This is a genomic window from Pseudomonas sp. CFBP 13719 (assembly GCF_014842095.1).
Lineage (GTDB): Bacteria > Pseudomonadota > Gammaproteobacteria > Pseudomonadales > Pseudomonadaceae > Aquipseudomonas.
Genome location: NZ_JACYVB010000006.1, coordinates 283,117 through 337,465, shown reverse-complemented (window position 1 = coordinate 337,465; position 54,349 = coordinate 283,117). Strand labels below are relative to the sequence as shown.

At 59.1% G+C, this 54,349-nt stretch carries 61 protein-coding genes and 1 pseudogene (2 of these 62 running past the window's edge); 24 read left to right on the top strand and 38 right to left on the bottom strand.

Annotation, left to right across the window (positions count from 1 at the left end):
- The 3 genes in view from tssM to IFT57_RS19720 are tightly spaced (each overlapping or abutting the next) and all read left to right on the top strand, a layout consistent with a single transcriptional unit that may run on beyond the window.
- Positions 1–1,297 carry the 3' end of a type VI secretion system membrane subunit TssM gene (gene tssM / locus IFT57_RS19730; RefSeq protein ID WP_192152399.1) on the top strand. The gene continues 2,231 nt to the left of window position 1, outside the view, so 1,297 of the gene's 3,528 nt are visible here — the last part of the coding sequence; its start codon lies off the left edge, out of view; the stop codon is at positions 1,295–1,297.
- A complete protein-coding gene (locus IFT57_RS19725; protein WP_192152398.1) occupies positions 1,297–2,025 on the top strand; it encodes a PP2C family protein-serine/threonine phosphatase in 729 nt (242 codons plus the stop codon). The genes tssM and IFT57_RS19725 overlap by 1 nt, the downstream gene beginning before the upstream one ends.
- A complete protein-coding gene (locus IFT57_RS19720) occupies positions 2,022–3,029 on the top strand; it encodes a serine/threonine-protein kinase (protein ID WP_192152397.1) in 1,008 nt (335 codons plus the stop codon). The genes IFT57_RS19725 and IFT57_RS19720 overlap by 4 nt, the downstream gene beginning before the upstream one ends.
- 158 nt (positions 3,030–3,187) lie before the next feature.
- Here IFT57_RS19720 and IFT57_RS19715 read toward each other — a convergent pair whose 3' ends face one another.
- The 9 genes from IFT57_RS19715 to IFT57_RS19675 all read right to left on the bottom strand — a co-directional run bounded on the left by IFT57_RS19715 (position 3,188) and on the right by IFT57_RS19675 (position 11,937).
- Entirely contained in the window at positions 3,188–3,916 is a 729-nt protein-coding gene (locus tag IFT57_RS19715; RefSeq protein ID WP_192152396.1) for an amino acid ABC transporter ATP-binding protein, read from the bottom strand.
- Positions 3,913–4,599 carry an amino acid ABC transporter permease gene (locus IFT57_RS19710; RefSeq protein ID WP_122713884.1) on the bottom strand — a complete coding sequence of 229 codons (687 nt, stop codon included), beginning with the start codon at positions 4,597–4,599 and terminating at the stop codon, positions 3,913–3,915. The genes IFT57_RS19715 and IFT57_RS19710 overlap by 4 nt, the downstream gene beginning before the upstream one ends.
- A 3-nt stretch (positions 4,600–4,602) precedes the next feature.
- Positions 4,603–5,331 (bottom strand): amino acid ABC transporter permease, encoded by a 729-nt coding sequence (locus tag IFT57_RS19705; protein ID WP_192152395.1) that lies wholly within the window; start codon positions 5,329–5,331, stop codon positions 4,603–4,605.
- Positions 5,332–5,429: 98 nt separating this feature from the next.
- On the bottom strand, positions 5,430–6,329 hold the full coding sequence (locus IFT57_RS19700) for a transporter substrate-binding domain-containing protein (protein ID WP_192152394.1): 900 nt from the start codon (positions 6,327–6,329) through the stop codon (positions 5,430–5,432).
- 52 nt (positions 6,330–6,381) lie between these two features.
- Positions 6,382–7,584, bottom strand: coding sequence for a pyridoxal phosphate-dependent aminotransferase (locus IFT57_RS19695; protein ID WP_192152393.1), 1,203 nt, complete (start codon positions 7,582–7,584; stop codon positions 6,382–6,384).
- A gap of 213 nt (positions 7,585–7,797) precedes the next feature.
- Positions 7,798–8,739, bottom strand: a complete 942-nt coding sequence (locus IFT57_RS19690; protein ID WP_122476272.1) for a LysR family transcriptional regulator — start codon at positions 8,737–8,739, stop codon at positions 7,798–7,800.
- Positions 8,740–8,808: 69 nt separating this feature from the next.
- Positions 8,809–10,338: a tripartite tricarboxylate transporter permease gene (locus IFT57_RS19685; RefSeq protein WP_192152392.1), complete on the bottom strand. Its 1,530-nt coding sequence runs from the start codon at positions 10,336–10,338 to the stop codon at positions 8,809–8,811.
- Entirely contained in the window at positions 10,335–10,868 is a 534-nt protein-coding gene (locus IFT57_RS19680) for a tripartite tricarboxylate transporter TctB family protein (protein ID WP_122713879.1), read from the bottom strand. The genes IFT57_RS19685 and IFT57_RS19680 overlap by 4 nt, the downstream gene beginning before the upstream one ends.
- Positions 10,869–10,920: 52 nt before the next feature.
- Positions 10,921–11,937 carry a tripartite tricarboxylate transporter substrate binding protein gene (locus tag IFT57_RS19675; RefSeq protein WP_192152391.1) on the bottom strand — a complete coding sequence of 339 codons (1,017 nt, stop codon included), beginning with the start codon at positions 11,935–11,937 and terminating at the stop codon, positions 10,921–10,923.
- Positions 11,938–12,335: 398 nt separating this feature from the next.
- Here IFT57_RS19675 and IFT57_RS19670 point away from each other — a divergent pair, with 398 nt between their 5' ends.
- The 6 genes and pseudogenes from IFT57_RS19670 to IFT57_RS27315 all read left to right on the top strand — a co-directional run bounded on the left by IFT57_RS19670 (position 12,336) and on the right by IFT57_RS27315 (position 18,693).
- Positions 12,336–13,292: an amidohydrolase family protein gene (locus IFT57_RS19670; protein WP_192152390.1), complete on the top strand. Its 957-nt coding sequence runs from the start codon at positions 12,336–12,338 to the stop codon at positions 13,290–13,292.
- Complete coding sequence (locus tag IFT57_RS19665) at positions 13,289–14,347, top strand: 4-hydroxythreonine-4-phosphate dehydrogenase PdxA (RefSeq protein ID WP_192152389.1); 1,059 nt, start codon at positions 13,289–13,291, stop codon at positions 14,345–14,347. The genes IFT57_RS19670 and IFT57_RS19665 overlap by 4 nt, the downstream gene beginning before the upstream one ends.
- Positions 14,344–15,519, top strand: coding sequence for an L-rhamnonate dehydratase (locus IFT57_RS19660; protein ID WP_122476260.1), 1,176 nt, complete (start codon positions 14,344–14,346; stop codon positions 15,517–15,519). Before IFT57_RS19665 ends, IFT57_RS19660 begins: the two co-directional genes overlap by 4 nt.
- A gap of 53 nt (positions 15,520–15,572) precedes the next feature.
- Positions 15,573–16,568, top strand: coding sequence for an AraD1 family protein (gene araD1 / locus IFT57_RS19655; protein WP_192152388.1), 996 nt, complete (start codon positions 15,573–15,575; stop codon positions 16,566–16,568).
- A gap of 142 nt (positions 16,569–16,710) precedes the next feature.
- A pseudogene (locus tag IFT57_RS27320) lies at positions 16,711–17,835 on the top strand (HAMP domain-containing protein); the annotation flags it as partial.
- 15 nt (positions 17,836–17,850) lie between these two features.
- A complete protein-coding gene (locus tag IFT57_RS27315; protein WP_446730962.1) occupies positions 17,851–18,693 on the top strand; it encodes a methyl-accepting chemotaxis protein in 843 nt (280 codons plus the stop codon).
- Between the two features lie 63 nt (positions 18,694–18,756).
- Here the strand turns inward: IFT57_RS27315 and IFT57_RS19645 are convergent, their stop codons facing one another.
- Both IFT57_RS19645 and pobA read right to left on the bottom strand, forming a co-directional pair.
- Positions 18,757–20,319, bottom strand: a complete 1,563-nt coding sequence (locus tag IFT57_RS19645) for a sensor domain-containing diguanylate cyclase (RefSeq protein WP_192152386.1) — start codon at positions 20,317–20,319, stop codon at positions 18,757–18,759.
- A gap of 69 nt (positions 20,320–20,388) precedes the next feature.
- Positions 20,389–21,573, bottom strand: coding sequence for a 4-hydroxybenzoate 3-monooxygenase (gene pobA, locus IFT57_RS19640; protein ID WP_192152385.1), 1,185 nt, complete (start codon positions 21,571–21,573; stop codon positions 20,389–20,391).
- Between the two features lie 156 nt (positions 21,574–21,729).
- Here pobA and IFT57_RS19635 point away from each other — a divergent pair, with 156 nt between their 5' ends.
- A complete protein-coding gene (locus IFT57_RS19635) occupies positions 21,730–22,599 on the top strand; it encodes a helix-turn-helix domain-containing protein (protein ID WP_192152384.1) in 870 nt (289 codons plus the stop codon).
- Positions 22,600–22,618: 19 nt separating this feature from the next.
- Here IFT57_RS19635 and IFT57_RS19630 read toward each other — a convergent pair whose 3' ends face one another.
- The 3 genes from IFT57_RS19630 to IFT57_RS19620 form a co-directional block, all read right to left on the bottom strand.
- Positions 22,619–23,188 carry a TetR/AcrR family transcriptional regulator gene (locus tag IFT57_RS19630; protein WP_192152383.1) on the bottom strand — a complete coding sequence of 190 codons (570 nt, stop codon included), beginning with the start codon at positions 23,186–23,188 and terminating at the stop codon, positions 22,619–22,621.
- 130 nt (positions 23,189–23,318) lie between these two features.
- A complete protein-coding gene (locus IFT57_RS19625; RefSeq protein ID WP_192152382.1) occupies positions 23,319–24,020 on the bottom strand; it encodes a glutathione S-transferase family protein in 702 nt (233 codons plus the stop codon).
- A gap of 123 nt (positions 24,021–24,143) precedes the next feature.
- A complete protein-coding gene (locus IFT57_RS19620; protein ID WP_192152381.1) occupies positions 24,144–24,986 on the bottom strand; it encodes a LysR family transcriptional regulator in 843 nt (280 codons plus the stop codon).
- Between the two features lie 94 nt (positions 24,987–25,080).
- Between IFT57_RS19620 and IFT57_RS19615 the strand changes: the two genes are divergently transcribed.
- Entirely contained in the window at positions 25,081–25,464 is a 384-nt protein-coding gene (locus IFT57_RS19615) for a tautomerase family protein (protein ID WP_122794962.1), read from the top strand.
- A gap of 76 nt (positions 25,465–25,540) precedes the next feature.
- A complete protein-coding gene (locus IFT57_RS19610) occupies positions 25,541–27,148 on the top strand; it encodes a PQQ-dependent sugar dehydrogenase (RefSeq protein WP_192152380.1) in 1,608 nt (535 codons plus the stop codon).
- A gap of 12 nt (positions 27,149–27,160) precedes the next feature.
- On the opposite strand, the gene IFT57_RS19605 is transcribed toward IFT57_RS19610, so the two are convergent.
- Positions 27,161–27,610 (bottom strand): hypothetical protein, encoded by a 450-nt coding sequence (locus IFT57_RS19605; protein ID WP_192152379.1) that lies wholly within the window; start codon positions 27,608–27,610, stop codon positions 27,161–27,163.
- 73 nt (positions 27,611–27,683) lie between these two features.
- Between IFT57_RS19605 and IFT57_RS19600 the strand changes: the two genes are divergently transcribed.
- Positions 27,684–28,058: a MerR family transcriptional regulator gene (locus tag IFT57_RS19600; protein ID WP_192152378.1), complete on the top strand. Its 375-nt coding sequence runs from the start codon at positions 27,684–27,686 to the stop codon at positions 28,056–28,058.
- Between the two features lie 500 nt (positions 28,059–28,558).
- On the opposite strand, the gene IFT57_RS19595 is transcribed toward IFT57_RS19600, so the two are convergent.
- Complete coding sequence (locus IFT57_RS19595) at positions 28,559–29,902, bottom strand: hypothetical protein (protein WP_192152377.1); 1,344 nt, start codon at positions 29,900–29,902, stop codon at positions 28,559–28,561.
- Positions 29,903–30,532: 630 nt separating this feature from the next.
- Between IFT57_RS19595 and IFT57_RS19590 the strand changes: the two genes are divergently transcribed.
- From IFT57_RS19590 to IFT57_RS19580, 3 genes are all read left to right on the top strand, one after another.
- The gene (locus IFT57_RS19590; protein WP_192152376.1) at positions 30,533–31,801 is read left to right on the top strand and encodes a phospholipase D-like domain-containing protein; all 1,269 of its coding nucleotides are present in this window, start codon (positions 30,533–30,535) and stop codon (positions 31,799–31,801) included.
- 412 nt (positions 31,802–32,213) lie between these two features.
- On the top strand, positions 32,214–32,420 hold the full coding sequence (locus tag IFT57_RS19585; protein ID WP_192152375.1) for a hypothetical protein: 207 nt from the start codon (positions 32,214–32,216) through the stop codon (positions 32,418–32,420).
- A gap of 162 nt (positions 32,421–32,582) precedes the next feature.
- Positions 32,583–32,840, top strand: a complete 258-nt coding sequence (locus IFT57_RS19580) for a DUF3077 domain-containing protein (protein ID WP_192152374.1) — start codon at positions 32,583–32,585, stop codon at positions 32,838–32,840.
- A 211-nt stretch (positions 32,841–33,051) separates the two neighbouring features.
- On the opposite strand, the gene IFT57_RS19575 is transcribed toward IFT57_RS19580, so the two are convergent.
- A complete protein-coding gene (locus IFT57_RS19575) occupies positions 33,052–33,231 on the bottom strand; it encodes a hypothetical protein (protein WP_192152373.1) in 180 nt (59 codons plus the stop codon).
- A 770-nt stretch (positions 33,232–34,001) separates the two neighbouring features.
- Between IFT57_RS19575 and yfcF the strand changes: the two genes are divergently transcribed.
- Positions 34,002–34,628 carry a glutathione transferase gene (yfcF, locus tag IFT57_RS19570; RefSeq protein ID WP_192152372.1) on the top strand — a complete coding sequence of 209 codons (627 nt, stop codon included), beginning with the start codon at positions 34,002–34,004 and terminating at the stop codon, positions 34,626–34,628.
- 166 nt (positions 34,629–34,794) lie between these two features.
- Here yfcF and IFT57_RS19565 read toward each other — a convergent pair whose 3' ends face one another.
- From IFT57_RS19565 to IFT57_RS19530, 8 genes are all read right to left on the bottom strand, one after another.
- The gene (locus IFT57_RS19565) at positions 34,795–35,451 is read right to left on the bottom strand and encodes an SDR family oxidoreductase (protein ID WP_192152371.1); all 657 of its coding nucleotides are present in this window, start codon (positions 35,449–35,451) and stop codon (positions 34,795–34,797) included.
- Between the two features lie 59 nt (positions 35,452–35,510).
- Positions 35,511–35,897 (bottom strand): nuclear transport factor 2 family protein, encoded by a 387-nt coding sequence (locus IFT57_RS19560; RefSeq protein WP_122476212.1) that lies wholly within the window; start codon positions 35,895–35,897, stop codon positions 35,511–35,513.
- An 87-nt stretch (positions 35,898–35,984) separates the two neighbouring features.
- Entirely contained in the window at positions 35,985–37,088 is a 1,104-nt protein-coding gene (locus IFT57_RS19555; RefSeq protein ID WP_192152370.1) for an alkene reductase, read from the bottom strand.
- A 59-nt stretch (positions 37,089–37,147) separates the two neighbouring features.
- Positions 37,148–37,729: a TetR/AcrR family transcriptional regulator gene (locus IFT57_RS19550; RefSeq protein WP_192152422.1), complete on the bottom strand. Its 582-nt coding sequence runs from the start codon at positions 37,727–37,729 to the stop codon at positions 37,148–37,150.
- 123 nt (positions 37,730–37,852) lie between these two features.
- Positions 37,853–38,584: a carbon-nitrogen hydrolase family protein gene (locus IFT57_RS19545; RefSeq protein WP_192152369.1), complete on the bottom strand. Its 732-nt coding sequence runs from the start codon at positions 38,582–38,584 to the stop codon at positions 37,853–37,855.
- Between the two features lie 135 nt (positions 38,585–38,719).
- Entirely contained in the window at positions 38,720–39,172 is a 453-nt protein-coding gene (locus IFT57_RS19540) for a hypothetical protein (RefSeq protein WP_192152368.1), read from the bottom strand.
- A 108-nt stretch (positions 39,173–39,280) separates the two neighbouring features.
- Complete coding sequence (locus IFT57_RS19535) at positions 39,281–39,613, bottom strand: hypothetical protein (protein WP_192152367.1); 333 nt, start codon at positions 39,611–39,613, stop codon at positions 39,281–39,283.
- A gap of 159 nt (positions 39,614–39,772) precedes the next feature.
- Positions 39,773–40,033, bottom strand: a complete 261-nt coding sequence (locus IFT57_RS19530) for a type B 50S ribosomal protein L31 (RefSeq protein ID WP_122713851.1) — start codon at positions 40,031–40,033, stop codon at positions 39,773–39,775.
- A 277-nt stretch (positions 40,034–40,310) separates the two neighbouring features.
- On the opposite strand from IFT57_RS19530, the gene IFT57_RS19525 reads away from it, so the two are divergent.
- Entirely contained in the window at positions 40,311–41,162 is an 852-nt protein-coding gene (locus IFT57_RS19525; protein WP_244657382.1) for an AraC family transcriptional regulator, read from the top strand.
- Here IFT57_RS19525 and IFT57_RS19520 read toward each other — a convergent pair.
- Positions 41,113–41,700 (bottom strand): LysE family translocator, encoded by a 588-nt coding sequence (locus IFT57_RS19520; RefSeq protein ID WP_192152365.1) that lies wholly within the window; start codon positions 41,698–41,700, stop codon positions 41,113–41,115. The genes IFT57_RS19525 and IFT57_RS19520 overlap by 50 nt on opposite strands.
- 88 nt (positions 41,701–41,788) lie before the next feature.
- Between IFT57_RS19520 and IFT57_RS19515 the strand changes: the two genes are divergently transcribed.
- Positions 41,789–42,247, top strand: coding sequence for a Fic family protein (locus IFT57_RS19515; protein ID WP_244657381.1), 459 nt, complete (start codon positions 41,789–41,791; stop codon positions 42,245–42,247).
- A gap of 80 nt (positions 42,248–42,327) precedes the next feature.
- Complete coding sequence (locus IFT57_RS19510) at positions 42,328–42,810, top strand: OsmC family protein (protein WP_192152364.1); 483 nt, start codon at positions 42,328–42,330, stop codon at positions 42,808–42,810.
- A 131-nt stretch (positions 42,811–42,941) separates the two neighbouring features.
- On the opposite strand, the gene IFT57_RS19505 is transcribed toward IFT57_RS19510, so the two are convergent.
- A complete protein-coding gene (locus IFT57_RS19505; RefSeq protein ID WP_244657380.1) occupies positions 42,942–43,829 on the bottom strand; it encodes a LysR family transcriptional regulator in 888 nt (295 codons plus the stop codon).
- A 108-nt stretch (positions 43,830–43,937) separates the two neighbouring features.
- On the opposite strand from IFT57_RS19505, the gene IFT57_RS19500 reads away from it, so the two are divergent.
- On the top strand, positions 43,938–44,447 hold the full coding sequence (locus IFT57_RS19500; RefSeq protein WP_192152363.1) for an SRPBCC domain-containing protein: 510 nt from the start codon (positions 43,938–43,940) through the stop codon (positions 44,445–44,447).
- Positions 44,448–44,515: 68 nt separating this feature from the next.
- On the opposite strand, the gene IFT57_RS19495 is transcribed toward IFT57_RS19500, so the two are convergent.
- From IFT57_RS19495 to IFT57_RS19485, 3 genes are all read right to left on the bottom strand, one after another.
- Positions 44,516–45,457, bottom strand: coding sequence for a DMT family transporter (locus tag IFT57_RS19495; RefSeq protein WP_192152362.1), 942 nt, complete (start codon positions 45,455–45,457; stop codon positions 44,516–44,518).
- Positions 45,458–45,525: 68 nt separating this feature from the next.
- Entirely contained in the window at positions 45,526–46,266 is a 741-nt protein-coding gene (locus IFT57_RS19490) for an AraC family transcriptional regulator (RefSeq protein ID WP_192152361.1), read from the bottom strand.
- Between the two features lie 154 nt (positions 46,267–46,420).
- Positions 46,421–47,752: an aminotransferase-like domain-containing protein gene (locus tag IFT57_RS19485; protein WP_192152420.1), complete on the bottom strand. Its 1,332-nt coding sequence runs from the start codon at positions 47,750–47,752 to the stop codon at positions 46,421–46,423.
- A gap of 89 nt (positions 47,753–47,841) precedes the next feature.
- Here IFT57_RS19485 and IFT57_RS19480 point away from each other — a divergent pair, with 89 nt between their 5' ends.
- Complete coding sequence (locus IFT57_RS19480; protein WP_192152360.1) at positions 47,842–48,759, top strand: DMT family transporter; 918 nt, start codon at positions 47,842–47,844, stop codon at positions 48,757–48,759.
- Here IFT57_RS19480 and IFT57_RS19475 read toward each other — a convergent pair.
- The 5 genes from IFT57_RS19475 to IFT57_RS19455 form a co-directional block, all read right to left on the bottom strand.
- Positions 48,737–48,961 carry a YgdI/YgdR family lipoprotein gene (locus IFT57_RS19475; protein ID WP_192152359.1) on the bottom strand — a complete coding sequence of 75 codons (225 nt, stop codon included), beginning with the start codon at positions 48,959–48,961 and terminating at the stop codon, positions 48,737–48,739. The two genes, IFT57_RS19480 and IFT57_RS19475, sit on opposite strands and share 23 nt — an antisense overlap.
- Positions 48,962–49,086: 125 nt before the next feature.
- Positions 49,087–49,455 (bottom strand): hypothetical protein, encoded by a 369-nt coding sequence (locus IFT57_RS19470; protein ID WP_192152358.1) that lies wholly within the window; start codon positions 49,453–49,455, stop codon positions 49,087–49,089.
- 97 nt (positions 49,456–49,552) lie between these two features.
- On the bottom strand, positions 49,553–49,867 hold the full coding sequence (locus IFT57_RS19465; RefSeq protein ID WP_446731214.1) for a type II toxin-antitoxin system ChpB family toxin: 315 nt from the start codon (positions 49,865–49,867) through the stop codon (positions 49,553–49,555).
- Positions 49,868–49,896: 29 nt separating this feature from the next.
- Entirely contained in the window at positions 49,897–50,151 is a 255-nt protein-coding gene (locus tag IFT57_RS19460; RefSeq protein ID WP_122476176.1) for an AbrB/MazE/SpoVT family DNA-binding domain-containing protein, read from the bottom strand.
- 192 nt (positions 50,152–50,343) lie between these two features.
- Positions 50,344–50,955, bottom strand: a complete 612-nt coding sequence (locus tag IFT57_RS19455) for a LysE family translocator (RefSeq protein ID WP_122713837.1) — start codon at positions 50,953–50,955, stop codon at positions 50,344–50,346.
- Positions 50,956–51,195: 240 nt separating this feature from the next.
- Here IFT57_RS19455 and IFT57_RS19450 point away from each other — a divergent pair, with 240 nt between their 5' ends.
- Together IFT57_RS19450 and IFT57_RS19445 are read left to right on the top strand one after the other, a co-directional pair.
- Positions 51,196–51,459 (top strand): CopG family ribbon-helix-helix protein, encoded by a 264-nt coding sequence (locus IFT57_RS19450; protein WP_122476172.1) that lies wholly within the window; start codon positions 51,196–51,198, stop codon positions 51,457–51,459.
- A complete protein-coding gene (locus IFT57_RS19445; RefSeq protein WP_192152357.1) occupies positions 51,422–51,712 on the top strand; it encodes a type II toxin-antitoxin system RelE/ParE family toxin in 291 nt (96 codons plus the stop codon). The genes IFT57_RS19450 and IFT57_RS19445 overlap by 38 nt, the downstream gene beginning before the upstream one ends.
- 66 nt (positions 51,713–51,778) lie before the next feature.
- Here IFT57_RS19445 and IFT57_RS19440 read toward each other — a convergent pair whose 3' ends face one another.
- The 3 genes from IFT57_RS19440 to IFT57_RS19430 all read right to left on the bottom strand — a co-directional run.
- Positions 51,779–52,561 (bottom strand): DODA-type extradiol aromatic ring-opening family dioxygenase, encoded by a 783-nt coding sequence (locus IFT57_RS19440; RefSeq protein ID WP_192152356.1) that lies wholly within the window; start codon positions 52,559–52,561, stop codon positions 51,779–51,781.
- A 14-nt stretch (positions 52,562–52,575) separates the two neighbouring features.
- Positions 52,576–53,211, bottom strand: coding sequence for a hypothetical protein (locus tag IFT57_RS19435; protein WP_192152355.1), 636 nt, complete (start codon positions 53,209–53,211; stop codon positions 52,576–52,578).
- Between the two features lie 188 nt (positions 53,212–53,399).
- A protein-coding gene (locus tag IFT57_RS19430; RefSeq protein WP_192152354.1) for an iron-containing alcohol dehydrogenase crosses the window boundary here: on the bottom strand, positions 53,400–54,349 show its 3' portion. 202 nt of this gene lie beyond the right edge of the window; the window shows 950 of its 1,152 coding nt (coding positions 203–1,152); the start codon falls outside the window, past its right edge — the gene reads right to left on this strand; its stop codon occupies positions 53,400–53,402.

Genomic DNA, 54,349 nt, shown 5'->3' with positions numbered 1-54,349 from the left:
CGCCAACTACTGGGGTGAAGCGGTGGGGCGGATCGCGCTGCCGGCCATCAACGATTTCAGTGACGGCGCCGATCAATTGGCGGGCCTGACATCTGCCAACTCGCCGATCCTGCAACTGCTAGTGGAAGTGCGTGAAAACACCCGATTCCCGATGGTCGCTGACACGGCAGATGACGCCGTCGATGCGGCAGGTAAACCGGCAGACAAGGGCGGTAAGCTCGGAAAACTAGCGGTCACCGGGGCCGGCAAGGCGGCTGACGCCTTGGTGAAGAAATTACCGGATACCGCGAAGAAGTCCCTGCAAAGTCGCTTCGAGCCGCTGCACCGTTTGCTGGATAACGACAACGGCCCAACCGCTGATCTGACCCCGGCACTGGCCGCCCTCAACGACCTGCAAATGCAAATGGCCAGCCTGGCCCGTGCCAGTTCGCCAGAGCAAGCCGCGTTCGAAATGGCCAAGACCCGCATGAGTGGCCAGCGTGATTCGATGAGCAACCTGCGCAATGCCTCGGGTCGTCTGCCGCGTCCGGTGAGTGTGTGGTTCAACGTATTGGCTGAAGATACCTGGCGTCTGGTACTCAGCGATTCTTATCGATATCTGAATCAGCGCTATCAGAGTGAGCTGTACAGCTTCTACGGCAAGGCAATCAGCAAGCGCTATCCGTTCAGCGCCCACAGCGCCAGTGACGTGGCAATCAGCGACTTTCGCGAATTCTTCAAGGCCCAGGGGATTGCCGACCGCTTCTTCGATAGCTACCTGCGTCCGTTTGTCAGCGGTGATCCGGGTAACTACCGCAAGCGCAGCGTCGATGGTCACAGCCTGCCGATTTCCAAGGTCTACCTTGATCAGATGGCCGCAGCGCTCGTGATCCGCCAGAGCTTCTTCGCCGACAACCCGGGCGAGCCTCAGGTGCAGTTCAAACTGGAGCCTTACACCCTCGACTCGACTGTCAGCCGTTCCGAGTTCAAGTTCGGCGACAAGACCATCGAATACCGTCATGGCCCGATAGTACCGGTGTCGTTCAAATGGCCAACCGACGCTGAAAACGGGCGTACCAGTCTGGTGCTCGACAAAATGGTCGGCCGCCCGCTGGGGATCGAGAAGAACACAGGCCCTTGGTCGTTATTCCGTCTGTTTGATTTGATGCAGACCGAATACCTGACCGGCCGTGACGTGCTGGTGCTCAAAGCTGACGTGGGTGGTCTGCGCGCCAACTACTTACTGACCAGCCAGCGCACGCCAAACCCGTTCGATATGGAAGCATTGCGTACCTTTCGCATGCCGGCACAGCTCTGATGCAGGTGGCCAGCTCCTGGCGCAGTGCTGCGCGCACCGATGCCGGCAAGGTTCGGGCGCGCAACGAAGATGCTTTTCTGGACGCCCCACAGCAGGGGTTATGGGTGGTTGCCGACGGCATGGGCGGTCATCAGCGGGGCGATATCGCAAGCCAGTTGATCGTAGCCAGCCTGGCTGAATTACCGGCGCAGGATGATTTCGACGAACGACTAAAAGGAGTTCGCCAGTGCCTGCACTGGCTCAACCGACGTTTGAGTCAGGAGTTGACGGTCACTGCTGGACGTCACGACAGCATCATCGGCAGCACCGTAGTAGTACTGCTGATTGAGGGCAATCGCGCGGCCTGCATCTGGGCCGGCGATAGCCGCTGCTACCTGTGGCGTGGCCAGCGTTTATATCAGCTGTCCAAGGATCATTCGCTGCAACAACAACTGATCGACAAGCAACAAATGAGCGTCGAACAGGCCAAGGACCATCCCGCAGCACATGCCCTGACCCGTGCGGTCGGGGCAGCCGAACAATTGGTTCTGGATGTACTGGAGCTTGAGGTCTATCCCGGCGATGCGTTCTTGCTCTGCAGCGATGGTCTGTATCAGGGGCTGGGCAGCGATGCACTCGGCGACGCCTTGAGCCTGACAGTGCCGCAGGTTGCACTGGAGCGATTGTTTGACGGCGCAATGCGTGGCTCGGCCCGGGACAACCTGACAGCGGTGGTAATCCGGCAATGACTGAAAACATGCGACCGATCGACGACCTGTTGAAGAGCGAAGAGCAGGACAGCAACCTGACCTACTTTGCGTTCGCCAAGTCGTACAAGGCTGAAGCCCTGCTGGCACCCACTAAGGCCAGCATCGGTGAACTACCCGATGTGCTTGCAGGCCGTTACCGCATCGAGCGCTTGCTCGGTGCCGGTGGCATGGGCGCGGTTTACCGTGCGCGAGACCTGCTGAGCGAACAGTTCGGCGATCCCGACCCTTACGTCGCGCTGAAAGTTCTCAGCGAAGAATTTGCCGAGTCGCCGGACTCCAGCGCGTTGCTCTACAACGAATTCGCCCTGACCCGTCGCCTGCGCCACGACAACGTGCTGCGTTTGCACACCTTTGAAGTGGACACTGACTGGCAACGAGCATTCGTCACCATGGAGCTCATGCGTGGCCTGACCCTGGATAACTTACTCTGCGAGCGTCCCCACGGCCTGCCGTGGGAGGAGTTGCGCGACATCGTGCTGCCGCTGCTCGATGCACTGGCGTACTCCCATGCTCGCGGTGTGTGGCATGGTGATATGAAGCCCAGCAACGTGATGCTCAGCGACGAAGGCGTGCGCCTGTTTGACTTCGGTCTCGGCCAAGCGGAGAAAGGTATCATGCCTGGTCTGCCGCACCTGAGTCGCGAGCGCTTCAACGCCTGGACTCCGGGCTACGCCGCCCCGGAGCTGCTCGAAGGACTGCCTCTATCTGCGAGCGCTGACGTGTACGCTGTAGCTTGTGTGATCTACGAGTTAGCGGGGGGCCAACACCCGTTTCGCGGCTTACCCTTGGCCCAACCACGAAATGAATCTCTGGAGCGAGAGTTACGGGCACCTCAGAATGTACCGAAGCACTGCTGGCCAGCTTTGCGAGCGGCGCTGGCGTTCGACGTGGCAGACCGAACGATTACTGCTAAGCAATTACGTGATGCTTTTGCCGTCACTTCATCCTGGCTGCAACGCTTGATGCATTGGCGTAACGTATGACTACCGAACAGGGAGTGGGAACGATGATGTAGTGGTCAATCGATCCCGGACACTGCGTTGAGTTTTTTCTCGGCAACAGCAGTTGCCACGCCGACTCACGCTCTGTGTGAAGCGCTATCGCCCTATGGGATAGCCCAGCAAGCGCACCATCCCCGCACTCAATGCTGCAAGATCTTCGACAGAAAGTTGCGAGCGCGATCGGAGCGGGGCGCGCTGAAGAACTCTTCGGATTTCACGTCCTCGATGATTTCGCCGCCGTCCATGAACACGATGCGGTCGGCGACCTTACGGGCGAACCCCATCTCGTGGGTGACGCACATCATGGTCATGCCTTCGCCTGCCAGCTCCACCATCACATCCAGCACTTCGTTGACCATTTCCGGGTCCAGCGCCGAGGTGGGTTCATCGAACAGCATGGCGATGGGGTCCATGGCCAGGGCGCGGGCAATGGCGACTCGTTGCTGTTGGCCACCGGACAGCTGAATGGGGTACTTGTGCGCATGGGCCTTGAGGCCCACGCGCTCCAGGAGTGCCGTGCTCTTGCTGGTGGCGGTGGTGACATCGCGCTTGAGCACCTTGATCTGCGCCAGGTTGAGGTTCTCCACGATAGTCAGGTGCGGGAACAGCTCGAAATGCTGGAAGACCATACCCACTCGGGCGCGCAGTTTCGGCAGGTCGACACCGCGGCCGGTGACCGGTTGGCCGTCAATCGAGATCTGTCCTTCCTGCACCGGCTCCAAACCGTTCACGCACTTGATCAGGGTGCTCTTGCCCGAGCCGGATGGCCCGCACACGACCATCACCTCACCGCGCGACAGCTGGGTGGTGCAGTCTTTCAGGACCTGGAAATCGCCGTACCACTTGCTCAGGTTTTTCATCTGGATCATGCGGTTCTCTCCGTGCTTCTTTTCAGGCGTTTACTGAGCCGCGACAGCAGGTAGCAGATCACCAGGTACACCAGGGCCACGAACAGGTACAACTCCACCAGGCGTCCGTCGCGCTGGGCGAATTTGCTGGCTGCGCCGGTGAAGTCTGCGATCGACAGCACGTACACCAGCGAGGTGTCCTGAAACAGGATGATGGTCTGGGTCAGCAGCAACGGCAGCATGCGCCGCAGTGCCTGCGGCAGGATCACGTAGAGCATCGCTTGCGACGGGCGCAGGCCCAAGGCCTGGGCTGCCTGTTTCTGGCCGCCGGAAATACTCTGGATGCCGCCGCGGATGATTTCGCTGTAGTAGGCCGCCTCGAACATGCAGAACGTCACGAAGGCAGTCATCACTGGGCCTATCTGCACGGGGCGTTCGGTGTGGAAGGTCATCTGCAGCAGCAGCGGCATCAGAAAGTAGAACCAGAAGATCACCAGCACCAGCGGAATGCTGCGCATGACCGTGACGTAGCCCAGGGCGAAGCCACGCATCACGCGGTTGCCCGACAAGCGCATCAGTGCCAGCAGGGTGCCGACCACGATGCCCACGGACATCGCCACAAGCGTCAGCAACAAGGTGAACTTCAGGCCGTTCCACAGTGCGGGCATGGCTCGCACGATGACACTGGGGTCTAGATCGAACATGACTTACCTCGTCGCGCCGCGAACGGCCAGGGAGTTTTCGATACGACCCATGACGAACGTCATCAGCAGTGAAATGGCCACGTAGATCACCGTTGCCGCGGTAAAGGCTTCAAAGGTATTGAACGAGTATTCGCTGACGTTACGCGCCTGCGCGGTCAGCTCCATCAAGCCAATGGTCAACGCCACCGAAGAGTTTTTCAGGGTGTTGAGTGCCTCGGACGTCAGCGGCGGGAACACCACGCGGATCGCCTGCGGAAGCAGCACGTTCAAGTACATCTGGGTGGGCCGCAAGCCGAGCGCCAGGGCTGCGCCGCGCTGGCCGTAGGCAACCGACTCGATGCCCGCCTTGAACAGCTCGGAAAGCTTGGCCGAGGTGAACAGGGTCAGGGCCACCACGGCACTGAAGAAAGACGGGTAGGGCAGGTCTTGCTTGAGGTAGTCGCCCCAGGAGAGGGGTAGCAGTTCGGGGACCACGAAGAAGCAGATGAACATCTGCACCAGCAGTGGGATATTGCGGAACACCTCGGTATACAGGTTGCCCAGCCATACCAGCGGGCGCACCGTACTGGTACGCAACGTACCCACCAAGCCGCCAATCAGAAATGCCAGGGTGAACGCGAGGAGGGTGGTCGCCAGGGTCCAGCTCGTGCCGGTGACCAACCAATGCAAGTAAGAGGCGGATTCTCCGGGAGCGAAATCCCAGAACACGCTCCAGTTCCAGTTGTAATCCATGCCAACACCAACGTTCAGGGAGAAGCACTGCATGCAGCCAGGCGCACAGCGGCGCGGCGCATGTGCGCCGCGTCACTGCCTGGCGTGAAGGGGGCGGGTCAGACGCCGGTGTCGTTCGGGTTGGCGATGGCTTGCTTCAATGCATCGCTCATCGGCAAGTTGATCGTGGCGTTTTTCGGCGGGATCGGCTGCTGGAACCAAGTCGGGTACAGCGTATCGATCACACCAGTGCTGTACAGGTTGCGCAGCACATCGTCGGCGAAGGTCTTGAATTGAGGGTCGTTCTTGCGGATGCCGATGGCATAGGGTTCGGCTGACATCGGTTCAGGCAGCAAGGTGTAGGCGTCCGGGCTGCGGCTTTGCGCGATGGTTGCCATCAGCTGCACGTCGTCGTTGATATAGGCCACGGCGCGGCCGGTTTCCAGCATCAGGAAGGCTTCGCCGCCGTCCTTGGCGTTGAGGATTTTCAAGCCCAGCTGTTTTTCGCGGTCCAGTTTCTTGGTGATCCACTCGCCGCTGCCGCCGGTGATCACGACCACCGATTTGCCTTTCAGATCGGCCACGCTGTCGATGCCGGCGGTTTTCTTCACGGCGTATTTGGCGCTGGCGATGTAGCTGGTCAGCAGGAATCCGATCTGCTTCTGGCGCTCGACGGTGTTGGTGGTAACGCCGCACTCCATGTCGATGGTGCCATTGATCAACAACGGGGTACGGGTGGCCGCAACGACCGATACGTATTCGGTCTTGAGGTTGGGCTCACCGACCTTGACCTTGATCTGGTCGACGATTTTCTTGCACAGCTCGATGCTGTAGCCGATAGGCTGCTGGGCGTCGTTGAGATAGGAGAAAGGCAGCGACGCATCGCGGTAGCCCAGCGTGACAGTGCCCACTTCCTTGATCTTTTTCAGTGTACCGTTCAGTTCTTCAGCCTGCGCAGCGCTGGCGCCCAGGCAAACCGCGACAACCAGGGCAAGCAGCTGTTTCTTTTGATCGAGCATGTAGATCTCCGATGTTGTTATGGCAGCTTTGGCACAACGAAAAGCGATAGCGTCAGCGCAGGGCTGAAAGCGCTTCGCGAATGGCAACGACAGCTTTGGTTATCTGTTCGCGTGAAGTGGCAAATGACAGTCGGAAGTACCCTGGCATGCCGAACGCCGCGCCCGGCACGACGGCGACACCGGCGTGATCGAGCAGGTAGGCCGACAGTGCTACGTCGTCCTCGAGCACCTGGCCCTGCGCCGTGGTGCGGCCGAACAACTGGCTGCATTCCGGGAATGCATAGAACGCACCGGCCGGCGCGCTCAGGCGCAGGCCCGGGCATTGGCTCAGGCCGTCTACCAGCAGCTTGCCTCGCTGGGCGTATTCCCTGGCGCAACTGCTGACGAAATCCTGCGGGCCTTCGAGCGCTGCGCGGGACGCTTCCTGGCTGATGGCGCTCGCGCCGGAAGTGCTCTGTGACTGGATCTTGCTGATGGCGGCGATCAGACCTTTGGGCCCTGCGCCGTAGCCGATACGCCAGCCCGTCATGGCGTAGGCCTTGGCCACGCCGTTGATCAACAGGGTGCGTTCGCGCAGGTGCGGGCAGGCGCGGGCAAATGACACGAAAGGCTGGTCGGCGAGCAGCACGTGCTCGTAGATTTCATCGGACATCACCAGCACATTGGGGAAGTCCTCCAGCACTTTGCCCAGTGCCTGCAACTCGGTTTCAGAATAGATCGCCCCGCAGGGGTTGGACGGCGAGTTGAGAATCAGCCAGCGACTCTTGTCGTTCAACGCACTTTGCAGGGCCTGCGGCGTGAGCTTGAAGCCTGCATCGATGCCACAGGGAATGATCCGCACCACGCCGCCGTTCAAGGTGACGATGTCGGAGTACGACACCCAATAGGGCGCGGGTATGACCACTTCGTCGCCGGGTTCGAGCGTTGCAACGAAGGTGTTGTAGATCACCTGCTTGGCGCCGTTGCCGACGGTGATTTCGTCGACGCTATAAGCCAGGCCGTTATCACGCTGAAACTTGGCGACGATGGCTTTGCGCAAGGGCAGGGTGCCCTGCGGTGCCGTATAGCGAGTGTGCCCGTCGAGCATCGCCTGATGCGCGGCCTCGATGATATGCGCAGGGGTGTCGAAGTCGGGTTCGCCCAGACTCATGTCGACGATGTCGCGACCCTCACTGGACAACTGCTTGGCACGCATGGAGATGACCATGCTGGGAGACGAGGAGATTTGGCGGACGCGTTTGCTTTCAAAATTCATGAAAAACAGCCTTCCTTTGGTCGTGCGCCAGGGCCTTTAAGACATCCTGTCGTTCTAGTTGTAGGACGTAGTATGACACGGGCGGCGCCCTCTGCAATCGCTCAAATACCTAAAAGTTCAGTACGTTGAAAAGGGCGTTGCCACCGTCACGGGAAGCTCTCGAAGTTCGATTCGCGCAGTCTACGTATCGGTGTGCTTGATTCTTCTCGTTCTTCATTTGACCAACGCGTGCTCCGCGCGCACCGAGTTCATGAACGCCTGCATCGCTGACGACTGGATGCGATGGCGTCGGGTGATGAGCCCGAACGGTGGCAGGCGCGCTTCGAACTTTATTGGCAACACCGCCAGCAGATGCCGTCCGGGATAGTCCTCGACCACCGACACCGGGGTTACGCCGAGCATGTCGGTCTGCTGTACCAAGGACAGCAAGGTCATGATCGAAGTGGTTTCGACGATGCTGCTGGGGATGTCCACGCGCGCGTTGTGAAACACCTGATTGATGATCGAACGCATCGGGCTGGGGTGTTGTTGCAACACCCAGGTCATGTTCTGCAACTCGGCCCAACTCAGCTGTTTCTCCTTGGACAAAGGATGTTGTGCGCCGGCGATCACACACAGGGCTTCCTCACCCAGGCTGTCGAACAGCAGTTCTTCAGCCCTGGCGCCGGCCGGAATCCGCCCCAGCACGATGTCCAGTTGATCCTGCAACAGCGCCTGCACCAGCACGTCACTGGTGTCGACCTGAATGCTCATCGACAGGCGAGGGTGGCTTTGTTTCAAGGTGGCGATGGTGCGGGTCAACAAGCCCGAGGCCAGTGCCGGAATCGCACCCACGGCGACCCGGCCGAGGTTGCCGGATTCCAGCGCCACCAGCTCCTCGCGCATGCCGCTCAATTCAGCGAAGACCATGCGCGCGTAGTAAGTGACGGTTTCACCGAACGGCGTAGGGCGCATGCCGCGCGGCAGGCGCTCGAAGAGTTCGACACCGAGCAGATCCTCGGCCTCGTGCAGCATCTTGGTCGCGGCGGGTTGGGTCATGCCGATGTGATCGGCAGCGCGGCGCAGTGAACCGAATTCCTGCAGCGTCAGCATCAGCCGCAGTTGGCGCAGGCGCAGGCGGCCGTGGATCACGTTGGCATCGGGAATTCGGGTCATGGGCCGGGCTCGCGAGAATGAACTGCGGCAAGCCTGACAACAAATGCCAGGCGTTGCCAGCACGGCGTGTCACAGCACCGATTTTGCCTTCGGCAGTGGGGATTTGCGCAGGCCCAGCACGGTTTGCAGCGCCTTGGAGATCAGCGGCCAGAACAGCATCAGCAGAGCCGCCGTGGTCAAGCCACCCACCAACGGGTTGGACCAGAAGATACCGATGTGACCGTCGGAGAACAGCATCGACTGCCGGAACGCATCTTCCGCCTTGTCGCCCAACACCGCTGCCAGCACCAGCGGCGCAATCGGGTAGCCCAGTTTCTTGAACAGGTAACCCAGGGCGCCGAAGCCCAGCATCAACACCACGTCGAAGAACGAGTTGTGCACCGAGTACGCACCGATGGCGCAGACCATGATGATGATTGGCGCGATGATCGAGAACGGAATGCGCAGGATCGAAGCGAACAGCGGCACGGTGGCCAGCACCACGATCAGACTCACCACGTTGCCCAGGTACATGCTCGCAATCAACCCCCAGACAAAGTCATGCTGCTCGACGAACAGCGTTGGTCCGGGGTGAAGGCCCCAGATCATCAGGCCACCGAGCATCACTGCCGCGGTTGCCGAGCCGGGAATGCCCAGGGTCAGCATCGGCAGCAGCGCGCTGGTGCCTGCCGCGTGATCGGCGGTTTCCGGGGCGATCACGCCTTCGAGTTCACCCTTGCCGAAATTCTCGCGGTTCTTCGAGAAGCGCCGCGCCAGGCTGTAGCTCATGAACGAGGCGGCCGTCGGCCCGCCCGGGGTGATGCCCATCCAGCAACCCACCAGGGTGCTGCGCACGATCGTCCACCAGTACCGCGGCAACTTGGCCCAGGTGCGCAGGATGACCATCGGTGTGATGCGCGCATGTTCGCCGCGGAACACCAGGCCTTCCTCGACGGTGCAGAGAATCTCGCCGATGCCAAACAGACCGATCACCGCCACTTCGAAACTGACCCCGGTCATCAGGATCGGTTGGTCGAACGTCAGGCGCAGGTTGCCGGACACCGTGTCCATGCCGACGGCGGCCATGGCGAAGCCGATCATCATCGCCACCACGGTTTTCAGCGGTGGATTCTTGCTCATGCCGATGAACGTGCAGAACGCCAGCAGATACACCGCAAAGAACTCCGGCGAACTGAAGGACATGGCGAACTCGGCGATGCGTGTCGACAGGAACGTCAGCAGCAAGACACCTGCGAGGGCACCGATCAGCGCCGAGCTGAACGCGGCGGTCAGTGCTTCGGCAGCACGGCCTTCGCGGGCCATCGGGTAGCCGTCGAAGGTGGTCGCCACCGAGGACGGCTCGCCGGGTATGTTGAACAGAATCGAGGTGATCGAGCCACCGAACAGCGCACCCCAGTACATGCACGACAGCAGAATGATCGCCGACACCGGCGACATGGTGAATGTCAGCGGCAGCAGCAACGCCACGCCGTTGGGCGCGCCGAGACCGGGCAACACCCCCACCAGAATACCCAGCAGCACGCCGATCACCATCAGGCCGATGTGGCCCGGGGTCAGGATCAGGTTCATGCCCTGCAACAAGGAATCGAATTCGCTCATTTGAAATATCTCACGGTCTGGGCAATCCATTCGCCCAACGGACCGCCATCCAGCGGGACCTTGAACCACAGCGCAAAGATCAGGTAGCTGGCGAGCACTGCACCGAGGGAGATGCCTGCGATCTTCCATTTGCTGTAGGGCGTGGCGCGTGCCTTGTCACTCCACATGAACCAGGCAATGAAGCAGGCCGATGACACATAGATGCCTACCAGCGGCATCGCACCGACGAACAACGCAATCGGAATGAACACCGACAGCACTTGCGCAAAGGCGCTGCGGCTGACGAACGCAATACTCAGGGCTTTCCAGCGCACCAGGGTCAACACGCCGTTGCCCAGGCTGGCGGCGCTGAGCAGCAGGCCAATGTAGAAGGGGAAGTAACCCGGCTCAGGGCCGGAGTCGCCCCAGCCGATACCCTGTTCGACGCTGCCGAACATCACCACCACGCCTATCAGCGTGGTGAAGAGTGTCAGGCCAAGTTCGACCCAGCGGGTGCCGACCAGCGCCGGTGAATCCGAAGAATGGGACATGAAACACCTCCAGCAGATGACGACCGTCCGTAGGCGGACGGCCGCAGGCGACTCAGTTTTTCAGCCAGCCGGCTTCCTTGAACACCGGTGTCACGCGGGCGGTGTCTTTTTCGATGTAGGCGGTCAGCGGCTCGCCTTCGAGGAAGGTCGGTACCAATGCGTTCTGCTTGACGTAGGCCTTGAACTCCGGCGTCTCGGTGACTTTGCGCATCAGTTCGACATAGAACGCGCGCTGTTCGGCAGTGACGTCGCCTGGCATGAACACGGTGCGCGGGAAGCGATATTGATCGATGCCCAGGCCTTGTTCGTAACAGGTCGGCACGTCGGCCCAGGATTTGTCGCCGGCCACTTTGTCGGTGTAGGTCATGCGTTCTTTACTGAACACGCAGAGCGGCTCGATCTGATCGCCGCGCCATTGGCTGATGCTTTCGCTGGGGTTGTTGACGTTGGCGGCGATGTGCTTGCCGGCCAGTTGGGTCGCGGCTTCGCTGCCACTCTTGAACGGGATGTAGACCAGCTTGCTGTTGTTGGTCTGGTTCAGCAGCAAGGTCAATGTCTGGTCGACATCCTTGGATTGGCTGCCGCCCATGCGCATTTTCGCAGGGTCAGCCTGGGCCGCCTGGTAGAAGCCTTTGGCGTCTTTCCATGGCGCGTCCTTGTAGCTCCACAGAATGAAGTCATCCTCGGCGACGGCCGCCACAGGGGTCAGTTCCTGCCATTGGTAACCGAGCTTGGCCACCAGCGGCAGCAGGTAGATGTTATTGGTGCCGATCACCAGTTTTTCCGGATCGCCCTTGTTCATCTTCAGGTCGAGAAACGCTTCGGCACCGTTGCCGCCGCCCTTGTTGAGGACGATGGTGTTGACGTCGAGCAGCTTGTGCGTGGAGATGATCGATTGAATCAGGCGACCCAACTGGTCGGTGCCGCCACCTGGGCCCCCCGCGACGACGATTTCGACATTCTTGTCCGGTTGCCAGGCCGCCGTGGCGAGCGCTGGAAGAGCGCCGGCAGCGGCCAGGGAGCAGCCGAGCATGAGAAGGGATGTGCGACGGACGAATGCATTTCGCATGGAAAGAGCCTCGTTTTCTTGTAGTTGTTATAAGTGACTTGTCTGAGCGGTCGAACCGCAAGCCTGGAGTGAGTGTGGGAAGGTGCAGGCTCCGCGTCTAGTCAAAACAATACATACACCGATAACCAGGGGTTATAGCTAGCCTCTCAGGAAGCCACGCAGCAGGGTGTAAGTGCCGGTCCAGAGCCATTTCATAAGAAACTCCGGCTCGCTGCAACCCATCCGCAGACACGCAAAAACCCCGTTGAGATAACTCCAGGCTATCGCTCTATTCCAAGTTTTGATTGGACGGTTATCGGGGAGCCTTCGATAGTGCACACCAACGCCGTGTTTTGCGGTGGATTGCACCCAGAAGAACGATCAATCAAAAGAACAATAAATCACCAATGAGGTGCGCCATGGCCGAGCTGTGGAACGGTCCGATCATCGATGCTCACCATCATTTCTGGGATCCTTCGATCAACCCCCATCCGTGGCTGGCAGCCGATGCCAGTGTCGCGTTCCGCTACGGCGATTACAGCGCGATCAAACGCAGCTACCTGCCCGACGATTACCTCGCCGATACCGGTACTCACCAGGTCGTGCAGACGGTGTTCATCGAATCGGAATGGGACCCGCAGGATCCGGTGGGCGAAACCCGCTTCGTCGAACAACTCGCCCGCCGCTACGGTTTGCCCAATGCGATCGTCGCGCAAGCCTGGCTGGATCATCCCGAGGCCGCCGCCGTACTGGCCGAGCAAGCCTCCTACAAATGCGTGCGCAGTGTGCGCCACAAGCCTGGAGGCCCGACCACACGTGCCCAGGTCGGGCGCGTGCGCAGCCTGATGAGCGACGAGCGTTGGCGGCGCAATTATGCCGCGCTGCAGGGGCTGGGCCTGCATTTCGACCTGCAGACGCCGTGGTGGAATCTGCATGAGGCGGAATGGCTGGCGCGGGATTTTCCGGGCACCACGCTGATTCTCAACCATGCGGGCTTGCCCGATGATCGCAGCGCCGAAGGCCTGGCCGCTTGGCGCCTGGCTATGGCGCGGCTGGCCGAGTGGCCGAACGTGCAGGTGAAGGTGTCAGGCCTCGGCCAGCTGCGCCAGGCGTGGCGGGCCAAGGACAACGCCTGGATCGTGCGCGAGGTCATCGCGATGTTCGGCACCCACCGCGTGATGTTCGCCAGCAATTTTCCGGTAGACAGCCTGTGTGGCTCGTTCGACGTCATCTACAACGGTTTCAAATCCATCGTTGCCGATCTGCCCCTGGCCGATCAGGAACGTTTGTTCTACAGCAATGCGCAGCGCGTCTATCGCTGCGAGCCGGGCACCCTTGACCGGACACGGCCTGAACCCTTGAGGAGTGAAGCATGAACAAGACATCCATCGCCATGGTCCTTGGCGACCCGGCGGGCATTGGCCCGGAGCTGATCGCACGGCTGCTCGCCGAGCCCTCGGTGCGCGGCCAGGCCAACGTGATCCTGATCGCCGACGAAGCGGAAATGCAGCGCGGCATGCGCATCGCCGGAATGGAATTTCCCTACCGCCGCGTGGAGTCGCTCGAGCAGTTGTCGTTCGTCGATGACACGCCGCTGTTGTATGACTTCCGCGGCGACACGCTCGGCGAGTTCGCCCGCAGTGAAGCCAGTGTCATCGGCGGTCGCTACAGCCTCGACACCCTTGAACAGGCGTTGCGCTTGACCGAAGCCGGCACTACCAACGCCGTGCTGTTCGGCCCGTTGAACAAGACCTCGCTGCACATGGCCGGCATGGCCCACAGCGATGAGCTGCACTGGTTCGCCGAGCTGCTGGGCTTCGCTGGGCCGTTCTGCGAATTCAACGTGCTCGACAATCTGTGGACCTCGCGCGTGACCTCGCACGTTGCCCTGGCCGACGTGCCGGGTCTGCTGTCGCAGACCAGGGTGATCGAAGCGATTCAGCTGATCGACACCGCGCTCAAGCGCAGCGGCCTGGCAACACCGCGTATCGGCGTGTGTGGGCTGAACCCGCACAACGGCGACAACGGCTCGTTCGGTCGCGAAGAGCTGGACATCATCGGGCCGGCAGTGCGTTCGGCCCAGGCCATGGGCATCGCCGCGGAAGGCCCGTATCCGGGCGACACGATCTTCCTCAAGGTCCAGGGCGATGCCAGTGCCTTCGACGCGGTGGTCACGATGTACCACGACCAAGGGCAGATCGCGATCAAACTGATGGGCTTCTCCCGCGGCGTGACGGTGCAGGGCGGCTTGCCGATCCCGATCACCACCCCGGCCCACGGCACCGCATTCGATATTGCCGGGCAGGGCAAAGCCAACGTCGGCGCCATTCGCCAAGCGTTCGAAATTGCCTGCCGGATGGGCGGGCAACAGCTACTGAACACAACTCGACAATTACAAGAAATCGGCAGCGCAAGGAATCTGAATCCATGAAAATCAAAGCCATCCGTACCCGCGTTTTCGAGTGGAAAGGCAAAGTCGTTCCGCCCCAGGCGCACTTCTGCACCAACGCCAGTGACATTCTGTTCGAGCGCGGCGACGCCATGGGCTCGTTCCGTTTCCACGGCTGGCTGGTTGTGGAAGTTGAGACCGACACCGGTCTGGTCGGCATCGGTAACTGCGCCCTGGCGCCACGTGTGGCCAAGGAAATCATCGACACCTATCTGGCGCCGATCGCCATAGGTGAAGACCCGTTCGACAACGAATACATCTGGCAGAAAATGTACCGCCAGAGCCACGCCTGGGGCCGCAAGGGCATTGGCATGGCGGCGATCTCGGCAATCGACATCGCGATCTGGGACATCATGGGCAAGGCGGTCAACAAACCGGTGTTCAAGCTGCTGGGTGGCCGTACCAAGGAAAAGATCTGGACCTACGCCTCCAAACTCTACGCCAATGACAACCTCGATCTGTTCCTCGAAGAGGCCCAGGGCTATTTGAATCAGGGGTTCACTGCGCTGAAAATGCGTTTCGGCTATGGCCCGAAAGACGGCCCGGCCGGCATGCGCAAGAACATCGAACAAGTGCGCGCCCTGCGTGAACTGGCCGGCCCCGACGTCGACATCATGCTCGAGTGCTACATGGGCTGGACCCTGGAATACGCCCGACGCATGCTGCCCAAGCTCGCCGAGTTCGAACCGCGCTGGCTCGAAGAACCGGTCATTGCCGACGACATCGAAGGCTACATCGAGCTGAAGAAGATGGGCATCATGCCGATCTCCGGCGGTGAGCACGAATTCACTTCCTACGGTTTCAAGGACTTGCTCGAACGCCGTGCCATCGACGTGATCCAGTACGACACCAACCGTGTCGGTGGCATCACCGCTGCCCGCAAGATCAACGCCATGGCCGAAGCCTGGTCGGTGCCCGTCATCCCGCACGCTGGGCAAATGCACAACTATCACCTGACCATGTCGACCACGGCGTCGCCGATGGCCGAGTTCTTCCCGGTGTTCGACGTCGAGGTCGGCAATGAACTCTTCTATTACGTGTTCAAGGGCGAGCCCCAACCGGTCAACGGCTACATCCAGCTCGACGACAACACCCCGGGTCTGGGCCTGGAAATCTCCGATGAATACCTGAGCGACTTCAACATCATCGAGTGACCCTTTGGCGCCGCTTGCGGGCGGCGCCAACCATGACGTTCCGGAGGCCACACATGCGTCTGATTCAATTCGAAAACACCGACGGGGGACGCCAGGTTGGCGTTGTCGAGGGCGCCCATGTTCAGGTGGTCAACGACACCCGCACGACCCGCGAGCTCGCCCTGGCGGCCATTCGCGGTCACCACGGCCTGGCCGATGAAGTTGCCGCCCGTGGCACGCGTCCGGGTCCGGACTATGCGCAATTGTTGCAAGAGCGCCGCGTACTCCCGCCGCTCGATCACGAAGACCCTGCGCATTGCCTGATCAGCGGCACCGGCCTGACTCACCTGGGCAGCGCTTCGGCGCGCGACAAGATGCACCAGCAAGAGGGCGCCGTCGAAGCCGGCATGACCGACACCATGCGCATCTTCAAATGGGGTCTGGAAGGCGGCAAGCCTGCGCAAGGCCAGGCCGGCGCGCAACCGGAATGGTTCTACAAGGGTGACGGCAGCATCGTCGTGCGGCCGGGGGCCGATTTCCCTGTTCCACCGTTCGCCGAAGATGCCGGCGAAGAACCCGAACTCACCGGGCTGTATGTGATTGGTGAGGATGGCCAGCCGTACCGCGTCGGCTATGCGCTGGGCAACGAGTTTTCCGACCATGTCATGGAGCGGCGCAATTACCTCTACCTTGCCCATTCGAAATTACGCTTCTGCGCCTACGGCCCGGAACTGCGCGTGGGTGCGTTGCCACTGCACCTGGCCGGTACCAGCCGTATCATTCGCAACGGCGAAACGCTCTGGGAAAAGGAGTTTCTCAGCGGCGAAGACAACATGTGCCACAGCCTCGCCAACCTCGAATTCCATCACTTCAAATACGCGCAGTTTCTGCGCCCGGGCGATGTCCACGTGCATTACTTCGGCACCGCGACACTGTCATTCGCCGACGGCGTGAAAACCCAGCCGGGTGATCGCTTCCAGATCAGCCTCGATGCGTTTGGCGCACCCCTGGAAAACGGCATCGGCGAAAGCGCCGAGCCACTGGCGATCGGTCAGGTGAACGCGCTCTGATCGCACTGTATAAGCAAGCCGTGCACGCCCCTGATTAACCGAGATTTTCGCGTTTTATCAGGGCTTGCACTCATGCGACAAAGTTCCGCGCCGATAAGGTTATACAAGATCAATAACTCCACACCTTGCGGATGCGCCCCTCATGCTGCACACCATTCAAACTCGCTACACCGCTACTTTCGTAGGCTTCGTTCTGCTCGTCGCGGTGCTGACGGCGATTGGGGTCAATTACTTTATCACGCCCAGCCTTACAAGCACCGATGAACGCAAGTTGGTCACTGAGGCAGGGGAAATCAGTGCCGTCATCAAGCGCGAGTTGGCGCGGGTGCAGGCGCAGCAGCGGGTGATTACCGAGACGGTTGCACAACTGGACAGCGACAGTATCGACCGCCTGCTGCCCAGCATGGTCAACCAGTACGGCGAGTCGAAGGTATTCGGCGGTGGTATCTGGCCTCTTCCCGATAAACGGACCGTGGGCCGGGCCAAGCACAGTACGTTCTATCACCGCGATGCCAGCGGCAAGTTGATAGTCAACACCCACTGGAACTCGCCTGAATCGAAAAACTACTTCGAGCAGTCCTGGTACCTCGGTGGGCTCAAGGCCCCTGCGGGGCAGTGCAACTGGGCCTCGGCCTACCAGGACGATGCCAGCCCGGAGCCGCGCACCAACTGCGCGATGGCCATTACCAAGGACGGCGCCGCCTATGGCGTCGCGACCATCGATGTGACGCTGGGCTTCTTCAATGAGCTGATCGCGCAGAAAGAGCGCGAGATCAACGCGCAACTGATGATCGTCGAGAGCGACGGCAAAGTCCTCAGCAACCAGCCAGAGATTCCAGGCAACAATGTACTGAAGAATCTCGGCGACCTGGCTGGCCAATACCCCTTTGCCGCAGCATTGCAGGGTCTGCTGAAAAGCCCCGGTGCCACGCGTTCGACGTTCATCGGCAGCGAGGGCAAGGAATACACCTTGTTCCTGATGCCCGTCGAAGGCACACCGTGGCAGATGGCGGTAGCCCAACCCACTGAAGTACTGACGGCGCAAAGCAGCCATGTGCTCAAGACCCTGGCGATGCTGCAGATCCCGATGGTGGTCATCATGCTGCTGGTCATCGTGTTCGCCCTCAGGCAACTGATGAACCGTTTGGCGGTGCTCAAGACCAATATCGATACGTTGTCGGCCGGTGATGCCGACCTGACCAAGCGCATCGTCATTCGCGCCGAGGACGAAGTCGGCGCAGTGGGCCACTCGATCAACCGCTTCATCGTCTATCTGCAGAAAATGATCAGTGAAGTGTCCGACTCGTCTTCGTTGATTGCCGAGGGTATCGAGCAGCTACGCGGACAGTCCCGCGGCACCAACAGCATTCTGACTCGCCACGCCAATGAAACCGATCAAGCGGTGACGGCCATCACCGAAATGAGCTCTACCGCCGATGACGTCGCCCGCAATGCCGCGCAAACGGCGAGCATGACCCAGGTGGCGAGCGAGAAGGCCCGGCATTCCAAAGTGGTGGTCGAAGATGCGTCGAGCAGTGTCCGCGAACTGATCTCGGAAGTGGAAGATGCCACTACCAAGGTCAGGGCAATGGAACACGATGCCCAGCGTATCAATTCTGTACTGGGCGTGATTGGTGACATTGCCGGGCAGACCAATCTACTCGCGCTCAACGCTGCGATCGAGGCGGCCCGTGCAGGCGAACAAGGCCGCGGTTTTGCAGTGGTTGCCGATGAAGTAAGAGCCTTGGCAGGGCGTACCCAGTCCAGTACCTCGGAAATCAATGAAATGCTCACCCGTCTGCAGCAGGGTGTCAGTGCTGCCGTGGTTGCGATGGAGAGCACCAAGGCGCGCTGTCAGGCCACGGTCGACAAGACATCCAGGGTCAACGAGGGCTTGGATGCGATGACCGAATCGGTTGTGTGCATCAACGACCTCAGCACGCAGATAGCCACCGCAGCTGAAGAGCAGAGCGCCGTCAGTGAAGAGGTCAACCGCAACATGGTGGCGGTGCGGCAGATAGTCGAGGACCTGGTGGCAGGAGGCGCGCAGACCGAGAAGAGCACGTCTGCGCTCGCCGCATCCAACGCCAATCTGATCGCTGTGGTACGACGCTTCAAGGTGTGAGAACGGGCTAAGGCTGCTGTGACGAACGGCAGCCCAGGCTCGGGATAGTCCAGGGCAGATGCCCTATGTCACCAGGCTGCTGGCGTATGCACCGGTTGCTTGCGCACCCAGCAGCTCGTTCGCCTCGACACGGTTTCGGCCTCGGTTCTTGGCACGATACAGAAGCCTGTCCGCCTCCTTCAGGGCCGCGGTATAGGCGTCATGTTTGGGTGCATTGATTGCCACCACGCCCAAGCTGACAGTGACGTTGCCCAGCGCGCTGGCTGAATGCTCTATGCCGGCATTGAAAATGGACAGCCTGACCTTTTCGGCGACGCTGAGCGCACCGGCAAGATCCGTTTCCGGCAGCAGAATCACGAATTCCTCGCCGCCATAACGCGCCGCCAGATCCCCGGCTCGGTGCACCGCAGTGCCTATGAGACTGGCCACTTCGATAAGGCAGTCATCGCCTCGGACATGCCCGTATTGGTCGTTGTATTGCTTGAACCAATCGATGTCCAACAGGATGATTGCCAGCGTCGAGCGATTGCGGCTGGCTCGTGCCCATTCCTGGCGCACGGCAAAGTCGAAGCGACGTCGGTTGGGCAACTGCGTCAGGCTGTCGGTTTGCGCGATGATTTCCAATTCATTCTGGGCGCTGTGCAGCTCGCTTTCCGCGGTTATCAGTTGCTGGATCTGTTTGTACAGCAAGACGCTCAACCCTATCAAGGCAAGGCAGATCAGGGCAATCAGCCCCGCCGACCGATAGGCATATGCCCACCAGGGGGCGAATACGTGTTGGGATGAGACACCCGCAGCCGCGACGATAGGCAGGCCGGTGACCCGGCGGTAGGCATAGATCCTTTCCACGCCGTCCACCAAAGACTTGGTCACGGCAATACCGCTGTCACTCTCGGGCAGATAGCGCGAGAAAATATCGCCCTTGGCAAGGTTGGTGGTCATCAGCGCGGTCAAGGTGGGGCGTCGAGCCAGCAGGTCACCGTTGTTCAGTGCCAGGAAAATAACGCCTTGGTCGTCTACATCCATTCGCTCGAAGAACGTCTGGAAATAGGCAACGGGCACCGTGGCCAATGCCACACCGGCAAAAGTGCCGTCAGCGCCATTGATACGTCGGCTGATCGGGATGACCATATCCCCGGTGATGCGACTTTTCACGATGGAGCCGATTCGCGTGGCGGTATCACTGTGATCACGGTGATAGATGAAATAAGGACGATCACCGTTATCGTGGGTTTGAATCTCGGAGAACGAGTTGACTATCCAGTTGCCCCGGGCGTCGAAGATGAAGAGCCCCTGGATAGCCTCGACGTTCGACACGTTTGCCGCCATCAGCTTTGCCAACCGCGCTCGCGCGTCGCTGGCAAGCCCGTCGTGCTCTACGCGTTCTACAAGATCACGCAAGGTATTGTCAGCCTGCCGCACTGTGTCTTGAGCTTGCTGTTCGGCAGCGCGAACGATATTGGAAACTGCAACTTTGGCGGCTGCCAGACGTTCTTCCCGGGACAGGCTCATTTGCCAGGCGGTCGCCAGACTCAAGGACAGGCAGACCAATGCAATGAAGCCTATCAGGGCTTTGCTCAGCAACGACGGCGAAAGTCTGGCTGGGGTAAAGTCGCTTGGTTTCATAAAAGGCGTCATTGGCTTGGCGGCAAAGCGAGATCAATGCAGTTTCCGTACCGCACTGGAAGCTCGTATTCATTCTATGTCTTCATACGGCAACCCCACGTAGTTCTCGGCGATGGTCTGGCGGCCGGCAGGCGAACCCACGAAGTAGTCGAGCTCGGTCTGCTGGATACGCTGACCGAAGGCATCGGTGTCGGGAAAACGGTGCAGCAGCGAGGTCATCCACCAAGAGAATCGTTCGGCCTTCCAGACGCGGCGCAGGCAGATCTGCGAGTACTTGTGCAGCAGGTCGGTACGCCCTTCGCGATAGACCTTGAGCAGGATGCGATACAGGGTGCTGACATCGCTGGCCGCCAGGTTCAGGCCTTTGGCCCCCGTGGGCGGAACGATGTGGGCGGCATCGCCGAGTAGAAACAAACGGCCGTACTGCATCGGCTCCACCACAAAGCTGCGTAACGGCGCGATACTCTTTTCAATGGACGGACCGGTCACCAGCCGCTCTGCGACAGGCGCGGGCAGGCGCAGTTTGAGTTCGTCCCAGAAGCGCTGATCGGACCAGTCCTCGACCTTTTCCTCTGCTCCTACCTGCAGGTAGTAACGGGTGCGCGTTGCCGAACGCATGCTGCACAAGGCGAAGCCACGCTCATGGTTGGCGTAGATCAATTCGTGGTTGACCGGCGGTGTGTCGGCCAGAATACCCAGCCATCCGAAGGGGTAGGTGCGTTCGAAGATGCTCAGGGCCTCTGCCGGGATCGCTTGCCGCGACACGCCATGAAAGCCATCGCAGCCGGCGATGTAGTCGCAGTCCAGGCGAACCGTCTCACCGTTGCGCTGGAAGGTCAGGTACGGATGGTCGCCTTTCATGTCATGGGGCTGAACATGGTCGGCCTCGTAGACGGTCAGCGCGCCAGCGGCGGCCCGGGCCTGCATCAGGTCGCGGGTGACTTCGGTCTGGCCATAGACCATCACCGTTTTGCCGCCGGTCAGTGCGCTGAGGTCGATACGTTCACTGCGTCCATCGAACGCCAGTTCGAACCCATCGTGCACCAGACCCTCGGCGTCCATACGCGCGCTGACCGAGGCTTCGCGCAGCAGGTCGACGGTGCCTTGCTCGAGCACGCCGGCACGAATTCGCGAGAGGATGTAGTCGGGGTCCTTGCGTTCGACGATGACGTTGTCGATACCAGCACGATGCAACAGCTGGCCGAGCAGAAGGCCGGACGGACCGGCGCCGATAATAGCGACTTGAGTTTTCATGTGAGCAGCCCTGTGAGGTGCGACTGCGGGCGTGACCCCTTACAGTGCACTTTTATTGTTGTCCCCTGTATTTTTGATGAGCAGACTTGAGATAAGAAGGCAATATCCGGCATATTTCATGGACTTTCGGCGGATCGTTGCAGGGGAGAAGACACAATGTCGAAATCGCTCGCCGCGCCCGTTCCGGTGTTCAAGCTGTACGGCGAAACCGGGGCCTGGCCGACGCCAGACCTGATCCATTGCGAGTCGATTCCCGAGCGTAGCAAGCTGCACGGCTGGGAAATAAAACCCCATCGGCACAGCGATCTGGTGCAACTGTTGTATGTGCAGGCAGGGCAGGCCACGTTGAAGGTCGAGGATGAGATCAATCTCGTCGATTCTCCTTCACTGCAGGTCGTGCCAGCGCTGAGCGTGCACACGTTCAAGTTTTCCGCCGACACCCAGGGCCACGTGCTCAGCCTGGCGCTGCCTTTGGCCCATCAGCTCGGCGTCTTGCTGGGTAGCCCGGTGCTGACCACGGCTGTCTGTTATCCGGTCGGTGCCGAGCGCGCCTATCTGGACACGCTGTTTTCAGCCCTTGCCCAGGAGTACAACCAACAGCGATCGGGCCGCGATGCAATGCTGCAATCCTTGATCACGATCCTGTCGATCTGGCTCAGTCGGCGCAAACAGGCACTGTCCTCATCGGACACCTTGCAAGTGGATCGTGGGCGCGATTATCTGCAGGTCTTCATCAAGACACTGGAACTGAGGTTTCGTGAGCACCTGCCTATCGATCACTATGCCGCAACGCTCGGCATCGGCAATGCCCATCTCAACGCGCTGTGTCGGCGCCTCGCGGGGCAGTCTGCATTGCAGATGATCAACCAGCGATTGCTGCTGGAGGCCAAGCGCGATCTGGTCTACACCAGCATGACCATCGCCGAAGTGTCCGACAACCTCGGGTTCTCCGACCCGGCCTACTTCTCGCGCTTTTTCAAACGCTGTACAGGGCAGTCACCGAAACAGTTTCGCGTGCAGCGGTAATGGATGTGGGCCCTGCAGGCTACTGACGGGGAGGCAGGGGCCCGTAAGCCCGATAGGCCTCGATCAGCGTATCGAACAGCGAGATGTCCGAGCGGCTTCTGGCAACCAGTTGAGCGCCGGCCACTGCCGAAAAGATAGCCCGCGCACGTACCTCGCTTGCAGCCGGTTCGCACACCTGCGCCTCGACCAGCAGCCGGCTCAACCAGGCAATGTTCACCTGCGCGAAGGCCTGGATTTCCTCGGCCATGGCCGGGGGAAGGTTATCGGTTTCGGCCCCCACGAAGCTGCCCAGGCAAAGCCGGTTGTCAGCCTCCAGCGAGCGTCGAAAGATCTCGGGGAAGCGCTGCAGCGCTTCGACAGGGTTGGGGGTCTGCTCGGAAATGGTTTCCAGCGCAGCCGCACCGTCTTCCCAGTAGCGCCGTGCTACGGCAACGCCGAGGTCGGCCTTGCTCGGAAAGTGGTAGTAGATGCTGGCCGGCTTGATCCCGACTTCATTCGCCAGGTCGCGAAAATTCAGGCCGTTGTAGCCCTGCGACTGGGCAATGTTTCGGGCAGCCAAGAGTATGGCCTCGCGGGCGTTGCTGCTCATTGGGGTGCCTTTCGTACGTAGGACGAGTTCTCGGGGAAGCGCGGCATCTTAAAGCAAAAGGGCTCGGCATGACGCGTACCGAGGCCGCCAGGGGATGGCGGCCTCGGCCATTGCTACCCGTTGCGACCAATCACGCGGTAGGCGAATCCAGCTCTGGTATGCCGCTGCTGCGGTCAGCGTAGGCCGCCTGGAAGGCTGGCCGTTGCTGCCAGCGCTGCCAGTAGCTGTCCAGATGCTCGAAACGCTCGTCCAGCGGGGTGGCGTTGACCGGGAACTTGGAGAAGGCGATGGCGGTTGCCAAAGTGATATCGGCGAACGTCGGCTCGGCACCGCCCAGCAGCCATTCACGGCCGTCAGCCAGATGGCGATTGACCAGGGCGGCATGCATCAGCGCCTCCTTGCGGCAGTGCTCACCCCACGCTTCGTTCTTGGTCAGTTCAAGCTTGAAGCCCAGTCCGGTGTGCAGCACGTGGAACGCGGTGACGATGCGATAGAGGATATGCACCCAGATGCGGTTGTCCCACATGGTGTCCAGGCCCTGTTCCAGCGCGGTTTCGCCCATGATCTTGCGGCCTGGATAGGACTGGTCGAGGTAACGCGCGATGGCCGCCGTTTCCGCCAGGTAGCTGCCATCGGCTAACTGCAAGGTCGGCGTTTCACCCCACGGGTTCATGTTCAGATGGCGCCAACTGCGCTGCTCCCCACCCGGCGCCATGTCGTAGATGGTTTCATCGAACTGATCGGCAATGCCCTTTTCGTGCATGAACAACCGCAGGCGCTGCGGGTTGGGGAAAGCCGAAGGGGAGGTGAAGAGCTGCAGTTTGGAAGTCATGGGTGGGTCCTGAAAAGTTGAGCAGTCTGGCCTAACGCTTGTTAGGTAGACAGACCATAGGCGCCTCTTGAGAGCACGTCAATAGGCTACCTAACGTTTGTTAGGCACAACTATTCGCTTTTTTTACGAGTGATGCGCCACGGCTTCAAGGTGCTCTCGCATTCTGCTGACGGCCAGACGCGTACCTGCATCGCCCCGACGTCGCTCAACGATGGAATAGGCGATCTCCGGCAGGGGCGGCAGCGCTGTACCCGTCATTGCCGGTAGGCAGAAGCCCGCTTCGGTGCGGCAGGTAATCCCCAGTCCTGCTTCGACCGCCGCACGTACACCGTCAAGGCTTGGGGTAGTGAGCGCCATGCGCCACGGACGCCCGGCGGCGTCCAGCACCCGCTGCGCGGCCAGCAGAAACGGGCAGGGCAGGGTAATGCCCACCAGCGGCACCACGTCACCGAGCAGCAGATCCGGGTTGCCGAACCACTCCATGGGAAGCCGGGTGACCACGCTGCCGCCAAACGGCTCACCCGCACACAAGGCGGCGTCGATGCGGTCCTCGCCTATGGCTTGCAGCAGTTCTGCCGTGCTGGCCACGACAATTGAAAAAGCGGCGTCAGGGGTGGCGGCGAGGACGTCTGCAAGCGTGGGGCGCAATACCCCTGCCACGAAATCCTGCACGACGCCGAGTCGAACCGGCGCTGCGGTGCCCGGCGCAAGCTCCGCACGCGCGGCGTCTATGCGACCCAGGATTGAGCGCGCATGGCCCAGCAAAAGCCCCCCGACAGGGTTGAGCCGCAATGCCCGGCCATCCCTGTCGAACAGCGGCTGGCGCACGATGCGTTCAAGACGGGCGATCTGCAGGCTGAGCGCCGACTCACTGCGCGCAATGCGCGTGGCCGCCGCGGCCAGCGAGCCACAATCGACCACCGCCACGAAGGTGCGAAGCAGAGGGGAGGGAATGTCCGCAATCATGAGGAAAACTCAAACCTGGGGTGTGGAAAGTCTCGAGTATAGTTTCGTTTTTCTCAAATAGACTTCGATCTCCATCACCGCCAGGAGAACGAAAATGCCTTTTGCCAGACTTACGCTGTCGCACGAGCCGTCTCTCGACCAGGGCCGCCAGCTGTGCACCGAATTGACTGACCTGATCGCCAACGCGCTGGGCAAACGCCGGGACCTCACCTCGGTGCTGATTGAAGTGCCGGGGGCACATCGCTGGACCGTCGGCGCTGACGACCAGCCCGCGGCGGCGCATCTTGAGGTCAGCGTGACCGCAGGGACGAACTCGGAGGAGGAAAAAACTGCTTTTATCGCAAGTGCCATGTCGTTGCTCCGACGGGCCCTGCCGGACCTTCACCCGGCGACCTACATCGTTGTAAAGGAGCATCCGGCAACCGATTGGGGGTATGACGGGCGGACTCAGGCCGATCGGGCGAAGGGCCGCGGGTAGGCTGGTTTTTGAGTGCTGTCGTGCAGTGTTTGCGGTTAATCTCCACGCATTGAAAGCCAGGCAGAGAAGGCATCGGATGAAGGCCGCGATCTATTACATAAGGGCACTGCTCGTCGCCGCGCTGGCGACGGGTGCCATTGCCAGCGTCGTGCAGACTCAGCTCAACCTTGCCGAACTGATTCGCCTCGGTGCGCCGGTGACCTTGTCCCTCCGAGCCTGGACCACGCTCGAAGACCTCGCGCGGTTTGCTCCGGTCATGGCCGGCATAGCCTTTTTGGCGCTGTCGTTCGCGGTGTTGGCAGGCCATTGGGTGCTGCGTTTCACCCCAGCTTCCTGGCGCAGGTTCGTTTTCATCACGGCCAGCGTGTGTGGGCTGGGTTTCGTCTTCTGGCTGATGCGCTCGGTGATTCCGATGCCCGCATTGCCGGGCACCCGCACAGCCCTTGGCCATGGCCTGATGTCGCTGACGGGAATCGTCGGCGGGTGGCTGTATGCGCGTCTGAGCGCGCCTTCGGTCATGACTGCTCATTCGTCCAGCCGAGCAGGGCAGTGGCGTCAGGCGGGTGTGGTGGCGGTTCTCATCGCTGCGCCCGCCATGTTGTTTTTCGCCATGCCCCCTGGCACCGGCGATACGCCAGCGAGGGTAGATCCCACCAGCTACAAGGTCCAGACGGTTGCGACGGGCCTGAACCGCCCATGGTCGGTGGCGTTTCTTCCAGACGGCCGCGTCCTGGTCACCGAGATGGAAGGACGACTCCTGGCCATCGCTGCCGATGGCGCGTCTGCGCAGATCAAGCTCGACGGGCTGCCGCCCATCTTCCAGCAGGGCGGTACCGCGGGATTGATGGAGGTCGCGCTGGATCCGCAGTTCGAACACAACGGTTGGCTTTACCTGACAATGGCTTATGGCGACGCCGGTGCGAACGGCACGCGCCTTGTGCGTGCCACGTTGGCGAATGATCGGATCGACGACGTCCGCGTACTGTTCAGCTCCACGCTCAAACCTCGCGCCGGCAACAATGGCGGGCGCATTGCCTTTCTTCGCGACCAGACCCTGGTGCTCGCGCTAGGCGACGGCAGCGAGCGACGCGAAGAAGCGCAGAATCCTGCAAACGATCTCGGCACGCTGGTCAGAATCGACCGCGACGGTCGTCCACCAGCAGACAACCCTTTCATGGGTAAAACCGACGTGGCTCCGGAGATCTACAGCCTTGGCCACCGCAATGTGCAGGGCATCGCCGTCGACCCGACAACGGGCGATTTGCTGATCACCGAGCATGGCGCGCGTGGTGGTGACGAGGTCAACCGCATCGTGCCGGGCGGCAACTACGGCTGGCCCATCGTCACGGGCGGTATCGACTATCCGTTCGCGAAAATAACGCCATTCACCCGTTTGCCTGGCTACCAGAACGCACTCCTGGAGTGGACGCCGTCGATTGCACCGGCTGGTCTGGCCATCTACGGCGGTCCACTGTTTCCCCAATGGCAAGGCGATTTGCTGGTCCCGGCACTCAAAGAGCGTGCCGTGCGCCGCATTGTGCGTAGCGGGCAGAAGATCGTCGAGCAGCAATTGCTGTTGGGGGAAATGGACGAGCGCATGCGCGACGTCAAGGTAGCTCCCGATGGGTCGATCTACGTGCTGACCGATGGGCTCGATGCGAAGCTGTTGCGAGTCACGCCATAGCGAGGCTTTCGGCTACCGCGCACCGAGACCAGAACCCCCAGGGCTTGTCTGCGTTTGAACCGCTCGTGGATTGTCTGTCGGCAGCAGTTGCGCAATGGCAAAGGCCACCTCGAAAACCGTGAAGACCAGAATCAGAAAACTGGCGCCGTGAGCTACTGCAAACAGTTGCCAGGCAGCGAACAGCACTCTCGCCAGTGCGTCATACAAACCAATGCTGCGGCTCGGTTGCACCAGCCGCCATATCGACCAGATCACCACGATGCTGCCCAGCAGGTTGGCGAACAGCATTGCGGTGATGTCCAGCGTGGGGACCGCTCGGTCCAATGCCAGCGCAGCGGACAGCGCTGCGAATCCTTCAAAAACCAGCAATGCCGTCCAAGGCGTCATGAAGCCCACAGTGACTACAAGATCGTAAACAGCACTGGCCCGAACGATCTGTAGATTTCTATTTACGCTGATCATATTCACCCCTCACAGTTGGAGCCCGCAGGCTAAAGCCTGGAGTTAGGTCCAGAGTCAAAGGGAGAATTGACGGGTGAAGATCGGAGAAGTGGCAGCGAAGGCGGGCGTGTCAGTCGATACCCTGAGGTTCTATGAAGAGAAAGGCTTGATCAAGCCGGGTCGTGCTGCCAACGGCTATCGGTTTTATGCCGAGCAGACGCTGCAACTGGTTGGATATATCAAGCTCGCGCAGCAGCTGGGATTTTCACTGCGGGAGATCGGGGAAAATCTGCCGTTGCTGTGGACCAGCGAAGAAGCGTCCACCGATCTGCTGGCTCAGTTATTCGCAGAGAAAATCGCCTTGTTGGACGAGCGCATCGGACAGATGCATGCTCTGCGCAACCTATTGGCTGAGCGAGCCGTGCAGGTTTGTCCCCTGATGGGGGCGGGTCAGATTGCTGTGTCTTGAATGATGTTTTGCTGGTGCCGGCGTTCAAGGAGGGTGGCGTGGGGCGGGTTGTGCGTGACGGTTAGCAGGACTTACCAGCAACATCCCCTGATCGGGCGTTTGGTGCATCGTTTCTGGAATGCGTTGGATAACAGCCGCCGTTCCCGCTTTGAGAGCTTCGAAGATGTCGATCCAGTTGATAGCCTTATCCGCATGGGGTAGGTGTTTGCTTCGAGAGTGGTCTTCTTGCGGCGTGCGGCAGATGTTGGAGGTGTGATATCTGCGAGGGTAGCAGCTGTCGTTTGGAACAACGCTGCGAATGGTGTAAATCACTGGCGGTCGATGACTACGTGCGGAAAGGGCTGCTTTCGGCCAGAAGCGGACATTGAGAAGCCGACCGCTACCGGCCATAACCTGTCTATCACCAATGATCGCACTCGACCCAAAGCCGTTCCCCAGGCTGTATGTCCCTCTCATTATCGGCGGGACGTGACTGTTCAGCGCCCCCGTGCCAACCACGATTAAAAATCGAAGCGATCAAACAAAACTTCCGTGCGATACGATGGTAGATAGACAGACCCGTACCTCTCAAACTCATCAATTTCGAATGGAAGAACTTCGCTCACTAGAAAGTCCTTAATGTTCGAAACCCACTTTATCCAATCCTCAACATCCTGCTCAGAATACAAGGTAGACATATCTGCCGTCCGAGCCTCTAGCACCGTTTTTCGGAGAGCTTTGATCCTCTCAATGGGGTCTGGGTGCGTATTGGAAGGGTTAAAAGGCGGATTGATATAATCTGAAACAGCGTAGAACAAGTCTAGGTAAAGAAAGAACAGCACAGCCGCATTCAAGATAGATGAGCATCCCTGATCTGAATAATCAGCATGCAAGATTGAACCAGCGTCTGCCTCAAACTCCTGATACTGTCTGGGGGTGTAGAATCTCTCACAATGCCCGCTGCGGCTTACAGAGAATAACTCTGGATTACTCGTTGAATCTGCTGCACTTCCAAAGTGACCCAGCAATGCGTGTGCAAACTCATGCCCAATAATAAATTTAACTTGGTCTTCTACTAAGGCATTGCAGTAACTCCTGATTTGCGGAGGAAGTTCACCTCTCGGATCCAAATCGAAATCTTGAGATTCGGTTAAAAGCATAGTTCTACAAGCAATTAAAAGGCAAGCCTGGGTATCTTTTCCGTCCAACCCTTCTAGTTGGCCTTTGAAATAGGCATTCATGTAGAACAAGAAATGTCTAAGCGCCTCAGAGAGGACAACCACTTTGCCAAAGCTAGTGTTTATGCAGACGCCATGCGGATCCCTAGATAGCACGTATCCATATGATATATTTCTGCATTCACTTGCGTGTTCCGCCGAAAGATAATCGATATACTCTTCAAAATCATATGAATCATAGTATGAGGTCAAAGACCAACTACTTGACGCAGAGTCCCGACGTTTCAAAAAAATTCTCGCGAGCCTTGGGTCATCAACTACAGTTTCCGCTCGAAGTTTGAGCAGATAATCATCAACGTTCGACACAGCTTCTATTCGCGCTATTTCTTGACGAGTACATATTGGATAAAAGAATTTCCCATTTTCTGACAAGCCCTCAATTTCGGACTTGAGATAGCTCCCAGTTAAATGAGCTATAAACTGATCCCCGACATATAATTTTGCTGCAATATCCGCCCGCTTAGGGTGGCCGGCGAGATTTGACTCATACTCCTTCTTCGCAATATCAAACTTTTCAGGATGATCTTTTCGCTGAATTATTTCAAGCTGGAATACATACAAGGAGGGATCAAGGCCGAAGTGCTGAATCAATAAATCGTGGGTGATGCGTGACTCATTAACTGACATAAAAAATCACCATTAAAATCATAAGCTCACCCATTTTACCGATTCTTACGGAACGTTAAGCCTCAAAAAAATTTAATGGCCCTTAGTGGGAGCGTACGAAAAAGCTTGTCGCATATCAAGGCTGGGCGCAATGTCGTGCAACACATCCCACGGATGCCTGGTCACCTCATCGCTTACCGCGCATTCTCGGGCATGAATAAACCGCTGCTCACAGTCTTCCAGCGCTTGGCCTTCAAAACATCCAGTACACACCAATCGCCCGGCAAACGTCCGAGTAATCAACCGGTATCGCTTCGTTGGCTGCTGGGTGAATCCGCAGAGCGACCCAACAAGGGCTACAACGCTACTTGTACATATCCACCGTCGAAGCAGATAGTCGTGCGTCATGCGCAATCACCGTCAGCTATCGGCCAGTAGCGGACTGTTCCGCAATGGCCCAACAGGTCTCCGTTGAGGCTTGGAGGTGTATTCGAAATCTGGAGCGATTTAAACCGCACTCCCCCCTGCTCGAACGAAAAGTGGTGCGGCTTGGTAAGGCACTTTCTCATCTACAACGAACATCGATCGCCCGTTGATCTCCAGCAGCACTGGTGCCAGCCTGTAGGCCTGCCAAATGGACTGGAAGCCTGCATGAACAACTCGAGCATCTACACCAACAGCCTTGGCCAGGATCAGGTGCTGCGGCCGTACACGCGATTGATGGCCAGCGCATCGCACATCCGTCTGGCCGCACCCTACTTTACCCGTGCCAACGAGATTGTCGAAGCAGTGCGTCGGGGCGCCAGAGTTCAGCTATTGGTGGGTCTCAATGCCTCTACCCAACCCGATGCGCTGAACCAGGTGCTAACTGCCGGCAACTGCGCAGTCCGGTATTTCACAGACAATTTCCACGCGAAGGTGTATCTGTTCGATGGCGTGGCCATGCTCGGATCTTCGAACCTGACCGGGGGTGGTCTGATCAACAACCGCGAAGCAGTAATTCTCCTCGACCAACCGGGCGATGAAGAGCGAGTCCAGGAGGTCGGGGAGTTCTTCGCTCAGGTCTGGGATAGCGCCGAGGTGCTGACGAAACAGGTCTACCAGCAGTTCAAGGCAGCATGGAATCAGTCCAGCCGTATAGCGAACCGCGACGAGCCTTTCAACAAGCTGGACGCGGTGGTTCCAGCCACTGTTACGGTGGGCGGCGCGCATAAAACCAGCCAGCAGCTCTACCTCGGCGAGCTGCAAAAGACGATCTACGAGCAGTACCTACCTGCGTTCGAGGAGGTCACGGCGATCTTGGTGGAGCAGCGATACCGCCGACCTGAATTCGTCGGCGTGCCGGTGGGAGTCGAAACCAACCGTTTCCTCAACTGGGTTCGCCTGGAGCACGCCATAGGTGCCGAGGCCTGGCAGAACGCGGCGCTTCGAGCGCCAGAGGATCGAAAGGGCCTGATCATGGACCTAGGAGCTGAATGGACGGCCACCAACGCCCCCCGCATACCCAACAACTACCTCCAGCTGATCGATACTCTACAACGAGGCTTAGGATCACCAGAGGCGATCCGGGCCTGCAGCCGCGAGGAGTTGGTTGAGACCTTGATGTGCGTACATGCTTTCCTCGAGCAGCTCCGGCTTACCAAAGGTGGTGCCGCCGCACTGCCAGCGAAGTTCTGGCAGAACAACGACAACAACTTGCAGCGCGTTCAAAACACGCTGATCCACCTGATTCATGGCAGTGACGACTTCGCAGCTCGAATCTGCGCCGTCATCTACGACCCTAAGTACAGAATCAGAATGTTTGGTCGGTTCTGCGCCCTGGAACTGGTGGGAACGCTCCACCCCCATGAGGCCCCGCCCATAAATGGCCGAATGGCCAAAGCACTCCGCTTCCTCGGTTTCGACGTACGGGGCACTTAAAAGGTTTCTCTCGAAAACGGTGCGAATTCAAGCTAATGAATTGCCCCGTCTTTGATAGTCATACAATGACTGCTATTGGCCGAAAGCAGTTGCTCATCCATCCCCCTCAGCCAGCAATTCCCTTTCCCCCCAACCTTGCCATCCCCCACCACCTCCGCTAACCTCACACCCGTCGCTGCCAATTCAGCGACCGGGTTTAGCAGCTCGAACAATTCGTCAGGCGCACTGCGCCTCCATACCCATTGTCGGCGTTTTTTTTCGCCTACAGTGTCGATCTATGGCGGCTGTGCGTGGGGCACCTTCGGGTGCGCCGGGTGCCTGACGGTCCGGTCTGCTAACCCGCGTACAGCTGCCACCCTTTTCGTTTAGCAGCGGAAGGTGGCGGTTCAATCGAGCCGTCAGGAGTTGCATCATGGTCAAGCCGACCCCCGATCCACCCGTTGTTCATCTACCTTCCGATCACCCGTTGTTTCATTTCCCGACAGACTTTTCTGAAACCGATGGCCGTGTGCTGGCTGAGCGATTCAAGCGTCAGCGTGCGTTGATGGAGCAGGCGCGGAGAAATGCGCAGCGCGAGAGTCAGCCGCCGCGGCGCTTTTGGCAGTTCTGGCGGACATAGACCGCGGCGCGGCATTCGCGGGCAGAGCCCGCTCCCACAGGTGACTGCCTATGGGCAGAGCTTGCTCCCACAGATGCCTGCCTGTGGGCAGGGCTTGCTCCCACAGGTGCCTGCTTATGGGTAGGCCTATTGGCGTGTTCATCGTAGATAAGGAGATTGACCATGATCGAAATCACGGAAACCAACGTCTTGCCGTTCGCCCGCCATGGCTCGGACCGGCAGCCGATATTCAGCGTCAACTCGGGTGTTGCCTTGGAAGATGCCTTGACGCAATTGTCCCATCTGCTGACGTGCGCCCATGCTTCGGCATCTGAAATGTGCGATGCCCGAGTGGTGGATCCAGGACTGGGTGGCGCCACGGTGCATTGCATCGAAGGGGCTAAGGCATTGGTAGATGCGTTGTTGATTCGCGGCGAGTGACTTGGAAGGAGATTGGCGCGATTCATTCTGTTGATCGCGCCAAACACAAGTCTCGCAACGCAGCCAAAGCAGCCACACGGCATGCCAACCGCAGGGATATTCTGGCATCAAGTGATGGCTCATCTCGGTATGTTGGAAAGGTCTACCTGGACGCGGAATGCAATCTGTCTCAGCAACGATACAATGCCCGCTTCACAGGGCGCTTGGACTGCTACTGAACATGCAATGGAATCATCTGGTCATCAACGGTGTTACCAAGAGTATGGCGCATTTGCAGCCGTTCGAGATGACCTTCGAGGTGGCTGGTAACCAGCTGACCGTCCGTTTCGAATTCGGCTTTCATTGCTTCACGGACGATAAAGGCTACGGTGAGCCACTGCGGCACAAGCATGAACGTAGATACTTCTGCCCTTCGCGGTACCACTGCAGCACCCAGCTGCGTGACTACATAGAGCGCCGCTTCTATACCGGAATGGTAGTGCCGCATAACAGCAAGAACAGTGGCCAGAGGTACTTTTGCCTGGATCTACATGATTACGCGATTTTCTTTTCCCTCACCAAGCCCGCCGAAACGACGAATCTACTGCGAATGCACGTCATCAGCGTTATGAGGTTGATACCTGGGGTCGCCACTCGCTGCCCAAAGGGAAAGCATTCAACACGCGTTACGTACTGGAGATGCGCAATAAAGGAAAGTCGGTGTGACAGGAAGCAAAAAGCCCCTGTGCTTGCGCACAGGGGCTTTTTCCGTGTCTCAATATCGGCCTGTTCTTTCGGCTTGCGCCTTATCCCGCACACTGGCTGGGAGAGCTTTCGCTCCGAAATCAACACCCCTTCAAGCGAAGGTTCCGGTCTGTGCTGACGAGGCTATGATATCAAACAAGCTGTCACTTGTGCCAACCTTTAAACGCCTGGTCTGGAATCGCGTAGCCACTGGGACGCTTGATTCGTACCTCGAGACTGCCATGGTCCGCACCGAGCCGGTACTCGCCTGAGCCGATAAATGCGTGGGCTGGGTACTATCGACCCAGACCCTAGCCTATCCAGACCAACACCCCAACACCGCCCATTCCTACCAAGAATACCCCCATGAAAATCATTGATTTCCCTCTCTTTGCTTAATCTCGTAGCGTGGAGTCTTCTGCATAAGGAGATCAGTCCATGAGCCGTTTGCACTTGTACGTCGATTCGCAGTTCACCAGCCCCTATGCCCTGTCGGTGTTTGTTGCACTGCGCGAGAAAGGCATCGATTTTGCGATGAGCGCACTCGACCTGCAGAAACTTGAACACCAGGCAGATGCCTACGCTGTTCTCTCGCAAACCCAGAGGGTCCCAACCTTGGTGGATGGAGATTTTGCCTTGTCGGAATCTTCAGCGATCACGGAGTATCTCGACAGCGTTTACCCCGAAGTGCCGGTTTATCCAAAAGATGTTCGGCTTTTGGCAAAAGCGCGGCAGGTTCAGGCCTGGATTCGCAGCGATCTGCTGCCCATCAGGCAGGAGCGTTCCACCGTTGGGGTTTTCTATGGTCAGCAATATGGCCCTTTGTCGCCGACGGCTCGTGAGTCAGCGGACAAGTTGTTCTATACGGCGCAAGCGCTGCTCAAAGACGGCGCAGAAAATCTTTTCGGGCAATGGTCGATAGTGGATGTCGATCTGGCGCTCATGCTCAACCGCCTGATACTCAATGGCGATACTGTGCCTTCAGCGTTGGTGGACTACGCGCAACGTCAATGGCAGCGTTCTAGCGTGCAGGCCTGGGTCGCCCTTGAGCGTCCGCCGCTTTAGATCGCAGGCTGGCCGGTGATGGGACATCAGTATTCCTTCAAACCGGTTGGCTTCAGTGCGTGTCTTTACACGGCTGTGACTGAGCAAGGTAGCGCGCCAGGCTGTCATGGCCATCCACGACCAGCCGGGTGATCAGCGCTTCAAAGTGGGCAGTCGTCTTTGAAAATTATCGCTGGCTGAGTGTGCTTGCAGCCAGATCGATCGGCACGGTGCCTTGCGTAAGTTCGATGATCTGCCGGGACACATCTGGGCAGTCGACCAACGCCGCTAAAAAAGCCGCTACGTCATCGCGAGGGACTTCACCATAGGGGATAGCCAACCCCGCCCGAACTTTGCCCGTACCTGGTTCATCAACCAATGTTCCTGGCCTGAGGATTACCCATTCCAGTTCCGAAGAAGCCAGATAAACATCGGCCTCTTTTTTCACGCGCATGTAATTCTCGAACCCCTCGGAGGTGTCGGTACCGCGCAGTGCTTCAGGAAATGCCGAGACCAACAGGAAGCGACGCACCCCGACAAGTTGCGCTGACTCAACAGCGGTTTCCAGCCCTTTGCCATCGATGGCATTGGTCAGTTCGATACCTGCGCCGCCCGCACCGGCCGTGAAAACGACGATATCACTGCCCGCCATCAGTGTTGCCAACTGAGCGGCATCCAGTTCGATCAGATTACCGAGAACTGGCTGCGCTCCCGTTGCAGTGAGGGCTGCCGATTGCGCTGGCTGCCGATGCAGTGCGGCTACGTCGTGACCGTTGCTGACAAGAAGACTAACAAGGCGTGTGCCGACTTTACCGGCGGCGCCAATGACAAAAACTCTGGACATGGGTTGCTCCTGTTATGGGGAAGTGCCGGTGCGGCTTGCACCGGCACAGGCCTGCGCAGTCAGCCCTCGAATTGGTGGTAAACCTTGGCAATGACTTTCCAGGCACCGTCGATTTTGATCAACGTCAGGTAGTCGTTGTAGTCAGCGCCGATCGCGTCTTTTTCCATATCGACGCGTACCACAGCGGTGGTCGGAGTGATAGCCAGCACGTCCAGACGAGTGCTGATGTCTGGCGCCGTGCCGTTGGTTTCGACAAACGTATACAGGTTGCTGATCGGCCCGCCCAACAGTTGACCGTTGGTGAAACCGTACATCACGGCGTCTTTATGAAACGCTTCCGCGATGATGGCAACGTTGCCTGCACGCAAGCCTTCGACATAGTTGCTGGCGGTTTCGATGACGGCGTTGTAATCGCTGGTTGGCACGGCTTTGATGTTGTTGCTCATAGGGTGTTTCTCCTGAAGTTGGATTCGACGGATCACGGGGTTAGATCGACCTGCACAATCCGGGCAGGGGAGAGGTGAGTGCTGGTCTTAGTAATTACCCAATGGCCAGTCGGTGTAGCCCTTGGCGCCGCCGCCGTAGTACGACTCACGAGGCGCAATGGTCAGCTCGGCACCGTGGCGCAGGCGCGCGACCAGGTCTGGGTTGGAAATAAACAGCCGGCCGAATGCCACGGCGTCGATCTTGCCCGCTGCGCGCCGCTCGACCGCCATCTCCAGGTCGTAGTTGTTGTTGCCAATGAACCGACCATTGAACTGGGCACTCAATGCGTCCATGTCGACACCTTCCGGCACTTCTCGGGAGGTGGCTGTGGCCCCTTCGACAAAATGCAGGTAGGCCAGATCGAGCGCGTTGAGCTGCTGGATAAGGTAGCCATGAAGGCCCATGACGTTGCTGTCCGGTGGCGTGTTTCCCGCATCGGGTGTCACCGGTGACAGGCGAATGCCTACGCGGTCATTGCTCCAGACATCGACGATCGCTCGGGTCACTTCAAGGGTCAGACGCGCGCGATTCTCGATGGACCCGCCGTACTGGTCTGTACGTTGGTTGGTGGAATCGCGGAGGAATTGGTCCAGCAGGTAGCTGTTGGCCGAATGCACTTCTACACCGTCGAAACCCGCGCGCTTGGCATTCTTGGCTGCGTGTATGTACTGCTCGATGATGCCGGGAATCTCGGCGGTTTCGAGCGCACGCGGCATGGACACAGGTACGAAACCATCGGTTGTGTAGGTATTACCCTCTGCCTGGATAGCGGAAGGTGCTACCGGCGCCTCGCCATTGGGTTGCAGGTCGACGCTTGAAAAGCGCCCTACATGCCAGAGCTGACTGACGATCTTGCCACCTGCAGCGTGCACCGCATCGGTGACCTTTTTCCAACCCGCTACCTGCTCCTCGCTCCAGATGCCAGGGGTCGCCGCATAGCCGCGACCTTGAGCCGAGATGTTGGTCGCCTCAGCCACGATCAATCCAGCGGTGGCCCGCTGAGCGTAATAAGTGGCGTGCAACTCGGTGGGGATACCTGCTTCGGCGTAACGGCTACGGGTGACGGGCGCCATGACAATGCGGTTCGCCAGTTCAATGGCACCCATGCGTACGGGGGAAAACAGGTCAGTGGTGCTGGTGATGTCTTTCATGTTCGAAACCTTAATAGTGGACCGGTCGTCTACTAAATTGGGTAAATAAAAAGCGCGTGCTACTGCAGCAGGCGCTTGGTCATGGTCAAAGCTTTTGAAAAGGACTCTGTGGATCTGTTCACCTTGACCAGCAGGGAGGCGCCCAACCATAGCTGATAGAGTGATTCAGCAAAGGCCGCTGGGTCACCTTCTGGATGAAGGCTGCCGTCGGCTACGCCCATGTCCACGCATGCGGTGATGCGCTGAATGATTTTCGCCGTACCGACTTCGAGCACAGCGCGCATGTCTTCAGACAAATCGCAGACCTCTGCGCCTAACTTGACCACCAGGCATTTGCCCTCGGGCAGGTCAGTGCCTTGGGTTTCAGTCCAGTAGTTGAAATAGGCCAGCAAGCGTTCGGCGCCGCTTCCAGGCTTTGCCATGAGCGCGTCCACGCGGCCCAGGTACTCGGAGAAATATTCTTCCAGCAAAGCCTGGCCGAACTCTTCCTTCGACTTGAAGTAGTAATAGAACGACCCTTTGGGCACACCCGCCGTGCTCAGCACTTCGGCCAAGCCAACGGCCGTATAGCCTTTGTTGGTCATCAGCGAACGAGCCACATCGATGATGTGCTGCCGCATGTCTTGAGCTGGTTTCTTCATGATGGGCGGCATGGTAAACACATACCGACCGGTCGTCTACAAGATTTTTCTGTGTAGTACTCTCGTCACGCTTGCGCGCAAGTAACCGGCAATGTCCTCTGCCGCGACATCAGGTGTCGGGTTTCACACCAAGCCAAAAACCCCCGCTTCGCCAGTCTGCATGTCATACGCAATCAACACTTCCTGATCTACACCAGCACTGCAGAGGATTTCACCTCGACTGTTCCAGATCGAAGAACCACCCGCCGCCACGAAGTCGTCGGCGGCGCCTACGCAGTTCGCCATTACCACTGCCATGGAGTGCCTTTTCGCAATCATCGGATAGTGACTGTTCGCCAGCGCAACGCCTCTTTCGGACTTGGCCACGCTCGCCAGATACACCTGAGCGCCAGACTGTGCGGCTTCTTCGGCGTGGATGGGTTGCAGTGATTCGTAGCAAATGGCGGGCGCCAGGATAGAACCCGCGTGGTTCAGCACCAACGGTTGGGCGCCCGGAGCGAAGTAGGGCAGTTCATCCGTGTGTAGATGTTGTTTCGAATAGCACGTGCGCGCAAGCCCAGGCTGGAAACTGATCATGCTGATCTCGGTGCCTTCAAGTCCCTTGGTTGGCGCACCAACGGCGATGAGCATTCCATACTGGTCGCTTAATCGCTGGAACACGTCAAGACGGCTATCGCTTGGATACACCGCCAAGGCTTCGGCAAGCTTAGGTTCGTAACCGGTGAGGGACAGCTCGGGAAAAACTACGACATGGGCACCATGGCCTGCAGTTTGGTGGATGACCTCCATGTGTTTGGCGATGTTCGCTTCATAGTCTCCAGGTACGGAGAGGATTTGCGCGGCAATCAGCTTCATTTCTCAACGCCCATAAGTAGGTCAGTTCTAGCGCCACACAGCCCGCGCTCGATAATTTCCGAATCATGAATGCATGCTGCACGATCATCGGCATTTTGAAAATGCATGGGGCAGGGAGTGATTGGCACAGGATTTTCATTCAGTCAGGCGCCGATACTGCTGAACAACGAACGTCGCTACTACGATGAGGCAGGCAATCCAGGCGCAAACTACCTGCCAGTGTCCTATGGCCGTCACGTCGCCCATGAAGAAACCAGCGGAGACGAGAAAAAGCAGCAGTGAAAGGCCCGCCAGCAGCACTCGCGGAATCGCCATTGCGAGGCGCCACCAGATGCCCGGAGCGAACCGTCGAGCGACCCAGCGATTGAGTGCAGTCATTCCTGCAAGGACCATGGCAAGAATCGTCAGCAGCAGCGGTATCAGAATAAGCGCCATGGCAGGCTCAACTTCACCACCATCTTCACCCGGCGTGTAATGGGCTGCGTGCCACATATCTGCGCAGAGAGCCGAAAGCGCGAAAATCACCACGATGGGAGCAATAGGGAATATCAACGTGCTCACTAGCGCATGGTTGTCCTGATCCTTCATCTCGCATCTCCTTATCGAGGATATTAGCCATCGGAGCATCTCCGATGCCTCATCACCCGATACTGTAAGGATCAATTCCGAGCAGAGGGGCCAGCAGCCTGCCGCCATTCAACGGCTGCAAAAACGCCGTAGTTTTCCGGACCCCCAGGAGATCATCATTGCGGGAATGGAAAGGAGGGCGACATAGATGATCCCCGCGGCCAGCAGGGGCGAAACGCCGGCAGACACTACGACTACCGGGAGTTGGGCGAACATGACTATCGCGCCTGCTATCACGCTGAAGCGTAGAAACATTGCCCCCAGAATGGCTGACAGCACCAGCGCCGCTGGGTAGACAGTGGTCCAGTAACCCGCTGCGTCCCACGGCTCCGCAGTGCCTGAGAGCCATGACACAGTGGTCCAGAAGATGATGCACACAATGCTGATCAGAATCACGCTCACGGCTCGGGATCCATACCTGAAATGTGTGCACAGTCTAACTGCATACCGTCGCGATAAAGGGCTTGGCAACACGATATATGACGTGCAGCCGAGTGGGCGTGTCGCCAGGACAAAAGCCAGCGGGGCGCACTGGCTCCAGCGACACTGTTCCATGAAGGGTCACTTGTTGTTGGACGCGAACCCGGCAAAACGCTTGTTGAACCCGGCAATACGGCCTTCCGCCTGAGTCTTGCGGACCTGGCCGGTGTAGACAGGGTGTGAAGCACTCGAGACGTCGAGGGCGACATACGGGTACACGTTGCCATCCGTATGGGTCTGGGTTCGATCCGTTTCCACTGTCGAACCGATCAGGAAATAGACGTCCGCAGCCGTGTCGTGGAACAGGACCGTACGGTAGTCAGGGTGAATTCCGGGTTTCATAGTCATCGCCTCATGTTATCAGTAATATGTTATACCATAACATATCGGTGGCTGGTTTTTCCAGTACTCACTTGCTGATCTCTTTTAGGGTAGCGCCATCGGCGTGCTTATTACGCAGCAGCAATGAGTGCGCCGGCTCAGCATCGCTGCTCTCTGCCCTCACGACAGCAGTTGGCCGAGAGCGGACCCTGGGTATAAGCTCAGGATCAAGCTCGATCGTGCCCAACGGCGAAGCTGCCTCCTTTCTGCATGCCAGCCCCACGGGATGGAAGGACCTATGTCTCACTACTGGCGTCATCCTGCGCTCGCACACCTGGAGATCCGCAACGTCGAGGACGGCCGCACGTTCAGCCACGCGCGCCACTCTCACGCGACGTTCTCGATTGGCGCGGTCACGCAGGGGCAAAGCACTTACCTCAACGGTAACAGCAGCCGCCTCATCGGTGCCGGTAGCGTGGTGCTGATGAATCCCGGTGTCGTGCATGCATGCAACCCCGTCCACGACCAGCCGTGGGCCTACCGGATGTTCTACGTGGATGCCCAGTGGCTCGCGGATCTGCAACAGCAGCAAAGTTTTGGGGCGCGAAAGGGCTTCGTGCCTTTTGCGCAGACCTACAGCGCCGACGCCGGTCTGTTTGACGAGCTGGACAATCTGTACCGCACGCTCACTGCCAGCGACTGCCCGCCAACTATCATGCAGGGTGCAACGCGGGGGTTCTTCCAGCGATTGGTCAAGCGGTTGCAACCGGCCAGCGATGACGCCAAAAGTGAACCGCACAAGATGGCTCAGGCAGCGGAATTCATCCGTGAGCATTGCGCCGATGCGTTGCGTCTGGAGGATATTGCGTCGGCCGTACAGCTTTCACCTTCCTATCTGATCCGCGCTTTCAAAGCGTGCCATGGGCTTACGCCTCATGGGTACTTGATTGATTGCCGCCTCAAGTTGGCCCGCGATGGCCTGCGCCAGGGGGAGGACATCGCCCAGGTCGCGGCGCGCGTTGGTTTTGCGGATCAAGCGCACTTGCAGCGGCTGTTCAAGCGCGCCTTGGCTACGACGCCAGGGCACTATCGTGGCGTGCCTACTCTAGCAATAGATACACGGCGCAGCCCCCGAGCAGCGCGGCCATGACGCGATTGAACCCGCGCAGTCTGGCAGTGTTGTTCAGGTAGTCGCGCAACGAGGCACCGGCCCAGGCCCAACTGGCCAGCGATAGCCAGCAGACCACCAGATAGATCAGTGCGAACATCCACACCATTCGCACATCGCCGTCGGCGACGAATGCGCCCATGCCCGCAAGGCACGCGAGCCAGGCTTTCGGGTTGAGCCATTGCATCAGTGCGCCGGTGAAGGCGGAAGGTCGTGTCTGCACGTGGGCCGTGTTCACTCGCCCATCACTGCTTGCCAGCCTGTAGGCCAGGTACAGCAGGAATATCACCCCAGCCATGCGAATCAGCTGCGTCAACCACGGCCAGCGGTTCAGCACTTCATGCAGTCCCAGGCCCATTAGCAACAGCAGCAGGATGAAGCCCAGAGTCGCCCCCGTGACGTGGGGCAGGGCGGCCCGCAGTCCGTGGTGTGCACCGCAGCTCAGGGAGACCAGATTGACCGGGCCGGGGCTTATGGAAGAGGCCAACGCGAACACGGCCATGGAAACGATGATACTCATCAGGCACCTTCAATACGGGTGAGGGAGCACTGACGGTAGAGATCATGGGAGGGGCTGTATTGAAGAAAATTGCTCCCGGACGCTGTCGTTGCCGGCGTTTGTCTCTTGCAACGTCCAAGACAGTTGGCGCGATTCTGCAGATCGCGCCATAAATCGCGCCACAAATTGGCGCGATTCTCAAAATCGCGCCACAATTGCGCCACTGGCAGAAAACCTGCTGCCCAACCCTGCCGATGAAGGTCGGATTCGCCAGCATGCGGTAGATATCAGCAAAAGCGTGTACCGCCCGCTGTCTGCACCTGGCCTCATTGAGCCGCTACTGGACGAAGTGCTGAGCAAGGCCAATCAGATTACCGATCCGTTCGAGCAATCCTTTTTCGTGATGGTGCACTTGCCCTATCTGCGGCCCTTTGCCGATATCAACAAGCGCAGCTCACGGCTCGCGGCGAATCTGCCCCTGTTCCGCGCCAACCTCTGCCCACTGACATTTCTCGACGTGCCACAGATCGCCTATAGCCGGGCGACCTCAGACGTTGGGTTGCGCTGATTCGCTACCTCATCAATGGGTGCTTACTCAATGGGCCCGTTCTTTGACGGACTTTTCGAAAACGTTCCCAGGAGGGATCAATGGTAGATAAAACGCACGAGTACGAAGTCCAGGTAACCTGGGCCGGCAACAACGGGATAGGAACGTCATCCTATCGGGGTTACAGCCGGGCGCACGTAATCGCAGCCAACGGCAAAACACCCATAGAGGGGTCGTCAGATCCCGGTTTTCGAGGAGACCCCACGCGCTGGAATCCCGAGGAATTGCTCTTGGCATCCTTATCTGCGTGCCACAAGCTTTGGTACCTTGGGCTTTGCGCCGAGGCCGGTATCGTTGTGGTGGCCTACGAGGACAACGCTCAAGGAACAATGCTCGAGGAGAGCAACGGCGCCGGTCAGTTCACCTCAGTTATTCTGAGGCCGAAAGTGGTGCTGGCATCGGGGTCTGATATCGCAAAAGCTCAGACGCTTCACAAAGTGGCTCATGAAAAATGCTTCATTGCTCGTTCGGTAAACTTCCCAGTCAGCCACGCACCCGAAATATCGATAAGCCCAAGTGCCTAGTTAGCCAGAGAGGGTGTCCGCCTAGTCGGGCACCCTCTCAAAAATCTACGCAACTGCCTGGATGACCTCACCGCCGCGATGGTGTCCAAGCAATCAGACATGCGCCAGGCTTTCGTTTTTTCATGCCCTCGTCAGTCAAGCAACTCGATCGTTTCGAGCAGAAGCGAACGTATCCACTCATGGCCTGCATCGCGGTGCGTCCTTTCATGCCAGACCAGCGTCTTGCTGAAGCCCGGAATCTCGACCGGGGGTTTCATCAGGCACAGACCATTTTGATGCAATACCAGGCGCCGGGGGACCACGACAATCAGGTCGCTCTGCATCAGGAGTTCCGGAAGAATCAAGAAGCTGGTCACCGATGAGATGACTCGACGTGTCCGGCCAATGCGTTCGAGGGCAACGTCTGTCACGCCTCGAAATCCTCCACCGGAGGGCGAAACCAATACGTGGTCCACGGCGCAAAAACGATCCAGTGAGATCGTGCCGTTGAGCGCGTCAGGGTGGTCAGTTCTCATGACGCAGACGTATTGCTCATCGAACAGCGGGGCAGTGTGTAGCCCTGCGGGTGTTGTGTCGGGTGTGACCAGCGCCAGATCGATATCGCCCTGGTCCATCTGGGAGGCAAGCTGCTGATCATCAACGGGCTGCACCGCAACCCGGATGTTCGGAGCCCGTTCCCTCAGTGCACGCAAGAACGGCACGACGACCGCGCGCAACGCATAGTCGGTCGATGCCAGATTAAGCGTCAAGTTGGCACTGAGTGGATCGAACCCCTGGGGTTGCAGCAAGGCTTCAATGTCAGCCAGCAGTTGCTTGACCGGTGCCGCCAATTGCCCGGCTCGCACTGTCGGCACGATGCCACGCTGGGCGCGCACGAAGAGCGGATCGCCGAAACTTTCCCGCAGCCTGTTGAGCATGCCACTGACGGCAGGTTGGCTCAGGGACAGCCGATCGGCCGCACGGGTGACGCTGCGCTCATCGAGCAACGCGTCGAGGGCCTTGAGCAAGTTCAGGTCCATGTGTCTGATATCAGTATTCATGATGTGCTGGATAAAATATCGCAATTGGCGTTATTTCAAGCTTACACCGATCATGGCGCACTCCCTACATCAGCTACCGAGACTTTCATGAACGAGATCATCTGGCCTGAGGGCTTTTTGCCCGGCTTCACTGAGAACTTCGTTTCCAACGAAGTGATCGTTGCGGGTTTGAGTGCTGTACAGGTGTGGCCGCTGTTGAGTCAGGCCCAGCAGTGGCCTTCGTACTACGCGAACTCTGCAAACGTGCGCTTTCACGATCACGTTGGGCCTGATCTGGCTGCTGGCGTGCGCTTCTATTTTGAGACTTTCGGGTTTCCTGTAGAGGCGCTGTGCAATGAGCATGTGCCGCCAACCTCGACCGAACCTGGCCGGATTGCCTGGCATGGCTGGGCGGGTGAAGGCGAGACACGCCTGGATGTTCACCATGCCTGGCTGATCGAGGATCTGCCCCATGGACGGGTGCGCATCCTTACCCAGGAGACCCAGAAGGGCAAACCTGCGCAGGATCTAGCCAAAGCCAGACCCAATCCGATGATCAATGGCCATCAGGACTGGCTGGATGGCTTGGTCAACGCTGCGAAGTCCATCGGTCAGTGATTGAATTCGCTTGGCTGTCAGTTCGGCAGATCAGCACATCCGTTGCCCACGCTCACGAGCGGGTTTGATCAGCTTGCAAGTGTAGGAGGAGCACGATGGCAATTCAGACACCAGACAACCCCGGCGACCAGCAACGTAATGGCCGCTATCTCGTACGTATCGGGTAACCGATGCTCCCATACAAATCCAAAAGCCAACGCTGCCAGCGTCTCGATCACCAGCACTTGCCCGCTAAGTGCCAACGGCAGAAGCCGACTTGCCTGATTCCAGCACGCGCCCCCAATAACCGAGGAAAGAAGGGCTACACCACAGGCCACCAGAAAAAAATGCAGCCATTCTGAACTGCTATGTGCATCTGCCTGAAAAACCAGCACAGGCACCGCCAGGAGCAACGACTGAGCGCCCGTCATGATGCCGGTCAGCAGTGCCCAGTCATTGGAGGAAATGCTGGTGAGCTGAATCAGCCGCCGAGCATTGCGGACGGCGAACCAAGTCCACGCAACCAACGCACCTGTGGCGCAGAGAATACCCGCAATGGCTGGCGATGTTTCAGGCGTGTCGCCATTGATCAGCGCATGCCAACTGATAAGTACAACGCCGGCCATTGCGCAGCACAGCGAGGGGGCGAGTCTGCGCAGGGAGACGGCATTGGTGTCGTGCCGACCTGCCAAGGTCAGCAACACGGGGATGAGCCCGACAATCAGTGACGTCGTTGCAATTCCCACCAGTTGCACCCCGGTACCTACCAGCGCGTAGTAAACGAGATTCCCGATCAGGCTGAGCCAGAAGAGTGACTTCCAATCGGCTCGAGTAAGGCTTGCGCACACCTGCCGCCACCGGGACATAAGCAGAACAGCTGAAATCGCACCGTAAAAAAGAAATCGAAGCACTGCGAATTGCAGGCCGCTCAAGCCTTGGGTGAGCTGTGGCCCAAGAAAAATCACTCCCCAGCACAATCCCGCGCAAACACCATAAACAATACCCTTCAACAGCGATCGATCAGTAAACATTCCACCCGTGCTCCGTAGCTTGAACGGGGAAAGTCTGAAGCGCCGAACCAGGAGAGTATTGTCGGTAACTACGGCATTTTTTTCCCAGAATGTTTTTGCGCTTTGCGATAGACCGCCGGAGTGACGGCGCTCACACGTTGCATGGTTCGAGTCAGCGATGCCTGATCGGAAAACCCTGTACGCAAGGCAATCTCGGCGATCGGCAAGGAAGTGCCACGCAGCCATCTCTGAGCTTCCTGGATGCGTAACCTCGTCAACCAGGCCTGAGGACTCATTCCAAACATTTGCCGAAATCGCTGGTGCATTTGACTCATGCTCATGTTTGCAGCCTGGGCCATGACCTCGTTGCTCCAGTTTGCCGCCGGGTTAGCCCGCAAGCGAGCGACCAGTTGCTCGATGGCGGATGGGGAACTGTAGGTGTGAGGGCCGAGAGAGGAGAGAAGCAGCGAGCTCAACTGTGGAGCGTCCAAGGCTAGCCGCTTGTTGCCGATGAGCTCGGCGAACTCGATCAGCCGCCGTGTCGCAGGGGAGATAGGTACGTACGTCTTTCGAGCCAGATGCTCCATCTGAAGTGTCTCCAGCAGAGCCGGCGCGCAGTCCAGCACCAGAAAACAGCTGTCTGCGCGGCTGAGCTGAGAGTGCACCGAGCCTGGCCTCACCACGGCGGCCAATGACTGATTGATGCTCCCGCCGCGACCGTCTACATCGATTTCCATCTGGCCACGAACCGGCAGGACCAATTGAGCATGATCGTGGGAGTGATGAGGGTTTTCACACTCATAGCTGCGGATTTCGAGATTCAGGAGCATGAGTGCATCACTCGGGCGGAGTCCAGGGACGAGGAATTTTAGCACTTAAGCCGGGCGATGTTTGATTGCCACACGCCCAACCTGACCTCATATCGCATTCGGCCGTCGAGTAGAACGACGTGGTCTCTCGTTTTCGTACCTGGGTGAACTGGGATCAGATATACGCCCCCACCACCCGCTTTACGGTGCTCAGCGCCTCACGCAGGGCGTCCATGCTCACCGACCCAAGCGCCAGCCGTAGTGCATGAGGGACATGAACCGAGATCGAAAACGGCTCGGCCGTCGAGACCGACACATGCTCGCGCATCAGTTCCAGGGCGATTTGATCCGCCCGTGCATCCTCCGCCAACGGCAGCCACAGAAAGTACGAAGAGGGATGACGCACCACCGGCAAGCCTGACAACAACGTGTCAGCCAACGCCTGCCGGGCCTGCGCGTCCGCGCGCTTTTGCGTCTCCAGCGCGTCGACCGTGCCATCGTCGAGCCAGGCGCAGGTGATGGCGGTCATGACGCCGGGTGTGTTCCAGGTTGTGGCCTTGACCGTGCGCTTCAACGCGTCCACTCGATGCACAGGGGCTGCGACGAAGCCGACGCGCAAGCCGGTGGCGATGTTCTTGGAAAACCCTGACACGTAAAACGTTCTTTCAGGCGCCAACTCAATGATGGGTGGCGGCGGATCCTGCGCCAGAAACGCGTAGGCTGCGTCTTCAATGATCGTCAGGTCATGCTCGCGAGCGATCGCCACCAACCGCTCGCGCTGGTCCGCGGGCAGCACCCAACCCAACGGATTGTGCAGCGTAGGCATCGTGTAGACAGCGCGCACCGAACGACGGCGGCAGAGCGAAGCGAGGGCATCGAGATCCGGCCCCTGTGGGGTGGCGGGAATCGGCAGCACTTCAAGGTGCAATGTCTTGCACAGCAACTTGAAGCCAGGATAGGTCAACGCATCGGCCGCGATCACGTCCCCAGGTTTCAGCAATGCCATCAGGCTTATCGCCAAACCGTGTTGGGCGCCGCTCACAATCAGAATCTGCTCGGGATCGACCGTGACGCCACGGTGGATCAGATGACGGGCGATTGAAGCCCGTTCATGCAAGCGGCCCGCATGTGGCTGATAACGCAAATGAGCTTCCAGGTCGCCGGACAGCGCCAGTTGGCGGAGAGCGCCGCGTAACAGGTCGGCCTGCCCTGGCATGGCCGGATAGTTGAAATTGAGGTCGATCACACCCGCTGCAACGTCCGGCTGATCGATGCCTTGTCCGGGCGGCAACGACGTCTCGCGCACGAACGTCCCGCGCCCGGTCTCCCCGCTGACCAGTCCCATGGCCTCCAGTTCGGCATACACCCGGCTGGCGGTGACCAGGGCCAAGCCATGGGTGGCCGCAAGTTGGCGGTGGGTCGGCAAACGCGTACCCGGCGGCAAACGCCCGGCGCGGATATCGGCTGCAAAGGTATCTACCAGGGACTTGTACCGGGGACGAGCCATCTTGAAGTGTATCCACGACAATTTTTTGATTGTCACGATAGTCGGTCATACGATGCGCTACATGCAACCCGACATGGAGTGGACACTCAATGGAACGCACCTCTGACGTGCACAGCCAGGCGACAGTGAAACCCGCGAGCGGGGTGGTCAATGGCCTCATCGGTGTCGTGATCTTCAGCGGTTCACTGCCCGCCACTCGCATCGCTGTGCTGGAATTCGACCCGGTATTTCTGACCGTCGCACGGGCAGCCATCGCCGGCGTGCTCGCGCTGTGCCTGCTCGTGCTGTTCAAGGAACGGCGACCGGCACGTCAGCAGTTATTGCCTTTGATCATTGTGGCGATGGGCGTCGTGATCGGTTTTCCGCTGCTGACGGCGTTGGCATTGCAGCACGTGACGTCGGCCCATTCCGTTGTGTTCGTCGGCTTGTTGCCACTGGCGACTGCCGCGTTCGGCGTCCTGCGCGGTGGCGAGCGTCCTCGGGCGGCGTTCTGGTTTTTCTCGGTGCTGGGCAGTCTGTTGGTCGTCGGGTTTGCCGTCACCCAAGGGCTGACCGCCTCGCCGACCGGCGACATTCTGATGCTCTTGGCGATTCTCGCCTGCGGCCTCGGCTATGCCGAAGGGGCAAAAATTTCCAGAACATTGGGTGGTTGGCAGGTGATCTGCTGGGCGCTGGTGTTAGCGCTGCCGGTCGTGATGCCACTGACAGCATGGTTGGCGCCCGCTTCGTTTTCCGGCATCAGCACACCGGCGTGGTTGAGCCTGGCTTACGTGTCGCTGTTCAGCATGCTGATCGGCTTCGTGTTCTGGTACCGCGGCCTGGTGCAGGGCGGCATCGCTGCTGTCGGCCAGCTACAACTGCTGCAACCGTTTTTTGGCCTGGCGCTGGCCGCAGTACTGCTGCACGAACAGGTCAGCCTTGGCATGTTCGGCGTCACCGTGGCGGTGATCCTCTGTGTCGCCGGGGCCAGGCGTTACGGCAGGATCAATCCTCTTCCTTCACGGTAGCCACTTCGTCTGCCTTGACCCTTACCTGCTTGCCCGAAACATCTTCGAACTCATAAAAGCCGTCTTTCGTTTTGGCATCGGGTACATCCTTGGTGATGTACTGAGTTCCGTCCTGCAACGTGACGACCGTGTTGGTGGAGCAACCCGCCAACGTAGCGGCGCAGAGAAACACAGCGCCATAGTAAAAAGCTTTCAGTTTCATGAGGTTGACCTTCTTCGATCGATTCGCTGGGTTGCGGATGCTCTTCTTTGCTGAGCTGCGGTGTTGTGAGTCGGGCGTTTTATACGCGTTGTGAGAATACCATCGACCTATTCACCACGACCCTTCTACTTGCACAGCTGCATGGCGAGGCTGTCGAACTCTCGGTCGAAACTGGCTTTTTCCGCTGCGCTCAAGAAGCCCTGCTGATGTACGAATTGGTCGGTTTGATGACGGACGGCTTCGACACGTTCGATCATACGGTCGGCTTCAGCTTGGCCGATCTTGCGGGCTTTTCGCGTGGTGCCGATGTCCGCGCTGAGAATGTTGGCTCGTACCGAGATGTGGGCTTGTCGAGGGTCGGTGATCTTGCCACCTGTTTCGCCCACCAGCTCGCGCTGGGCTTTGATGTCGCAACTGGGTAGATCAAGACTCTGTGGAGCGGCCGATGCGTTCAGGCTCAAAGCCAACAGCGAAGCCAGGATGCTGTATTTCATGGGTCTTTCCAGTGTGGGCCGGTGGGTGTCGCTGCCGATATTGCAGCGTATTTTCCAATGGATTCTTCCGCGAGGGCCGGCGCTGGTATTGTTTTCCTTACTCGATCAACACCTGAATGCGGGCCAGTACGTCGTCCATCACCACCTCGGGGACCGTCTCTACGCGTTTGCCTCCACGAGCCTCGAGGTCAACGGTGCGGAGTTGATTGCACAACACCACGCCTTGCGTCTCGGTGCCGGAACCACTTAGTGGCACGGCAAAACCAGCATGGCGGGCAAAATCCCCGCCTTGGGTGATGGGTGCGATCAGCACCAAGCCCGATACGTTGAAGGCCGCAGGCGAAATGATCAGCGCTGGACGAAAATCGCCTTGCTGCTCACGGCCGGCGGTGGGATTCAGGTTCAGGCGCACAATGTCGCCACGGTTGAATTTGGCCCGCCTCACGCTTCACGCCCAACGGCTGACATGGCATCCCACGCTGCCATGTCGGCAGGTTCCGGCGCGCTCAAGTCACACTGCGCCATCAGCTCGGCCAGCGAGTAACGCGGCTTGGCCTTCGCAGGCTTGAGGGTCATAACCTCGGCGGACACATCGAGTTTCAGCACATCGCCACTGACCAGATTCATCATCTTGAGCACAGTTGCCGGCAGGCGAATCGCCGCGCTATTGCCCCACTGCTGCACTTTGACTTCCATGGCAACCTCCTGAAAAAGTGTACACATTGTAGATACAGGGCGAGTCAGTCACAAGCCTTTTGTATAAACATAGTATCTACAATTCTAGCTCAAAAGCGCGTTGTAAAACCGTCGCATATCTTAAGACTGGGCCATCAGGGAATAGCCCAATATATCGCCGGAACGCTAATGCGCGGATGACTTTCCAACACCTCACACCGGCGCCGGGCTCTGCAACAACGGATACAACGACAGCACCAGCAACGCCGCCATGCCCCAGTTGAACAAGCGCAACCAGCGCGGCACGCGCAGCACATTGCGCAGGACACTGCCGAAACCTGCCCAGACGCATACGCTCGGCAGGTTGACCAGTGCAAACACCGCGGCGATGACCACCACGTTGTAAACGTAACCCTGCGCCGGCACATAGGTGGTGATGGCGCCAACTGCCATCACCCAGGCCTTGGGATTCACCCATTGAAAGGCGGCGGCGCCGAGGAAGGTCATGGGTGTGCTGTCCTGTTCTCCTGCCTCGCTCATGCTGCCAGAGGTGGCGATGCACCATGCCAGGTAAAGCAGGTAGGCCGCGCCTATCCAGCGCAGGGCGGTGTAGGTCCAGGGCACGGCGGTGAATATTTCACCCAGGCCCAGCCCGACTGCCAGCACCAGCAGCATGAAACCCAGGCTGATGCCCAAGGCATGGGGAATGGTGCGCAGGAAACCGAAGTTCACCCCCGAGGCCAGCAGCATGGTGTTGTTCGGGCCTGGGGTGATGGACGACACCAGAGCGAAGAGGGCGAAGGCAGGCAGCAGGTCGATGAGCATGTCCGTATGGTCTCTGGGTTGTTGTAGCAGTGAAACTACCTGACGAATTGGCAAGTAATACCGTACAGCCAGTGGTGATTTAACCAGTACACACCAGGCTTTTCAGCAGCCTGGTATTCGAAAGCAGCAGCTGACTTCCGGATCAGTCACCACAGGGATTGCTCGAGCAGCTTCCAATCGGTAGTGTGTACGTTGCGCGCAAACGTATACATCGTAAACAAACGTGCCAGGAGTACTGCCATGGGTTCGCCCGTTCTTTCTTTCCGTGTGGAAGCCGAGCTGATCGATCAGCTCGATCAGCTCGCCGAAGCCACCGATCGAGATCGCCAATACCATTTGAAACGCGCGTTGGCTCGCTATGTGGAATCCGAGTCGTGGCATTTCCGTGCTGTAGCCGAAGGCATCGCAGATGCAGAGGCAGGCAATCTGGTCGATTTGGATGCCGTAAAGGCTAAGTGGGTGGCGCGTGCCGAAAGTCGCATTAACCAGCAAGGCGGCGAGTGATCTCGACGGTGTCCATGAGCACTACGAAGCGCTCAGAGGACCCGAAAAAGCAGAAGAAACGATTTTTCAGATGTTGGATGGTTTGAGCCAGCTGGAGGCGTTTCCCCAACTGGGCAAGGCGTCGGGCATCCCCGATTGCCGTGAGTTGATCTTTGCGAAGTATCCCTACCGTGCGATCTACACCCTGAAAGGCAATGCCATTCTGGTGTATCGAATCTTGCACCAACACGCAGAGCGCAGTGAGGATTGGTAGCGGAACGTTCCACTTCGGCAGGGCTGGCCATTCCAGTGGCCGCCCGTGTAGCTCACGCTTGCTGCTTTACGTGAACAAATAACTGTCCATCGCCAACACCCCATACTCCACGCCGCCCTCGATCACCCGCGTTTCATACTGCTCACCCGCCGCGCCGAGTGCGATGAACAACGGCATGAAGTGCTCGTCCGTGGGGTGCGCGCGTTCTGCCGAGGGGGCGTATTGCCGGTAGTCCAGCAGCGCGTCCAGAGCACCAGAGGCCAGGGTCTTCGCCGTCCAGGCGGCGAAATCCTTGACGTATTGAGCGCCGTGGGGCGTGGCGCCGCGGAACTCGTAGAGGTTGTGCGTCAGGCTGCCGGAGGCCACGATCAGCACGTTCATGTCGCGCAGTGGCTTGAGCGCCTGACCCAGCTTCCATGCTTCGCGGGTGTCGAGCGACGCCGGCATGGAGACCTGTATCACCGGGATGTCCGCTGCTGGTGCCAGATACAGCAGGGGTACCCAGGCACCGTGGTCCAGGCCCCGCTCGGCATCCAGGCGAGATTGCCAGCCGCCCGCCTGCAGCATGTCGACGATCCGCGCGGCCAGGGCCGGTGCGCCGGGTGCCGGGTATTGAATCTTGTACAGCGCATCGGGGAAGCCGCCGAAATCGTGAATCGTCGGCGGGGCTGCACTGGCGGTCACGCGGATGTCGCCGCGGATCATCCAGTGCGGGGAAAGAATGACGATGGCGTCGGGCCGCGTCAGCTCACGACCCAGCTCGGCCAGGTGATTGCCCGCCAGGCCGGGCTCGACCGCGAACATGGGAGAGCCATGGGACACGAACAGTACGGGCAATCGAATAGTCATCGGCGGACTCCACATCAAGACGTTGCGGTTTGAGGGCTCCAGCTTTCGCCAAGCCGGCATTTGACCCAATACTCGAAGCTGGCGCATAGCCAGATGCCATACGCCAGCAGCTCCACACCTTCTTCGGCCGTGGTTTTCGCCAGGCGCTGGTAGCCGTCACCCATGACCTGGTGCCAGAACGCACCCATGCCGAAGATCCTGGAAAAGATCAGCACCGCGAAGCCCGTGGCCAGCGCGGCGAACGTTGGCGTGCGCAGGAAAGCGCCCAGGGACTGCAGGGTTTGCCGTCTGTGCCTGGCACTTGCCGCGCTGCCGATGGCGACTGCAGCGATAGCCAGAAAAGGCCACAGCCAGGCGCTGTGACTGATGGGGTCGAACAGGCCGTCCAGCTCGCGGGTCAGCAGGCAGGCGAAAAATCCTGCGGCGAGGTATTCGAAGCCGCCTTTGCGGGCCGGCCCCGGTGCGCTCCAGAACAACAAAGCGCACAGCGCGAGCATGAGCTCCTGGGTGATCTCGGTAAACGAAATTTCAAGGATATCGGTATGAAAGATCGCGATGTCCAACCACACCATGGCAAACGACAAGCCAGCAATCGAACATTTGGCCAAAGCGAACAGCAGCGAGTATTTCAAATCAGGGCGGGCGTACACGTGAAGCTCCAAAGCGAGACAGTTGCAGTAAGTCGCGCATATAAACGTCTGGCACCGCGAAAAGAAAGCGGACTTTCACGATAGTAAACATTGATGGAGTTGATGCGATGGGTTGCTCGCAGGCAGACAGCTCCTTGGTATGGGGTTGTCTGCCGCGCAGCACAGGAGGCGCTGTGCTCGGCCGCAACCTAGAACGCCGCGGTATAGATCGCCAGTGCATCGGCCTCGCTGACTTCACGCGGGTTGTTGACCAGCAGGCGCTGTTGCAGCATTGCGCTGCGAGCCAGTTCCGGCAGGCTCTCGCGGGTCACTCCGGCATCACCCAGGCGCAGCGGCAAACCGGTGGCCACATGAAGCCTGAGCAGTTCGTCGATGAACTGCTGCGCCGCATCGCCTGGTTGCAGGCGCTCGCCCAGCACCAAGGGGGCCAGTTCGGCGTACAGGCCCTGGGCGACCGGCAGGTTGAAGCGCAGCACTTGCTGCAGTACCAGCGCATTGGACAGGCCGTGGGGCAGGTGGAAGCTGACGCCCAGTGGGTAGGCCAGGGCGTGCACGGCGGCAACGGGTGCGTTGGCGAAGGCCTGGCCGGCCAGGCAGGCGCCCAGCAGCATGGCCTGGCGGGCTTCCAGGTCCTGCGGTGTATTGACGGCGCGTTCAAGGTTCGCCGCTAGCAGGCGCAAGGCTTCGCGTGCCAGCAGGTCGGAGAGCGGGTTCTTGCGGTGCTTGCTGGTGTAGGCCTCGATGGCATGCACCATGGCGTCGATGCCGGTGGCAGCGGTGACCGGGGCGGGCAGGCCGATGGTCAATTGCGCGTCGAGAATCGCCAGGTCCGGCAACAGCTGGTTCGCCACTACGCCGGACTTGCCGGTGGCCGTGGTGACGATGGAGATGGGCGTGACTTCCGAACCCGTGCCCGCTGTGGTGGGTACCTGAATAAGTGGCAAACGCGGGCCGGTGGCCTGGTTCACGCCGTAGATGTCGCTCAGGCTCTGCCGTTGCTCAGGGTGTGCCAGGTAGGCGACCAGTTTGGCTGTGTCCATGGAACTGCCGCCGCCGAAGCCGACGATCAGGTCGGCGTTCATGCCCCGGGCCTGCTCGGTGGCTGCCAGCACCAACGCTTCCGCCGGGTCGGCGAGCA

Bases quoted from the DNA above. Each gene is read 5' to 3' on its own strand.
- IFT57_RS19580 (WP_192152374.1), top strand. From the start codon at position 32,583: ATGATCGAAATCACGGAAACCAACGTCTTGCCGTTCGCCCGCCATGGC.
- IFT57_RS19550 (WP_192152422.1), bottom strand. From the start codon at position 37,729: ATGAAGAAACCAGCTCAAGACATGCGGCAGCACATCATCGATGTGGCT.
- IFT57_RS19545 (WP_192152369.1), bottom strand. From the start codon at position 38,584: ATGAAGCTGATTGCCGCGCAAATCCTCTCCGTACCTGGAGACTATGAA.
- IFT57_RS19725 (WP_192152398.1), top strand. From the start codon at position 1,297: ATGCAGGTGGCCAGCTCCTGGCGCAGTGCTGCGCGCACCGATGCCGGC.
- IFT57_RS19595 (WP_192152377.1), bottom strand. From the start codon at position 29,902: ATGTCAGTTAATGAGTCACGCATCACCCACGATTTATTGATTCAGCAC.
- IFT57_RS19490 (WP_192152361.1), bottom strand. From the start codon at position 46,266: ATGCTCCTGAATCTCGAAATCCGCAGCTATGAGTGTGAAAACCCTCAT.
- IFT57_RS19440 (WP_192152356.1), bottom strand. From the start codon at position 52,561: ATGACTATTCGATTGCCCGTACTGTTCGTGTCCCATGGCTCTCCCATG.
- IFT57_RS19485 (WP_192152420.1), bottom strand. From the start codon at position 47,752: ATGGCTCGTCCCCGGTACAAGTCCCTGGTAGATACCTTTGCAGCCGAT.
- IFT57_RS19540 (WP_192152368.1), bottom strand. From the start codon at position 39,172: ATGAAGGATCAGGACAACCATGCGCTAGTGAGCACGTTGATATTCCCT.
- IFT57_RS19615 (WP_122794962.1), top strand. From the start codon at position 25,081: ATGCCTTTTGCCAGACTTACGCTGTCGCACGAGCCGTCTCTCGACCAG.
- IFT57_RS19695 (WP_192152393.1), bottom strand. From the start codon at position 7,584: ATGAATTTTGAAAGCAAACGCGTCCGCCAAATCTCCTCGTCTCCCAGC.
- IFT57_RS27315 (WP_446730962.1), top strand. From the start codon at position 17,851: ATGATCAGTGAAGTGTCCGACTCGTCTTCGTTGATTGCCGAGGGTATC.
- IFT57_RS19675 (WP_192152391.1), bottom strand. From the start codon at position 11,937: ATGCGAAATGCATTCGTCCGTCGCACATCCCTTCTCATGCTCGGCTGC.
- IFT57_RS19700 (WP_192152394.1), bottom strand. From the start codon at position 6,329: ATGCTCGATCAAAAGAAACAGCTGCTTGCCCTGGTTGTCGCGGTTTGC.
- IFT57_RS19520 (WP_192152365.1), bottom strand. From the start codon at position 41,700: ATGAGTATCATCGTTTCCATGGCCGTGTTCGCGTTGGCCTCTTCCATA.
- IFT57_RS19720 (WP_192152397.1), top strand. From the start codon at position 2,022: ATGACTGAAAACATGCGACCGATCGACGACCTGTTGAAGAGCGAAGAG.
- IFT57_RS19670 (WP_192152390.1), top strand. From the start codon at position 12,336: ATGGCCGAGCTGTGGAACGGTCCGATCATCGATGCTCACCATCATTTC.
- IFT57_RS19530 (WP_122713851.1), bottom strand. From the start codon at position 40,033: ATGAAACCCGGAATTCACCCTGACTACCGTACGGTCCTGTTCCACGAC.
- IFT57_RS19555 (WP_192152370.1), bottom strand. From the start codon at position 37,088: ATGAAAGACATCACCAGCACCACTGACCTGTTTTCCCCCGTACGCATG.
- IFT57_RS19685 (WP_192152392.1), bottom strand. From the start codon at position 10,338: ATGAGCGAATTCGATTCCTTGTTGCAGGGCATGAACCTGATCCTGACC.
- IFT57_RS19590 (WP_192152376.1), top strand. From the start codon at position 30,533: ATGAACAACTCGAGCATCTACACCAACAGCCTTGGCCAGGATCAGGTG.
- IFT57_RS19690 (WP_122476272.1), bottom strand. From the start codon at position 8,739: ATGACCCGAATTCCCGATGCCAACGTGATCCACGGCCGCCTGCGCCTG.
- IFT57_RS19470 (WP_192152358.1), bottom strand. From the start codon at position 49,455: ATGAAATACAGCATCCTGGCTTCGCTGTTGGCTTTGAGCCTGAACGCA.
- IFT57_RS19680 (WP_122713879.1), bottom strand. From the start codon at position 10,868: ATGTCCCATTCTTCGGATTCACCGGCGCTGGTCGGCACCCGCTGGGTC.
- yfcF (WP_192152372.1), top strand. From the start codon at position 34,002: ATGAGCCGTTTGCACTTGTACGTCGATTCGCAGTTCACCAGCCCCTAT.
- IFT57_RS19610 (WP_192152380.1), top strand. From the start codon at position 25,541: ATGAAGGCCGCGATCTATTACATAAGGGCACTGCTCGTCGCCGCGCTG.
- IFT57_RS19605 (WP_192152379.1), bottom strand. From the start codon at position 27,610: ATGATCAGCGTAAATAGAAATCTACAGATCGTTCGGGCCAGTGCTGTT.
- pobA (WP_192152385.1), bottom strand. From the start codon at position 21,573: ATGAAAACTCAAGTCGCTATTATCGGCGCCGGTCCGTCCGGCCTTCTG.
- IFT57_RS19525 (WP_244657382.1), top strand. From the start codon at position 40,311: ATGTCTCACTACTGGCGTCATCCTGCGCTCGCACACCTGGAGATCCGC.
- IFT57_RS19635 (WP_192152384.1), top strand. From the start codon at position 21,730: ATGTCGAAATCGCTCGCCGCGCCCGTTCCGGTGTTCAAGCTGTACGGC.
- IFT57_RS19715 (WP_192152396.1), bottom strand. From the start codon at position 3,916: ATGATCCAGATGAAAAACCTGAGCAAGTGGTACGGCGATTTCCAGGTC.
- IFT57_RS19630 (WP_192152383.1), bottom strand. From the start codon at position 23,188: ATGAGCAGCAACGCCCGCGAGGCCATACTCTTGGCTGCCCGAAACATT.
- IFT57_RS19705 (WP_192152395.1), bottom strand. From the start codon at position 5,331: ATGGATTACAACTGGAACTGGAGCGTGTTCTGGGATTTCGCTCCCGGA.
- IFT57_RS19560 (WP_122476212.1), bottom strand. From the start codon at position 35,897: ATGAGCAACAACATCAAAGCCGTGCCAACCAGCGATTACAACGCCGTC.
- IFT57_RS19710 (WP_122713884.1), bottom strand. From the start codon at position 4,599: ATGTTCGATCTAGACCCCAGTGTCATCGTGCGAGCCATGCCCGCACTG.
- IFT57_RS19455 (WP_122713837.1), bottom strand. From the start codon at position 50,955: ATGCTCATCGACCTGCTGCCTGCCTTCGCCCTCTTCGCTCTGGTGTCG.
- IFT57_RS19475 (WP_192152359.1), bottom strand. From the start codon at position 48,961: ATGAAACTGAAAGCTTTTTACTATGGCGCTGTGTTTCTCTGCGCCGCT.
- IFT57_RS19645 (WP_192152386.1), bottom strand. From the start codon at position 20,319: ATGAAACCAAGCGACTTTACCCCAGCCAGACTTTCGCCGTCGTTGCTG.
- IFT57_RS19660 (WP_122476260.1), top strand. From the start codon at position 14,344: ATGAAAATCAAAGCCATCCGTACCCGCGTTTTCGAGTGGAAAGGCAAA.
- IFT57_RS19665 (WP_192152389.1), top strand. From the start codon at position 13,289: ATGAACAAGACATCCATCGCCATGGTCCTTGGCGACCCGGCGGGCATT.
- IFT57_RS19510 (WP_192152364.1), top strand. From the start codon at position 42,328: ATGGTAGATAAAACGCACGAGTACGAAGTCCAGGTAACCTGGGCCGGC.
- IFT57_RS19460 (WP_122476176.1), bottom strand. From the start codon at position 50,151: ATGGAAGTCAAAGTGCAGCAGTGGGGCAATAGCGCGGCGATTCGCCTG.
- IFT57_RS19625 (WP_192152382.1), bottom strand. From the start codon at position 24,020: ATGACTTCCAAACTGCAGCTCTTCACCTCCCCTTCGGCTTTCCCCAAC.
- IFT57_RS19620 (WP_192152381.1), bottom strand. From the start codon at position 24,986: ATGATTGCGGACATTCCCTCCCCTCTGCTTCGCACCTTCGTGGCGGTG.
- IFT57_RS19585 (WP_192152375.1), top strand. From the start codon at position 32,214: ATGGTCAAGCCGACCCCCGATCCACCCGTTGTTCATCTACCTTCCGAT.
- IFT57_RS19500 (WP_192152363.1), top strand. From the start codon at position 43,938: ATGAACGAGATCATCTGGCCTGAGGGCTTTTTGCCCGGCTTCACTGAG.
- araD1 (WP_192152388.1), top strand. From the start codon at position 15,573: ATGCGTCTGATTCAATTCGAAAACACCGACGGGGGACGCCAGGTTGGC.
- IFT57_RS19480 (WP_192152360.1), top strand. From the start codon at position 47,842: ATGGAACGCACCTCTGACGTGCACAGCCAGGCGACAGTGAAACCCGCG.
- IFT57_RS19575 (WP_192152373.1), bottom strand. From the start codon at position 33,231: ATGCTTGTGCCGCAGTGGCTCACCGTAGCCTTTATCGTCCGTGAAGCA.
- IFT57_RS19565 (WP_192152371.1), bottom strand. From the start codon at position 35,451: ATGTCCAGAGTTTTTGTCATTGGCGCCGCCGGTAAAGTCGGCACACGC.
- IFT57_RS19450 (WP_122476172.1), top strand. From the start codon at position 51,196: ATGGGTTCGCCCGTTCTTTCTTTCCGTGTGGAAGCCGAGCTGATCGAT.
- IFT57_RS19505 (WP_244657380.1), bottom strand. From the start codon at position 43,829: ATGGACCTGAACTTGCTCAAGGCCCTCGACGCGTTGCTCGATGAGCGC.
- IFT57_RS19495 (WP_192152362.1), bottom strand. From the start codon at position 45,457: ATGTTTACTGATCGATCGCTGTTGAAGGGTATTGTTTATGGTGTTTGC.